The organism is Rugamonas fusca, assembly GCF_014042365.1.
Lineage (GTDB): Bacteria > Pseudomonadota > Gammaproteobacteria > Burkholderiales > Burkholderiaceae_D > Rugamonas > Rugamonas fusca.
In genome coordinates this window covers 1-55,675 of the sequence record NZ_JACEZS010000031.1, presented here as the reverse complement: position 1 = coordinate 55,675, position 55,675 = coordinate 1, and the positions used below count along the sequence as shown (strand labels likewise).

General features: G+C 66.7%; 51 protein-coding genes (1 of these 51 cut by a window edge). 21 read left to right on the top strand and 30 right to left on the bottom strand.

The window, feature by feature from the left end:
- Nucleotides 1–578 carry the 3' portion of a DUF3106 domain-containing protein gene (locus H3H36_RS24155; protein WP_182220608.1) on the top strand. The gene continues 268 nt to the left of window position 1, outside the view, so 578 of the gene's 846 nt are visible here — the last part of the coding sequence; the start codon falls outside the window, past its left edge; it ends in the stop codon at nucleotides 576–578.
- Complete coding sequence (locus H3H36_RS24150) at nucleotides 568–1,101, top strand: RDD family protein (protein ID WP_182220607.1); 534 nt, start codon at nucleotides 568–570, stop codon at nucleotides 1,099–1,101. Before H3H36_RS24155 ends, H3H36_RS24150 begins: the two co-directional genes overlap by 11 nt.
- A gap of 61 nt (nucleotides 1,102–1,162) precedes the next feature.
- On the opposite strand, the gene H3H36_RS24145 is transcribed toward H3H36_RS24150, so the two are convergent.
- The 11 genes from H3H36_RS24145 to H3H36_RS24095 all read right to left on the bottom strand — a co-directional run bounded on the left by H3H36_RS24145 (nucleotide 1,163) and on the right by H3H36_RS24095 (nucleotide 9,523).
- Nucleotides 1,163–1,906 (bottom strand): rRNA pseudouridine synthase, encoded by a 744-nt coding sequence (locus tag H3H36_RS24145; RefSeq protein WP_182220606.1) that lies wholly within the window; start codon nucleotides 1,904–1,906, stop codon nucleotides 1,163–1,165.
- 12 nt (nucleotides 1,907–1,918) lie between these two features.
- A complete protein-coding gene (locus H3H36_RS24140; RefSeq protein ID WP_182220605.1) occupies nucleotides 1,919–2,836 on the bottom strand; it encodes a class I SAM-dependent methyltransferase in 918 nt (305 codons plus the stop codon).
- Nucleotides 2,823–3,017, bottom strand: a complete 195-nt coding sequence (iscX, locus tag H3H36_RS24135; protein ID WP_182220604.1) for a Fe-S cluster assembly protein IscX — start codon at nucleotides 3,015–3,017, stop codon at nucleotides 2,823–2,825. Before iscX ends, H3H36_RS24140 begins: the two co-directional genes overlap by 14 nt.
- 14 nt (nucleotides 3,018–3,031) lie before the next feature.
- The gene (gene fdx / locus H3H36_RS24130; protein ID WP_182220603.1) at nucleotides 3,032–3,373 is read right to left on the bottom strand and encodes an ISC system 2Fe-2S type ferredoxin; all 342 of its coding nucleotides are present in this window, start codon (nucleotides 3,371–3,373) and stop codon (nucleotides 3,032–3,034) included.
- A 72-nt stretch (nucleotides 3,374–3,445) separates the two neighbouring features.
- Complete coding sequence (gene hscA, locus H3H36_RS24125; RefSeq protein WP_182220602.1) at nucleotides 3,446–5,326, bottom strand: Fe-S protein assembly chaperone HscA; 1,881 nt, start codon at nucleotides 5,324–5,326, stop codon at nucleotides 3,446–3,448.
- A 121-nt stretch (nucleotides 5,327–5,447) separates the two neighbouring features.
- The gene (gene hscB, locus H3H36_RS24120) at nucleotides 5,448–5,966 is read right to left on the bottom strand and encodes a Fe-S protein assembly co-chaperone HscB (RefSeq protein ID WP_182220601.1); all 519 of its coding nucleotides are present in this window, start codon (nucleotides 5,964–5,966) and stop codon (nucleotides 5,448–5,450) included.
- A 72-nt stretch (nucleotides 5,967–6,038) separates the two neighbouring features.
- Complete coding sequence (gene iscA, locus H3H36_RS24115) at nucleotides 6,039–6,362, bottom strand: iron-sulfur cluster assembly protein IscA (protein WP_182165966.1); 324 nt, start codon at nucleotides 6,360–6,362, stop codon at nucleotides 6,039–6,041.
- A gap of 51 nt (nucleotides 6,363–6,413) precedes the next feature.
- Complete coding sequence (gene iscU / locus H3H36_RS24110) at nucleotides 6,414–6,806, bottom strand: Fe-S cluster assembly scaffold IscU (RefSeq protein ID WP_182220600.1); 393 nt, start codon at nucleotides 6,804–6,806, stop codon at nucleotides 6,414–6,416.
- Nucleotides 6,807–6,846: 40 nt separating this feature from the next.
- On the bottom strand, nucleotides 6,847–8,103 hold the full coding sequence (locus H3H36_RS24105) for an IscS subfamily cysteine desulfurase (protein ID WP_182220599.1): 1,257 nt from the start codon (nucleotides 8,101–8,103) through the stop codon (nucleotides 6,847–6,849).
- Nucleotides 8,104–8,156: 53 nt separating this feature from the next.
- Nucleotides 8,157–8,633 carry a Fe-S cluster assembly transcriptional regulator IscR gene (gene iscR / locus H3H36_RS24100; protein ID WP_182220598.1) on the bottom strand — a complete coding sequence of 159 codons (477 nt, stop codon included), beginning with the start codon at nucleotides 8,631–8,633 and terminating at the stop codon, nucleotides 8,157–8,159.
- Between the two features lie 104 nt (nucleotides 8,634–8,737).
- Entirely contained in the window at nucleotides 8,738–9,523 is a 786-nt protein-coding gene (locus H3H36_RS24095) for a uracil-DNA glycosylase family protein (RefSeq protein WP_182220597.1), read from the bottom strand.
- A 164-nt stretch (nucleotides 9,524–9,687) separates the two neighbouring features.
- On the opposite strand from H3H36_RS24095, the gene H3H36_RS24090 reads away from it, so the two are divergent.
- The 8 genes from H3H36_RS24090 (at nucleotide 9,688) to H3H36_RS24055 (ending at nucleotide 21,038) form a co-directional block, all read left to right on the top strand.
- Complete coding sequence (locus H3H36_RS24090; RefSeq protein ID WP_182220596.1) at nucleotides 9,688–10,905, top strand: efflux RND transporter periplasmic adaptor subunit; 1,218 nt, start codon at nucleotides 9,688–9,690, stop codon at nucleotides 10,903–10,905.
- A gap of 3 nt (nucleotides 10,906–10,908) precedes the next feature.
- Complete coding sequence (locus H3H36_RS24085) at nucleotides 10,909–11,595, top strand: ABC transporter ATP-binding protein (RefSeq protein ID WP_182220595.1); 687 nt, start codon at nucleotides 10,909–10,911, stop codon at nucleotides 11,593–11,595.
- 3 nt (nucleotides 11,596–11,598) lie between these two features.
- On the top strand, nucleotides 11,599–12,768 hold the full coding sequence (locus H3H36_RS24080) for an ABC transporter permease (protein ID WP_182220594.1): 1,170 nt from the start codon (nucleotides 11,599–11,601) through the stop codon (nucleotides 12,766–12,768).
- Between the two features lie 4 nt (nucleotides 12,769–12,772).
- Complete coding sequence (locus H3H36_RS24075) at nucleotides 12,773–13,939, top strand: ABC transporter permease (protein ID WP_182220593.1); 1,167 nt, start codon at nucleotides 12,773–12,775, stop codon at nucleotides 13,937–13,939.
- Nucleotides 13,940–14,109: 170 nt separating this feature from the next.
- Nucleotides 14,110–15,885 (top strand): IucA/IucC family protein, encoded by a 1,776-nt coding sequence (locus H3H36_RS24070; RefSeq protein WP_182220592.1) that lies wholly within the window; start codon nucleotides 14,110–14,112, stop codon nucleotides 15,883–15,885.
- The gene (locus tag H3H36_RS24065) at nucleotides 15,882–17,093 is read left to right on the top strand and encodes an MFS transporter (protein ID WP_229220080.1); all 1,212 of its coding nucleotides are present in this window, start codon (nucleotides 15,882–15,884) and stop codon (nucleotides 17,091–17,093) included. Before H3H36_RS24070 ends, H3H36_RS24065 begins: the two co-directional genes overlap by 4 nt.
- Nucleotides 17,090–18,955 carry an IucA/IucC family protein gene (locus tag H3H36_RS24060; protein WP_182220591.1) on the top strand — a complete coding sequence of 622 codons (1,866 nt, stop codon included), beginning with the start codon at nucleotides 17,090–17,092 and terminating at the stop codon, nucleotides 18,953–18,955. The genes H3H36_RS24065 and H3H36_RS24060 overlap by 4 nt, the downstream gene beginning before the upstream one ends.
- 22 nt (nucleotides 18,956–18,977) lie before the next feature.
- On the top strand, nucleotides 18,978–21,038 hold the full coding sequence (locus H3H36_RS24055) for a TonB-dependent receptor (protein WP_182220590.1): 2,061 nt from the start codon (nucleotides 18,978–18,980) through the stop codon (nucleotides 21,036–21,038).
- Between the two features lie 31 nt (nucleotides 21,039–21,069).
- Here H3H36_RS24055 and maiA read toward each other — a convergent pair whose 3' ends face one another.
- From maiA to H3H36_RS24035, 4 genes are read right to left on the bottom strand one after another with little or no spacing between them, the layout of a single operon-like run.
- A complete protein-coding gene (gene maiA, locus H3H36_RS24050) occupies nucleotides 21,070–21,714 on the bottom strand; it encodes a maleylacetoacetate isomerase (protein WP_182220589.1) in 645 nt (214 codons plus the stop codon).
- A gap of 28 nt (nucleotides 21,715–21,742) precedes the next feature.
- Nucleotides 21,743–23,095 carry an MFS transporter gene (locus tag H3H36_RS24045; RefSeq protein ID WP_182220588.1) on the bottom strand — a complete coding sequence of 451 codons (1,353 nt, stop codon included), beginning with the start codon at nucleotides 23,093–23,095 and terminating at the stop codon, nucleotides 21,743–21,745.
- 57 nt (nucleotides 23,096–23,152) lie between these two features.
- Nucleotides 23,153–24,175, bottom strand: coding sequence for a fumarylacetoacetate hydrolase family protein (locus H3H36_RS24040; protein ID WP_182220587.1), 1,023 nt, complete (start codon nucleotides 24,173–24,175; stop codon nucleotides 23,153–23,155).
- Nucleotides 24,172–24,714, bottom strand: coding sequence for a VOC family protein (locus H3H36_RS24035; RefSeq protein WP_182220586.1), 543 nt, complete (start codon nucleotides 24,712–24,714; stop codon nucleotides 24,172–24,174). The genes H3H36_RS24040 and H3H36_RS24035 overlap by 4 nt, the downstream gene beginning before the upstream one ends.
- Nucleotides 24,715–24,808: 94 nt before the next feature.
- Between H3H36_RS24035 and H3H36_RS24030 the strand changes: the two genes are divergently transcribed.
- The 4 genes from H3H36_RS24030 to H3H36_RS27595 all read left to right on the top strand — a co-directional run bounded on the left by H3H36_RS24030 (nucleotide 24,809) and on the right by H3H36_RS27595 (nucleotide 29,092).
- Nucleotides 24,809–25,723, top strand: a complete 915-nt coding sequence (locus H3H36_RS24030; protein ID WP_182220585.1) for a LysR family transcriptional regulator — start codon at nucleotides 24,809–24,811, stop codon at nucleotides 25,721–25,723.
- 149 nt (nucleotides 25,724–25,872) lie between these two features.
- Nucleotides 25,873–26,469, top strand: a complete 597-nt coding sequence (locus H3H36_RS24025; protein WP_182220584.1) for an NAD(P)H-dependent oxidoreductase — start codon at nucleotides 25,873–25,875, stop codon at nucleotides 26,467–26,469.
- A gap of 115 nt (nucleotides 26,470–26,584) precedes the next feature.
- The gene (locus tag H3H36_RS24020; RefSeq protein WP_182220583.1) at nucleotides 26,585–27,160 is read left to right on the top strand and encodes a gamma-glutamylcyclotransferase; all 576 of its coding nucleotides are present in this window, start codon (nucleotides 26,585–26,587) and stop codon (nucleotides 27,158–27,160) included.
- 174 nt (nucleotides 27,161–27,334) lie between these two features.
- Nucleotides 27,335–29,092: a methyl-accepting chemotaxis protein gene (locus H3H36_RS27595; RefSeq protein ID WP_311196686.1), complete on the top strand. Its 1,758-nt coding sequence runs from the start codon at nucleotides 27,335–27,337 to the stop codon at nucleotides 29,090–29,092.
- Nucleotides 29,093–29,128: 36 nt separating this feature from the next.
- On the opposite strand, the gene H3H36_RS24010 is transcribed toward H3H36_RS27595, so the two are convergent.
- Nucleotides 29,129–30,286, bottom strand: a complete 1,158-nt coding sequence (locus H3H36_RS24010) for a PA0069 family radical SAM protein (protein WP_229220079.1) — start codon at nucleotides 30,284–30,286, stop codon at nucleotides 29,129–29,131.
- Between the two features lie 264 nt (nucleotides 30,287–30,550).
- On the opposite strand from H3H36_RS24010, the gene H3H36_RS24005 reads away from it, so the two are divergent.
- From H3H36_RS24005 to H3H36_RS23995, 3 genes are read left to right on the top strand one after another with little or no spacing between them, the layout of a single operon-like run.
- The gene (locus H3H36_RS24005) at nucleotides 30,551–31,117 is read left to right on the top strand and encodes a DUF2760 domain-containing protein (protein ID WP_182220581.1); all 567 of its coding nucleotides are present in this window, start codon (nucleotides 30,551–30,553) and stop codon (nucleotides 31,115–31,117) included.
- Entirely contained in the window at nucleotides 31,114–32,967 is a 1,854-nt protein-coding gene (locus tag H3H36_RS24000; RefSeq protein ID WP_182220580.1) for an Hsp70 family protein, read from the top strand. The genes H3H36_RS24005 and H3H36_RS24000 overlap by 4 nt, the downstream gene beginning before the upstream one ends.
- Nucleotides 32,968–32,969: 2 nt before the next feature.
- On the top strand, nucleotides 32,970–35,891 hold the full coding sequence (locus tag H3H36_RS23995) for an Hsp70 family protein (protein ID WP_182220579.1): 2,922 nt from the start codon (nucleotides 32,970–32,972) through the stop codon (nucleotides 35,889–35,891).
- A 38-nt stretch (nucleotides 35,892–35,929) separates the two neighbouring features.
- On the opposite strand, the gene H3H36_RS23990 is transcribed toward H3H36_RS23995, so the two are convergent.
- Nucleotides 35,930–36,583: a tRNA-uridine aminocarboxypropyltransferase gene (locus H3H36_RS23990; RefSeq protein WP_182220578.1), complete on the bottom strand. Its 654-nt coding sequence runs from the start codon at nucleotides 36,581–36,583 to the stop codon at nucleotides 35,930–35,932.
- Nucleotides 36,584–36,821: 238 nt separating this feature from the next.
- Here H3H36_RS23990 and H3H36_RS23985 point away from each other — a divergent pair, with 238 nt between their 5' ends.
- A complete protein-coding gene (locus tag H3H36_RS23985) occupies nucleotides 36,822–37,490 on the top strand; it encodes a PEP-CTERM sorting domain-containing protein (protein WP_229220078.1) in 669 nt (222 codons plus the stop codon).
- On the opposite strand, the gene tssA is transcribed toward H3H36_RS23985, so the two are convergent.
- From tssA to H3H36_RS23955, 6 genes are all read right to left on the bottom strand, one after another.
- Nucleotides 37,487–38,542 carry a type VI secretion system protein TssA gene (gene tssA, locus H3H36_RS23980; RefSeq protein WP_182220577.1) on the bottom strand — a complete coding sequence of 352 codons (1,056 nt, stop codon included), beginning with the start codon at nucleotides 38,540–38,542 and terminating at the stop codon, nucleotides 37,487–37,489. The genes H3H36_RS23985 and tssA overlap by 4 nt on opposite strands.
- Nucleotides 38,543–38,556: 14 nt before the next feature.
- Nucleotides 38,557–41,175 (bottom strand): type VI secretion system ATPase TssH, encoded by a 2,619-nt coding sequence (gene tssH / locus H3H36_RS23975; protein WP_182220576.1) that lies wholly within the window; start codon nucleotides 41,173–41,175, stop codon nucleotides 38,557–38,559.
- Nucleotides 41,176–41,284: 109 nt separating this feature from the next.
- Entirely contained in the window at nucleotides 41,285–41,776 is a 492-nt protein-coding gene (locus tag H3H36_RS23970; RefSeq protein ID WP_182220575.1) for an Hcp family type VI secretion system effector, read from the bottom strand.
- A gap of 32 nt (nucleotides 41,777–41,808) precedes the next feature.
- Nucleotides 41,809–43,314: a type VI secretion system contractile sheath large subunit gene (gene tssC / locus H3H36_RS23965; protein WP_182220574.1), complete on the bottom strand. Its 1,506-nt coding sequence runs from the start codon at nucleotides 43,312–43,314 to the stop codon at nucleotides 41,809–41,811.
- A 4-nt stretch (nucleotides 43,315–43,318) separates the two neighbouring features.
- Nucleotides 43,319–43,825 (bottom strand): type VI secretion system contractile sheath small subunit, encoded by a 507-nt coding sequence (tssB, locus tag H3H36_RS23960; RefSeq protein WP_182220573.1) that lies wholly within the window; start codon nucleotides 43,823–43,825, stop codon nucleotides 43,319–43,321.
- A 15-nt stretch (nucleotides 43,826–43,840) separates the two neighbouring features.
- Entirely contained in the window at nucleotides 43,841–44,440 is a 600-nt protein-coding gene (locus H3H36_RS23955) for a tetratricopeptide repeat protein (RefSeq protein ID WP_182220572.1), read from the bottom strand.
- A 270-nt stretch (nucleotides 44,441–44,710) separates the two neighbouring features.
- On the opposite strand from H3H36_RS23955, the gene tssJ reads away from it, so the two are divergent.
- Nucleotides 44,711–45,301, top strand: coding sequence for a type VI secretion system lipoprotein TssJ (gene tssJ, locus H3H36_RS23950; protein ID WP_182220571.1), 591 nt, complete (start codon nucleotides 44,711–44,713; stop codon nucleotides 45,299–45,301).
- An 87-nt stretch (nucleotides 45,302–45,388) separates the two neighbouring features.
- Complete coding sequence (locus H3H36_RS23945; RefSeq protein ID WP_182220570.1) at nucleotides 45,389–46,276, top strand: DotU family type IV/VI secretion system protein; 888 nt, start codon at nucleotides 45,389–45,391, stop codon at nucleotides 46,274–46,276.
- Nucleotides 46,277–46,293: 17 nt separating this feature from the next.
- Here the strand turns inward: H3H36_RS23945 and H3H36_RS23940 are convergent, their stop codons facing one another.
- From H3H36_RS23940 to H3H36_RS23925, 4 genes are all read right to left on the bottom strand, one after another.
- Nucleotides 46,294–47,067 carry an OmpA family protein gene (locus tag H3H36_RS23940; protein WP_182220569.1) on the bottom strand — a complete coding sequence of 258 codons (774 nt, stop codon included), beginning with the start codon at nucleotides 47,065–47,067 and terminating at the stop codon, nucleotides 46,294–46,296.
- A gap of 20 nt (nucleotides 47,068–47,087) precedes the next feature.
- Nucleotides 47,088–48,056 carry a type VI secretion system-associated protein TagF gene (gene tagF, locus H3H36_RS23935; RefSeq protein WP_182220568.1) on the bottom strand — a complete coding sequence of 323 codons (969 nt, stop codon included), beginning with the start codon at nucleotides 48,054–48,056 and terminating at the stop codon, nucleotides 47,088–47,090.
- Complete coding sequence (gene tssM / locus H3H36_RS23930) at nucleotides 48,053–51,868, bottom strand: type VI secretion system membrane subunit TssM (protein WP_182220614.1); 3,816 nt, start codon at nucleotides 51,866–51,868, stop codon at nucleotides 48,053–48,055. The genes tagF and tssM overlap by 4 nt, the downstream gene beginning before the upstream one ends.
- Before the next feature lie 111 nt (nucleotides 51,869–51,979).
- Nucleotides 51,980–52,819, bottom strand: a complete 840-nt coding sequence (locus H3H36_RS23925; RefSeq protein WP_182220567.1) for a M15 family metallopeptidase — start codon at nucleotides 52,817–52,819, stop codon at nucleotides 51,980–51,982.
- Nucleotides 52,820–52,950: 131 nt separating this feature from the next.
- Here H3H36_RS23925 and H3H36_RS23920 point away from each other — a divergent pair, with 131 nt between their 5' ends.
- Nucleotides 52,951–53,730 carry a hypothetical protein gene (locus H3H36_RS23920; protein ID WP_229220077.1) on the top strand — a complete coding sequence of 260 codons (780 nt, stop codon included), beginning with the start codon at nucleotides 52,951–52,953 and terminating at the stop codon, nucleotides 53,728–53,730.
- Nucleotides 53,731–53,805: 75 nt separating this feature from the next.
- On the opposite strand, the gene H3H36_RS23915 is transcribed toward H3H36_RS23920, so the two are convergent.
- The 3 genes from H3H36_RS23915 to H3H36_RS23905 form a co-directional block, all read right to left on the bottom strand.
- Entirely contained in the window at nucleotides 53,806–54,492 is a 687-nt protein-coding gene (locus H3H36_RS23915; protein WP_182220566.1) for a DUF3334 family protein, read from the bottom strand.
- A 31-nt stretch (nucleotides 54,493–54,523) separates the two neighbouring features.
- Complete coding sequence (locus H3H36_RS23910) at nucleotides 54,524–54,775, bottom strand: hypothetical protein (protein WP_220459847.1); 252 nt, start codon at nucleotides 54,773–54,775, stop codon at nucleotides 54,524–54,526.
- A 320-nt stretch (nucleotides 54,776–55,095) separates the two neighbouring features.
- The gene (locus H3H36_RS23905) at nucleotides 55,096–55,491 is read right to left on the bottom strand and encodes a tautomerase family protein (protein WP_182220565.1); all 396 of its coding nucleotides are present in this window, start codon (nucleotides 55,489–55,491) and stop codon (nucleotides 55,096–55,098) included.
- Nucleotides 55,492–55,675 lie beyond the last annotated feature (184 nt).

Sequence of the window (55,675 nt, the reverse complement as noted above, 5' to 3'; positions counted from 1 at the left end):
TGGAATGGGATCAGATGGAAGGCTTGCGCAAGCAGAAGTGGCTGAAGATCGCCAACCGCTATTCGTCGATGACACCCGACGAACAGGCGCGCGTGCGCGAGCGCATGAACGAATGGGTACGCATGACGCCGGAACAGCGGCGCCAGGTGCGCGAGAACTACGCCCGCACCCAGAAGATCGGCCCCGGCCACAAGTCAGCCCAGTGGGAGGAGTACCAGCAACTTCCTGAAGAGCAGAAGAAACAACTGGCAGCAGCGGCGGCCGTGAAAAAACAGGTGGCCAACCTGCCGACGCCGGAACAGAGCAAGATGAAGACGGTAGCGCCGATCAAGAAGAACGTAACGCCGCCACCATCGATCGCGCCGATCACCCCGGCCACCCCGGTGGCCCCGTCGGCACCGTCGGCACAGGCAGCGCCGGCAACACAGGCAGCCACGGCGCCCGCTGCCGGCACGGCTGCCGCGACGGCGCCAACGGCCGCCAGTACACCGGCGACCGGCACGCCCACCGCACCCGCCAGCACCACGACCCCGGCCGCCACCCCGGCCAGCGCACCCGCCCCCACGAATGTCAAATAGCCCCGCTCCGGCTCCCAGCAGCCCGGCCGTGCCCACCGTGGCGCGCCGCCTGATCTCGATGGTGTACGAAACCCTGCTCGGCCTGGCCGTGCTGTTCTTGCCCTTCCTCGTATTTGAGATCGCCACCCAGGCCAGCCATGCCAAGGTGGTCGAGCACATGCGCCAGGCGCTGGCCTTCCTCGTGCTGGGCGCCTACTTCATCCATCAATGGAGTCGCGAAGGCCAGACCTTGGCCATGCGCACCTGGCGTATCAAGCTGGTGATGCCAGGCCGCGAGCACGTACCGCTGCAAGCGGCCGTAGTGCGCTACCTGCTGGCCTGGCTGTGGATCGTGCCGGCCGCGCTGCTGGACTACGCATTGGGACTGGCGCACTGGCAGGCGCTGGGTGTGCTGGGCGCCGGCATCCTGGCCTGGTCGGCCACGGCCTGGTTCGACAAGGACGGCCAGTTCCTGCACGACCGCCTGACGGGCACCCGCCTGGTGCAACTGCCCAAGCCCGAGAAAAAGAAGAAAGCCGCCTGAAAAGAATGGGGGACGTAGCAAAATTCCGAATTATGCTACGTCCCCAATTGTATTTGGCCGCTTAGAAACGCTCGTACGGTTGTAAGTAGCGCCACTCGCCCACCGGCAAACCCGCCATGGCGATGCGGCCGATGCGGATGCGCTTGATCGCCACCACGCTCAATCCCACCTGCTTGCACATGTGCTCGATCTGGCCCGGCTGCACGCCCTTGAGCGCGAAGCGCAGGCGCTTTTCATTTTGCCAGCTGACCTTGATCGGCGGCAGCGGCTTGCCGTTGAATGTGAGGCCGTGATTCAGCTTTGCCAGGCCATTCTCCGCGATCTGGCCCGCCACTTCCACGATCAATTCCTGCTCCATGCGCGCCGCGTCGTCCACCAGCTTGCGCGCCACGCGGAAGTCCTGCGTGAACACGACCAGGCCGCTGGCCATCGTCTCCAGTGGATTGGTCAGGGTCAGGCCCGCCAGATGGCGCTTGAGGAAACGCTGGCCCCGCGCGTCGGCCGTCAGCGTGTCGGCGCGCAGGCAAGTGAGCGCGGGCACGCCCTGCTGGCCGACACCGGCGTTGACGCCGGCCGGTTTGTGCAGCAGCAGCGTGACGGGTACCACGTCCAGCAGCGTCGCATCGGGCGCGATGGTGACTGTCTGGTGTGGCGCCGCGCGGGCCCCCGGTTCCTCGACCACTACACCATCCACGCTGACCCAGCCGCCTTCGATGTACTGCTCGGCCTCGCGCCGCGAACAGGCACGCATTTCCGCCACGCGCTTGGCGAGACGGATGGTGTTGTCGGTACTGCTATCGCTCATTGCATCCATCGCTTATGCGCTCGCTTGCGCTACTTGCTCGGTGAAGAAGCGGTTGCCCATCTCCTCCAGCCCCAGCGTTTCCAGCACTTCGCGCAGGCGCTCGGTCGGGCGGTTGCGCGGCAGGTTCTTGTAGGTGGCGATGATCAGCTCATTCTTCATCGAATGCTCCCAGCCCACCAGCTCCGTCACGTTGACCTGGTAGCCGTGCGCTTCCAGTTGCAGGCAGCGCAGGACGTTGGTGATCTGGCTGCCGAATTCACGGGTGTGTATCGGATGGCGCCAGATTTCCGTCAGCGCGCTCTTGGCCAGCGCCTTGCCCTTGTTCTTCTTCAGCACGGACGCCACTTCGGCCTGGCAGCAAGGCACCAGCACCATGTACTTGGCCTTCTTCTTGAGCGCGAAGTGGATCGCGTCATCGGTCGCCGTGTTGCACGCGTGGAGCGCGGTGACGATGTCGATCTGTTCCGGCAGCAGCTTCGATTCGGTCGATTCAGCCACCGACAGCGGCAGGAAGGACATGCCGGGGAAGTTGAACTTCTTCGCCAGTTCCTGCGAACGGGCCACCAACTCCTCGCGCGTTTCGATGCCGTAGATGTGCGAGTCGTCCTGCAAGCCCTTGAAGAACAGGTCGTACAGAATGAAGCCCAGGTAGGACTTGCCCGCGCCGTGATCCACCAGCGAGATGCCGGGACCGCCCTCGCCCCGCTCTGCCTGCAGTTCCTTGAGCAGCGGCTCGATGAACTGGTACAGGTGATAGACCTGCTTGAGCTTGCGCCGGCTATCCTGGTTCAACTTGCCGTCGCGGGTGAGGATGTGCAGTTCCTGCAGCAGCGCCACCGACTGGCCGTCGCGGATCTCGGGCATGGTGGCGGTGCTGGTGGTGGTGGCCAGCGGTACGGCCTTGGCCGCCCGGTTCTCAGCGCGCTTCATCGATCCACGCCTGCTGTATCGCTTCCAGAATCTTCTCGCCGCCACGGGAGTGGTCGTCGTCGAAGCCTTCCAGGTCCACCACCTTGTTGTGCAGGTCGGTGAAGCGGAGGGTGGTCGGATCGGTGTCCGGGTATTTGTCGTACAGCGCTTCCGCGATGGCCGTGATGTCAGTCCATTTCATGTCGCTCTCCCGTCTCAATGTCCGCCTTCGCTGGCGTGGTTGATGGTGTATTTCGGGATTTCGATCACGAGGTCTTCCTCGTCCACGATGGCCTGGCACGACAGGCGCGACACGGCTTCCAGGCCCCAGGCCTTGTCCAGCATATCCTCCTCCGTCTCGGTCGCCTCGTTGAGCGAATCGAAGCCTTCGCGCACCAGCACGTGGCAGGTGGTGCAGGCGCACGACTTCTCGCAGGCGTGCTCGATGTGAATATCGTTTTCGAGCAGGATGTCGCACACGGACTTGCCGGCGGGCGCTTCGATCACGGCGCCTTCAGGGCACAGCTTGGCGTGTGGCAGGATGACGATTTGTGGCACTTGGTTACCTCTGTCTGTTCAATTCGGTTCGCCGCCCGGCCCGCAAGGCGGGCGGCGGCGGTGATGGGATGATTACACTACCTGGTCCAGCGACTTGCCGGCCAGGGCGCTGCGCACGCTGCGGTCCATGCGGCGCGAGGCGAATTCCTCGGTGCCGTTGGCCAGCGCCTCCACGGCCGCCTTCACGCCGCTGTGGTCCAGCGTACCGGCGTTGGACGCCGTGATGGCGTCGCGCACCTGCTGCATCAGCGCGTCCACGGCGGCCCGCTCGGCGCCGTCCAGCAGGTTGCCGTCTTCGTCCAGCGCGGACTGGGTGGCCAGCAGGATGCGCTCGGCCTCCACCTGTTCCTCGCGCAATGCGCGCGCCACCATGTCCACGTCGGCCGCCTTGTACGAATCCTGCAGCATGCGCGCCACGTCGTCGTCGCCCAGGCCATAGGCCGGCTTGACGCTGATCGACGCTTCCACGCCCGAGCGCAGCTCGCGCGCCGACACCGACAGCAAGCCGTCGGCATCGACCTGGTAGGTGATGCGGATGCGCGCCGCGCCGGCCACCATGGGCGGGATGCCGCGCAGTTCGAAGCGGGCCAGCGAGCGGCAGTCCGACACCAGTTCGCGTTCGCCTTGCAGCACGTGCACGGCCAGCGCCGTCTGGCCATCCTTGAAGGTGGTGAACTCCTGCGCGCGCGCGCACGGGATGGTGGAATTGCGGGGGATGATCTTCTCGACCAGGCCGCCCATCGTCTCGATGCCGAGCGAGAGCGGAATCACGTCCAGCAGCAACCAGTCGTCGCCGGGCGCGCGGTTGCCGGCCAGCAGATTGGCCTGGATGGCCGCGCCCAGCGCCACCACCTTGTCCGGGTCAATATTGGCGTGCGGCGTGGTGTGGAAGAACTCGCCCACGGCGCGCTGCACGTGCGGCATGCGCGTGGCGCCGCCCACCATGACCACGCCGTCCACGTCGTCCGCATCCACGCCCGCGTCGCGCAGGGCCTTGCGGATCGCGTTCATGGTCTTGCCGACCAGGTGCTTGGTGATCTCGTGGAAGGTGGCGGCCGTGATCTTCAGGTGCACCTCCTCGCCCGAACCGAGCACGGCGTCCACCATCACTTCATCCTTGGTCGACAGCAGTTCCTTGGCTTCGCGCGCCTTGACCATCAACACGGCCGTGTCCTCGTCGGACAGGGGCGCCAGCTTTTCCTGCTCGTGGATCCAGCAGAACAGGCGGTGGTCGAAGTCGTCGCCACCCAAGGCCGAATCGCCGCCGGTCGACAGCACTTCGAACACGCCCTTGGACAGCTTGAGGATGGAGATGTCGAAGGTGCCGCCGCCCAGGTCGTAGACGGCGAACAGGCCTTCGGAACCATTATCGAGGCCGTAGGCAATGGCGGCGGCCGTCGGCTCGCTCAGCAGGCGCAGCACGTTCAGGCCGGCCAGTTGTGCCGCGTCCTTGGTGGCCTGGCGCTGGGCGTCGTCGAAATAGGCCGGCACCGTGATCACGGCGCCCACCAGGTCATCGCCCAGCGAGTCTTCCGCGCGCTGGCGCAGCGTAGCCAGGATCTGGGCCGAGATCTCGACCGGGCTCTTGATGCCGGCGATGGTCTTGAGCTGCACCATGCCGGGCGTGTCCTGGAAATCGTAGGGCAGGTTTTCCGCGTAGGCGATGTCCTGCAGGCCGCGGCCCATGAAGCGCTTGACCGAGACGATGGTGTTCTTCGGATCGGTGGTCTGCGCGGCCTGCGCCTTGTAGCCGATGTTGGCGTGGCCATTGGGCAGGTAGCGCACCACGGATGGCAGCAGCGGGCGGCCGTCTTCATCGTTGAGCACTTCGGGGATGCTGTTGCGCACGGTGGCGACCAGCGAGTTGGTGGTGCCCAGGTCGATCCCCACCGCCAGCCGGTGCTGGTGCGGCGCGGTCGACATGCCAGGTTCGGAAATTTGCAGAAGTGCCATTTATGGTTTCATGCCTTGCGGCTCTGATTAAAAGTATGCGGTGGAACGGCCGCCGGCGCGTGGCCGCAGGCCGGAATACCGGCCATCGCCGCGCGGTGCGGCGCCCTGCTCCACCGTCCGCTCAAGCGTCCTCTAACTGATGGAACGCCAGGTCGATCTCATGCTTCATCTTGTCGATGAACATCAGCGCGCGGATATCCTGCGCGGCGGCGTGGTAATCGTTGCCATCGAGGTGCACGGCGATGTCGAGCAAGCGGCCCTTGCGGTCATTGCGCAGTTCGCGGTCCAGCGCCTCCAGCGCGCCCAGGTCCTTGGCGGCGCGGGCCTCGCCCAGCGCCTCGCGCCACTCCATCTGCTGCATCAGGAAGGTCATCGGCATGGCCGTGTTGGACTCCGTCTGCAGATCCACGCCATTGAGCTCGCACAGGTACTGGGCGCGCTTCTGGGGATTCTTCAGCGTCTGGTAGGCTTCGTTGGCGCGCGTGGCCCACTGCATGGCGACGCGCTTTTCCGCGTCCGTCGCATTGACGAAACGGTCGGGATGAACCTGGCCCTGGACATCGCGGTAGGCGGCGTCCAGCGCGCCCTGGTCGAGCGCGAATTGCTGCGGCAGGTGAAACAGTTCGAAATGATTTTGCATGGCTGGAGTCTATCCGGGTCTATTCGTCGTCTGCCGTCACAATCGCAAGACCGCGGCACATGGAACGCGGGCTCAGATGCGGAAGCTTTCGCCGCAGCCGCACGCGTCCTTCTGGTTCGGGTTGTTGAACTTGAAGCCTTCGTTCAAGCCTTCGCGCGCGAAGTCGAGCTCCGTGCCATCAATGTACGGCAGGCTTTTCGGATCGACGAACACCTTCACGCCGAACGATTCGAACACATGATCTTCCTGCGCCGCCTCGTCCACATATTCCAGCTTGTAGGCCAAACCCGAGCAGCCCGTGGTGCGCACGCCAAAGCGCAGGCCCACGCCCTTGCCACGCCGTTCGATGTAACGGTTGATGTGCTTCGCCGCTTTTTCGGTCAATGTGATTGCCATGCATTTCTCCTGCCGGTCCCCGCCTCATCGCGGGGTCCGGTGTCAAACAAATTAAGCCGCTGCGACCGGGTGCTTGTTCTGGTAATCGAGCACGGCGGCCTTGATCGCGTCTTCCGCCAGGATCGAGCAGTGAATCTTCACCGGCGGCAGCGCCAGTTCTTCCGCGATCTGGGTGTTCTTGATGGCCAGCGCCTGGTCCAGCGTCTTGCCCTTGACCCATTCGGTCACCAGCGAGCTCGATGCGATGGCCGAACCGCAGCCATAGGTCTTGAACTTGGCGTCTTCGATCAGGCCATCGGCGCCGACCTTGATCTGCAGCTTCATCACGTCGCCGCAGGCGGGCGCACCCACCATGCCGGTGCCGACGCTTTCATCGCCTTTTTCGAACGCGCCCACGTTGCGGGGATTTTCGTAGTGATCCAACACTTTTTCCGAGTAAGCCATTTTGATGCTCCTAAATTTGAGAGAATTCGTGCGTGCCTGATTAGTGGGCCGCCCACTGGATCGAATTGATGTCGATGCCTTCCTTGAACATGTCCCACAGCGGCGACAGTTCGCGCAGTTTGCCGACCTTGGACTTCATCAGGTCGACGGCGAAGTCGATGTCGGCCTCGGTGGTGAAGCGTCCGATGGTGAAGCGGATCGAGCTGTGCGCCAGTTCGTCGCTGCGGCCCAGCGCGCGCAGCACGTAGGACGGCTCCAGGCTGGCCGAGGTGCAGGCCGAACCGGACGACACGGCCAGGTCCTTGACGGCCATGATCAGCGATTCGCCTTCCACGTAGTTGAAGCTCACGTTCAGGTTGTGCGGCACGCGGTGCGCCATGTCGCCGTTGACGTAGGTTTCTTCGATTTCCTGCAGGCCGGCGGCCAGGCGGTCGCGCAGCGCCTTGATGCGCACGATCTCCTCGTCCATTTCCAGCTTGGCCAGGCGGAACGCTTCGCCCATGCCCACGATCTGGTGGGTCGGCAGCGTGCCCGAACGCAGGCCGCGCTCATGGCCGCCGCCGTGCATCTGCGCTTCCAGGCGCACGCGCGGCTTGCGGCACACGTACAGCGCGCCCACGCCTTTCGGGCCGTAGGTCTTGTGGGCCGTGAAGGTCATCAGGTCGACCTTGGATTTCTGCAGGTCGATGGCCACCTTGCCCGTCGCTTGGGCGGCGTCGCAGTGGAAGATGATGCCTTTCGAGCGGCACAGGGCGCCGATTTCGTCGATCGGCTGGATCACGCCGATCTCGTTATTGACCAGCATGACGGACACCAGGATGGTGTCGGGGCGGATGGCCGCCGTCAGCTGTTCGATGGAGATCAGGCCGTTGTCCTGCGGGTCCAGGTAGGTCGCCTCGAAGCCCTGGCGTTCCAGTTCGCGCACCGTGTCGAGCACCGATTTGTGCTCGGTCTTGACGGTGATGATGTGCTTGCCCTTGGTCTTGTAGAACTGCGCCGCGCCCTTCAGGGCCAGGTTGTTGCTTTCGGTAGCGCCCGAGGTCCAGATGATTTCGCGCGGATCGGCATTGACCAGCGCTGCCACGTGGCCGCGCGCCTCTTCCACCGCCTTTTCCGCCGTCCAGCCGTACATGTGGCTGCGCGAGGCGGGATTACCGAACTGCTCGCGCAGATACGGAATCATCTGGTCGGCGACGCGCGGATCAACCGGCGTGGTGGCCGAGTAGTCCATGTAGATCGGGAAGTGCGGGGCGGTATGGAACTGGACCTGCGCGACGTTTTTTTCAGGGGCATTCATCTAGTTACTCCAAAGCGTGACAACTTATTTTCAGGCTAACCGCGGCGCGGTCATCAGCCCATCGCGGCGTGGTTGCGGTGCAGCACGACCACGTTCTGTTCGGCGTTCTTCTGTTTCTGCTGGTCGACCAGGTCCTGCAGCGACACGGAATCGAGGTAATCGACCATCTTCTCGTTGAGCGTGGCCCACAGCTCGTGGGTCATGCAACGGGCGCCACTGGCCGCATCGGCGCCGTGGCAGTTTTCCTTGCCGCCGCACTGGGTGGCGTCCAGCGGCTCGTCGACGGCGATGATGATGTCGGCCACCGTCACCTTGTCGGCCCGGCGCGCCAGGCTGTAGCCGCCGCCGGGACCGCGGATAGACTCGACGATCTCATGCCGGCGCAGCTTGCCGAACAGCTGCTCCAGGTAGGACAGCGAGATGGCTTGCCGCTGGCTGATGCCCGACAACGTGACGGGGCCCTTGCCCTGGCGCATAGCCAAATCGATCATCGCAGTCACGGCAAAACGGCCTTTGGTGGTCAGACGCATCACTACCTCGGTTCAACTCGGTTAAAATATCGCTCCTCAACTCATCAAATAAGCCTGATTAGTTGATCGATTTAGTCAAGTATATCAAACTTTGCGTAAGTTTGTCAGGACCGGCTTTGGCCGGCCGCCAGCAGCCGCATCGGGCCGAACAGGCCATGCATGTCGGTGTTGACGATGAAACTCAGGTTGTAGGGATGCTCGCAGCATACTTGCGGGAAACTTTTCATCACCGGCAACTTATTCAGCTGTTCAGCGATCTTTCCCCACAGTATGACCACCGGCGCCGGCTGCACCAGTCGGGCCAGTTCCGCCATCACCGTCTCGAAGAACGGCAGCCATGCCTTGGCATCGCGGGCCGGGGCCACGTGGGATCGGAACACCAGGGCCGCGTTAAGCAGCAGAAATCCTTGAGTAGTCAACTTTTCCTGCATCTGGGCCAGGGTCTGGATATGGCCGCCCTGGCGGGCCCGCTCGGCCACGGCTGCCAGTGCCGGCCCGCCCGTGTTGTCGGGCGCCAGCTGGCCGTCGGCCACCAGCAGCATCTTCATGAAATTGCGCAGCGAGGTGGCCTTGTTGACGGGCTTGGACAAGCCGCCTCCCGCCTCGTCCGACCACAGGCTGCCGACGGCGCCGTCCATGAAGCACACCCCGGTCGCGCTCTCGGCGCGCGGATAGGGCCCCTCGCCCACCAGCACGTAGCGCACCCGATCCAGCGGCAGCGCGAACGCGGCGAACAGGCGCTGCTCCGTCGGCAGGTAATCGTCCAGGGCCAGCGCCGGCAGATAGGCCGGATCGGCCGCCAGCATCGCCTCCAGTCCCTTGCGCAAAACAGGGCGCCAGGAAGCATGGGCGCGCGTGAGCGCATCGGCGATGGGGGCGGGGATGGTCATGGCGCTGCGAGCTCAGAGGGGAAAGGCGAGATTGTAACGCGGGGCGCTTACGGCTGTCTTGCGCCCGCGTGGGCTGCCGCGCTTGCGCGGGCGGCGACAATATAGCAAGATTGTTATGTTGTTTTGCGCCAGTCTCACCATCCCTTCCACCGCTGAGGTAAACCGTGGCAAACCCAGACATCTCCAAGCTCAAGATCGAACGCGGCCCGCAGGCGCAGATAGCGGGCGCGCACCCGCGGCGGCGCTGGCTGCACTGGGTGGTCGTTGGCGTGGTGGCGCTGGGTGCCGTTGCCGTCGTGTCGCGCCAGCTGGGCGGCGCGGCCAGCGTGGAGACGGTCACCGTGGCACTGGCCTACCCGTCCCAGAACTACACGCTGCTCAACGCCACCGGCTACGTAGTGGCGCAGCGCAAGGCGGCCCTGTCGTCCAAGGCCACGGGACGGCTGGAATGGCTGGGCGTACTCGAAGGCAGCCATGTGAAAAAGGATGAAGTGGTGGCGCGCCTGGAGAACCGCGACGTGAGCGCCGCGCTGGGCCAGGCCAGGGCCAACGTGCAACTGGCCCAGGCCAACCTGGCGCAGGGCCAGGCCGAGCTGCAGGACGCGCAGGCCGCCTTCAGGCGCAGCGCCGAGCTGCTGCAACAGAAATTCATCGCGGCCGCTACCTACGACGCGGCCCAGGCCCGGCTGAACAAGGCGCGCGCCAACATCGCCGGCTACCAGGCCGCCATCGCCGCCGCAAAAGCCGGTGCGCAGTCGGCCCAGGTGGCGCTGGACCAGACCCTGATCCGCGCCCCGTTCGATGGCGTGATCCTGACCAAGAGCGCCAACGTGGGCGACAACATCACCCCGTTCTCGTCGGCCGCCGACAGCAAGGGCGCCGTGGTCACCATCGCCGACATGGATACGCTGGAGGTGGAGGCCGACGTGTCCGAATCGAACATCAGCAAGATCCGCGTCGACCAGCCGGCCGAGATCCAGCTCGACGCCTTCCCCGAGCTACGGCTGGAAGGCACCGTGTCGCGCATGGTGCCCACGCTGGACCGCAGCAAGGCCACGCTGCTGGTCAAGGTGCGCTTCGCCGCGCCCGACAGCCGGGTGCTGCCCGACATGAGCGCCAAGGTGGCCTTCCTGTCCAAGCCCGTGCCGGCGGCCGAGCGCGCGCCCGTGGTGGCCGTGCAGCCGGGCGCCATCACTACCCGCGACGGCAAATCCGTGGCCTTCGTGGCCGACGCCGGCAAGGTGCACCAGGTGCCCGTGACGGCCGGCGCCAAGGTGGGCGAACTGGTGGCCGTGCAGGGCGTCAAGCCGGGCAACAAGCTGGTGCTCAACCCGGCCGCCGGCCTGCGCGACGGCCAGGCCATCGCCCTGGCGAAGAAGTAAGCCATGCAGCCCATCGTCCAGATCGAACACCTGGTCAAGTCCTACCGGCGCGGCGGCCAGGTGGTGCCGGTGCTGACCGACATCAGCCTGACCATCCAGGCCGGCGACTTCACGGCCCTGATGGGGCCATCGGGCTCCGGCAAGAGCACCCTCCTCAACCTGATCGCCGGCATCGATAAGCCGGACAGCGGCCTGCTGCGCGTGGACGGCCTCGATATCGCCCGCATGGGCGAAAGCGCGCTGGCGCAATGGCGCGCCACCCACGTCGGCTTCATCTTCCAGTTCTACAACCTGATGCCGGTGCTCACCGCGTTCGAAAACGTGGAACTGCCGCTGCTGCTCACGCCCCTGTCGCGGCGCGAACGGCGCGAGCGGGTGGAACTGACGCTGGCCATGGTCAACCTGGCCGACCGCATGGACCACACGCCCAACGAACTGTCGGGCGGCCAGCAGCAGCGGGTGGCCATCGCGCGCGCCATCGTCACCGACCCGGCCCTGATCGTGGCCGACGAACCGACCGGGGACCTGGACCGCAACTCGGCCGCCGAAGTGCTGGCCCTGCTGCAACGGCTGAACCGGGAGCTGGGCAAGACCATCATCATGGTCACGCACGACGCCAACGCGGCGGCGGCCGCGCGCAGCCTGGTGCACCTGGAAAAAGGCGAACTGCTGGCCCAGGGAGCGGCCTGACGCATGGTCGCGCCGCTCTACACGCTGCGCCTGATCGCCAAGAACGCCTTGCGCCACAAGCTGCGCACGACGCTCACGGTGCTCGGCCTGGTGGTGGCCACGTTGTCATTCGGCCTGCTGCAAACGGTGATCGACGCCTGGTACGCGGGCGCGGAAGGCGCCGCCAACACCACCCTCGTCACCCGCAACAAGACTTCGCTCGTGTTCCCGCTGCCGCTGTCGTACCAGGCCCGCATCCGCGGCGTGGAAGGCGTGAAGGCCGTCGGCTACGCCAACTGGTTTGGCGGCATTTATCAGGACCCCAAGAACTTCTTCGCCCAGTTCGCCGTCTCCGGCCAGAGTTACCTCGACATCTATCCCGACTACCTGCTGCCCGCGGACCAGCGCGCCGCCTTCCTGCGCGACCGCAAGGGCGCCATCGTGGGCCGCAAGCTGGCCGACCAGTATGGCTTCAAGGTGGGCGACATCATCCCCATCAAGGGCACCATCTATCCGGGCCAGTGGGAGTTCGTGGTGCGCGGCATCTACGACGGCCGCCAGAGCAACACCAACACCTCCACCATGTTCTTCCACTGGGATTACGTCAACGAGACGATGAAGAAGATCACGCCGCGCCGCGCCAACCAGATCGGCGTGTACGTGGTGCAGATCGGCCAGCCGGAAAACGCGGCCGCCATCTCGGCCGCCATTGACAGCCAGTTCCGCAACTCGCTGGCCGAGACGCTGACGGAAACAGAAAAGGCGTTTCAGCTCGGCTTCGTGTCGATGTCGGAGGCCATCGTGGTGGGGATCCGCGTGGTGTCGTACGTGGTGATCCTGATCATCATGGCCGTGATGGCCAACACCATGGCCATGAGCGCGCGCGAACGGCTCGGTGAATATGCCACGCTCAAGGCGCTCGGCTTCGGCCCCGGCTTCCTGGCGCTGATGATCTTTGGCGAATCGCTGCTGCTGGCCCTGTGCGGCGCGGGACTGGGCATCGTGCTGCTGTTCCCGGTGGCGGCCGGCTTTGCGGCCAAGATGGGCACCATGTTCCCCGTGTTCGACGTGTCGGCGCAAACCGTGCTGCAGCAGGTGCTGGCCGCGCTGGCCATCGGCGTGGTGGCCGGCATCGCGCCCACGCTGCGGGCCAGCCGCGTCAACATCGTCGAAGGTTTGCGCAGCATAGGATAGGCCCATGAAGATCCCGCTCTCCTACATCGCCCGCAACCTGTGGATGCGCCGCCTGACCACCGGCCTGACGGCGGCCGGCCTGGCGCTGGTGGTGTTCGTGTTCGCCACCGTGCTGATGCTCGACGAAGGCTTGCGCAGCACGCTCGTGACCACCGGCGAATACGACAACGTGGTGGTGATCCGGCGCGCCGCCGACACGGAAATCCAGAGCGGCATCGAGCGCGCCCAGGCCAACATCGTCGCCACCCACCCCGCCATCGCGCGCGGACCGGACGGCCAGGCCATGCTGTCGAAGGAAACCGTGGTGCTCATCTCGCTCAACAAGCGCGACACGGACAAGCCGTCCAACGTCATCATCCGTGGCGTGGACTTGCGCGGCTTGCAGTTGCGGCCCCAGGTACGGCTGACGAGCGGGCGCATGTTCCGCCCCGGCGCCTCCGAGATCATCGCCGGCGCCAGCATCGCGCGCCGGTTCGCTGGCGCCGGCATCGGCGAGAAGCTGCGCTTTGGCCAGCGCGAATGGACCGTGGTGGGCCTGTTCGACGCCGGCAACAGTGGCTTCGATTCCGAGGTATGGGGCGACGCCGACCAGTTGCTGCAAGCGTTCCGCCGCAACGCCTGGTCGGCCATGGTGCTGCGCCTGGCCAGCACGGACAGCTTCGAGCGATTCAAGAAGGACATCGAGAGCGACCCGCGCCTGACGCTGGAGGCCAAGCGCGAACAGGTGTTCTATGCCGACCAGTCGAAGGCACTGTCGACCTTCATCAACATCCTGGGCATGACGCTGTCGGTGATCTTCTCGATCGGCGCCATGATAGGCGCCACCATCACCATGTATGCCTCGGTGGCCAACCGGGTGGGCGAGATCGGCACCTTGCGCGCGCTGGGCTTCCGGCGCCGCAGCATCCTGGCCGCCTTCCTGACGGAGGCCATGCTGCTGTCGCTGGTGGGCGGCGTGGCCGGGCTGGCGCTGGCCTCGTTGATGCAGTTCATGTCCTTCTCCACCGCTAATTTCCAGACCTTCTCGGAGCTGGCGTTCGGCTTCAAGCTGAGCGCGGCCATCGTGCTCAAGACGCTGGTATTCGCCCTCATCATGGGCTTCATCGGCGGCTTCCTGCCGGCCGTGCGGGCAGCCCGCCTGCGCATCGTGGAAGCGTTGCGCGCCGCCTAAGCGGGGGCGTGGCGCCCGCCTCCCCACCCTATTTTTGGTCGCGTCGCCGGATTTGCTGGTTTAAACTTAAATGCGAATCATTCTCATTTGTATTGACATTCGCATTGGCGTGCATTAAGGTGGTGACATATCAATCAAATAATCTTTCTTCTTAGGAAAGAGTCGCCCCCATGCCCCATCCACTTACCTTCCTGCCGTACTACCCATCGGCGCGCCAACGCACACTGCGCCAGTTCATCGAAGCATTCTGGAACGAAGGCTGCCTGACAGGCGCCATCACACAGCGGCGCGGCCAGCCCGCCCTGCTGCGGCTGGAGGGACTAAGCGAGGATGGCCAACCGCGCGGCTACACCATCGCCATCGCCGGCCATAGCGGCTTTGAGCGCCTGCGCCTGTGCGGTCCCGTGCACGCTGAGGACCAGCCTTCCGTGGAGCCGGACATCGCTACCGTCGCCAGCGACCTGCTGCGCCACCTCGGTCCGCCGACAGCGGCCACGCACCAGTTCGTGGCCGAACTGCGCCACACAGCGCTCAACCATGCGTGGTCAATGACGGCCCCGCCCCAAGCCACACTGGAGGCGCCCTATCCGTGGCAGGAAGCGCAACTGGGCGACGGCCACCTGTACCATCCCTGCTTCCGCTCGCGCATGGGCTTCTCGCTGGACGATCACCTGCGCTACGGCCCGGAGTTCGCGCGGCCGTTCACGCTGGTGTGGCTGGCCATCGCGCGCCACGCCAGCGAAACCCACACCCTGCCCGGCATCGACTACGAACAGTTCCTGGCCAGCCAGCTGGGCGAGGCCGAATACCACTGGCTACAGGAGCGCGTGGCGCAGCAAGGGCATGCGCCGGACAACTATCGGCTGCTGCCCGTCCACCCGTGGCAGTGGGAACACCGCGTGCGCCAGCACTATGCGGACTGGCTGGCCGACGGCACGCTGCTGTACCTGGGCCAGGGACAAGGCCAATGGCTGGCGCAGCAATCGATACGCTCGCTCAGCAGCCTCGATGGCGGGCAGCGCTGCGACATCAAGCTGCCGCTGGCCATCGCCAACAGCTCGGCCGACCGCATCCTGTCCGACCACCACGTGCACAACGCGCCCCGCATCTCGCGCTGGCTGGCGGGCATCTGCCGCGACGATCCCTATTTGGCCGATGGCCCCCGGCTTGCGCTGCTGACCGAACCGGCCGGCATCACGGTCGCACATGGGCGCCAGCTGCCCGGCGCCTACGGCATGCTGGGCGCCATCTGGCGCACGGCGCCGGGGTCGCTGCTGGCGCCGGGCGAACAACTGTTCCCCATGACAGCCCTGACCACGCGCGCGCCCGAAGGCGGCCTGACCATCGCCCCCTGGCTCGCGCAGCATGGCACCGAACGCTGGGTTCACGCCCTGCTGGCCGCCATGGTCCCGCCCCTGCTGCACCTGATGATGGCGCACGGCGTGCTGCTCGAATGCCATGCGCAGAACACGCTGCTGATCCTGCGCGACGGCCTGCCCTGCCGGATCGCCGTGCGCGACCTGCCGGGCGGCCTGCACTACCTGCCCGCCGCCGGCGCGGCCGCGCAACAGGCCGGGTTGCGCGCGGCCCCCGCGTATCGCGACGCGCTTAACGCCAGCGCCGGATTCGTATTCAACGCGGAGACGGAAGCGCGCGGCTATCTGCTGGAGGTCATGTTCTTCATCAACCTGGGCGAGTTGGCGTGGCGGCTGGAGCGCCAGCACGGATATGCCGAAGTGCGCTTCTGGCACGCGGCCGCCTGCGCCGTGCTCGACTACCAGGAGCAATTCCCGGCCATGGCGGAACGCCAGCGCCAGTTCGACCTGCTCGGCCCCACGCTGCGCATCGAATGCCTGGCCACGCGCCGCCTGCTGGGCGGCAGCACGCAGCGCCTGCGCACCGTGCGCAATCCCCTGTTCGACGCACTGGCCGGAGCGGCGCCATGACCACGATGACCATGCGGCCAGCCCCCATGTTCACCCGGCCCGTGCTGGCCACCGTGGGCGGCCACTTCAGCGCCGCCTTCGCCGCCCTGTGCATGCCGCCGTTCTATGCCCACATCCTGCAGGCCAGCTTCGCGCGGCAGGCGCCGTCGCTGGTGCTGGCCGGCTGGTACTTCACGCTGCCCACGCTGGCCGCGGCCATCGCCAGCCCGGTGTGGGGCTGGCTGGCCGACCGCATCGGCCGGCGCGCCCTGCTCATGCGTGCCCACGCGGGCCTGTGCCTGGGCTTCATCGTCACCGGCCTGGCCCGCACGCCGCTGGAATTCGCGCTCGGCCTGACGGTGCAGGGGCTGTTGGGCGGCACCTTTTCCGCCTCCAACGCCTACCTGGCCGACCTGCTGCCGGCCTCGCGCCTGGCCGCCGTGCTGGGAGTGATGCAGGCATCGGCGCGGACCGCCTTGTTCGCCGGGCCGGCGCTGGTCGGCCTGCTCGAAGGCCATGTCGACCTGCTGCACCTGTTCCTCTATTTGGCGCTGCTGCCCGGCGCCGCATGTGCCGTACTGTGGCTGCTGCCCGAGCAGGCAGCTCGCGCGAGCGCCGCGCAGGCGCACAGCAACGCGCTTGCCGCCGATGGCGCCCGAACAGGTGCTGTGGCGCCACACAGCGCGGCCGGCATCAGCGCCACCACGCTGTACTGGCTGCAGGCGCTGTTCACGATCGGCACCGCGCTGAGCTATCCCTACTTCGTCACCGACCTGGCAGAGCGCCTGCACCTGGGCGCCGCCACGGCCGGCATGCTATTCGGCCTGCCGCACGCCGTGTTCCTGCTGCTGGCCTGGCCGCTGGGGCGCCGCCTGCACTTCGCCAACGCGGCCGCCAGCCTGGCCGGCTACACCGCCCTCACCTGCGCCGGCCTGCTGCTGCAACTGCTGGCCGATGGCCTGGCGTGGCTGGTGACGGGACGCCTGTTGATGGGCGCCGGCATGACCGGCGCCTGCCTGGCCATCAATGCCCTGGCCGCCGCCACGGTCCGCAACGACCGGGCCGGACGCCATTTCGGCCAGCTCGAAGCGGCCAACAAATGGGGCGGTGTGGCCGCCGGCCTGTTGGCCAGCCTGCTGGTCGCCGAACTGGGCTACGCAGCCCCCATGTGGCTGGGCTGCGCCCTGCTTGCCTCGCTGTTCATCTCACTGAAATGGAAACGGTCATGAACTCTCCCTTGTCGCACACGCATTTGCAACCGCCCATGCCATCAGCATCGGCCAGCCGAGCGCCGCGCTTCGCGGAACTGCAGCACTGCCGCCTGCTGATCAACTGCTACGCCCGCGAAGTGGCGATGCAGGAACACACGCTGGCCGTGCTGCCCGTCTATCAATTGGCCGGCGCCGTGCCGCAACTGGCCGGCCACCACGGGCAGGTGCTCGACATCACCCTGCCGCGCGTGGACAGCCGCTTGCGCGTGGGCGTACTGCACGTTTCGGCCACCGCCAATTTCGACTACACCACGCCGGTCTACCTGCGTTCGGGCCGCGATGGATGGCGCGAAGCGGACTGGCGCGACCTGTCACGCCTGTTGATCGAGGACCTGTCGCGCCGCGCCGGCACGCCGTTCAACGATGAACTGCTGCAGCAGATCGGCGACAGCATCGCCACCATGCAGGATGTGCTGGACCAGCAGCCGGCAACCACCGCGCCGCGCCAGCCGGGCAACCGCAACGCGCTGCACGCCTACATCGACAGCGAACAAAGCCTGCTGACGGGCCACCCGTTCCACCCCGCCCCCAAGAGCCGGGCCGACTGGTCGCCGGCCGAGCAGCGCCATTACTCGCCCGAGCACAAGGCCAGCATGGCGCTGCATTACTTCCAGATTCCGCGTTCCTGGCTGGTCTGCGACAACGTGGACGGCGAAGCGGCGACGGCCTTGCTGGCCCGGTTGACGGGCCACGCGCTGACAGCGGAACCGGGCGGCGTCATCGTGCCGCTGCATCCCTGGCAAGCGGGCTGGATGCGGCGCCAGCCGCGCATCGCCAGCGCCATGCGCCATGGCGAAGTGCGCGACCTGGGCCCACGCGGCCTGCCGTTCCATCCCACAGCCTCGATCCGCACCCTGCTGGCCGAGGATGCGCGCCACTTCCTCAAGCTGTCGCTCAATATGCGCATCACCAACTGCATCCGCAACAACGCGCGCCATGAACTGCGCAGCGCGCTGACAGGCACCCGCCTGTACCGTGGCCTGCGCGACGGCATGCGCCAGCGCTTCCCCGGCTTCCACGTGCTGGAGGAACGTGCCTTCGTCACGGTCGCCTTTCCCGGCGAGGACGGCGCCGACAAGGAGCTGGCCGACGGCTTTGGCGTGCTGGCGCGCGAAGGCATGGCGGACTTGCTGGCGCAAGGTGTGCGCCCCGTCGTCTGTGCCGCCCTGTTCGGCAACGGCACGTACGGGCGCGCGCGCGTGGCCGCCGTGATCGAGCGCTATGCCCAATATCACGGCTACACGCGCGAGCGGGCAGCGCGGCTATGGTTCGCCCGTTACGCCGAGACGGCCGTCCATCCCATCCTGTACCTGCTGTTCGAGCACGGCATCGCGTTCGAACCGCACATGCAAAACACGCTGGTGGGCCTGGACGCCGATGGCGCGCCGACCCACGTCATCCTGCGCGACCTGGAACTGACCCGGCTGGCCCCGCAGGCGCAACCGCTGGCCCGCGCGCTGGCGCTGGACGCGGCCACGCTGTCCGAACTGTGCTGCGGCGACGAGCGGGCCTGGACCCGCATCGGCTACTGCCTGTTCGTCAACAACCTGTGCGAAGTGATCGCCACCATCGCCAACGGCGACGCACAACTCGGCCTGGGCTTGTGGAGCGTGCTGCGCCACACGCTGCAGGACTACCTGGCGCGCTATCCGCATCCCAGCGCCAGCCGCCGCATCCACGGCCTGCTGGCCGGCGAACCGCTGCCGGCCAAGGGCAACCTGCTGACCCGTTTCCTGCGCCAGGCCGACCGCCAGGCCAGCTACCTGCCGCTGTACCACCCGCTGGCCGTCGTCAACGGCGCGCCGGCCGCATCGATTTGATCCACCCTGACTTCACGACCTTATGCACCCAACCTCTCCCCAGCCCAAGACCCTGCCGCTGCTGCTGGCCGGCCTGTTCCTCCTGTCCGGCGCCACGCGCGCCGACGACCTGCCCGACATGGCGCAAGTGACCATCAGTGGCAGCGGCGGCGCCGCCTCCAGCGGCGGCGCTACCAAGACCTACAGCAGCATGCTCGACACGCCGCAGGCGGTCACCGTCGTCAGCCGCGACAGCCTGCGCAACCGCGCCGCCCTCACCAGCAAGGACGCGCTCGAGTACGTGAGCAGCGTGGTGGCCGGCCAGGGAGAAGGCCGGCGCGACGAGTTTTACATCCGTGGCTTCTACGCGCTGCGCGACACCCTGCTCGACGGCCTGCGCGACGATAACCTGTACTTCCGCGACCTAGCCACGGTGGACCAGATCGAAGTGATCAAGGGCGCGGCCGCCGCCCTGTACGGACGCGGTTCGGCGGGCGGCGTGATCAACCGGGTAAGCAAGAAGCCGCGCGCCAGCCAGGACACGGAGCTGACGGCCACCCTCGGCGCCGACCGCGAACGGCGCGTGAGCGTGGATGCCGGCGGCGCGCTCGGCGCCGGCGCCAACGGCCGCGTGATCGCCGTCATCGACAACGGTGACAGCTACCGCGACGTGGTGCATCACACCCGCAAGCTGCTGGCGCCGTCCATCCAGTTCGCGCTGGCGCCGGAAACATCACTGCTGTTGCAGGCGGAAGTGCAGCGCGAGGACCACACGCCAGACCGTGGCGTGCCGTCGCTGCAAGGCCGGCCACTGGCCGTGGCGCCTTCCACCTACTACGGTGAGGCTTACGACTACACCCGCACCGACAGCGACCTGGCCAGAGCCAAGCTGGAACACCGCGTCAACGACCAGCTCACGCTGGACAACACGCTGCAATACAGCCGCACCGGCCTGGAAGGCGTCAACACCCGCAACCGCCGCGTCAACGCCAACGGCACCCTGTCGCGCCAGATCACGTACTTCCCGCAATGGCAGCGCAACCTGGTCAACCAGACGGAATTGATGTACACAGGCGATGGCCAGACCGTGCTGGCCGGGCTGGAATTGTCCGAACAGCGGCGCGACATACGCACGGCACAAACGGGTATCGCCTATCCCATCGACCTGTACGCGCCGCAGCCAAGGCTGCCGATGCCGCAGTTATCCAGTTTTCCCGTGTCGCTGGACAGCGCTTTCGTCGCGCGCACCCAGGCCCTGTACTTGCAGGACCAGATCGACTTGGGCACGCAATGGAAGGCGCTGGTGGGCACGCGCTTCGACCGCTTCCAGCAACAGCAGACCAACCGGCTGAAGAACAACGAACGCAGCGAGCGCACCGACAACGTGGCCTCGCCACGGGTGGGATTGGTGTTCCAGCCCGATGACAACCAGTCGTGGTACATGAACGTGAGCCGGTCGCTCCAACCCGGCGGCGGCGACCTTCTCTACACGGGCAACACGCCGCTGGCCCAGGTCCGCCCATTGCAGACGGACTTGCAGGAGGTTGGCTACAAGCGTGACTGGCTGGCGCGCCGGCTGTACGCCACCGTGGCGTTATTCCGCATCGAACAGCGCAACCAGCTCACCATGGACCCGAACGATCCGGCCGGCCTGCGCCAGCTCCAGGTGGGCAAGCAGCGCAATCGAGGTGTGGAACTGGAACTGCAAGGGGCGCTGTGGCAAGGCGCGCGCGTGAACGCGGCCTATACCTACAACGACGCGCGCATCGTGGCGTCGAACGACGTCCCAGCCGGCAACCGGGCCGAGATGACGCCACGCCACCGCGCCAGCCTGTGGCTGGATCAGGCCATCGACGCCACGTGGAGCGCGGGCCTGGGCGTGCTGGCGAGCAGCAGCCAGTTCGCGCTGTCGGACAACACGGTGCGCCTGCCCGGCTACGCGCGCGTGGATGCCATGCTGGCCTGGCACCAGCCCCGCTACGACGTGCGCGTGAAGCTCAACAACGTGGGCAAGGCGCGCTACTACGAGTCGGCCATCAACAACGTGCAGATCCAGCCGGGCGCGCCGCGCAATGCCAGCGTCACCCTCAGCACCCGGTTCTGACACCGCCCGCTGCGACAGCCGGCGCCGGGCATCACTCGGCGTCGGGCTGTTGCGACGGATGGGCGGCCGCGAACGCGGGCAGTTCCATGCAGTTGGCGTGGATACGCATGATGGTCGGGTATGGCGCCAGGTCCAGCTCGAAGCGCTGGGCGTTGAACACTTGCGGCGCCAGGCAGCAGTCGGCCATCGTGGGCGTATCGCCATGGCAGAAGCGCCCCGTCTGCGGCTCGTTCGCCAGGTGCGCTTCCAGCATGGCCATGCCCTCGCCCAGCCAGTGCTTGTACCACTGGGTCTTCACTTCCTCCGACAAGCCCAGCGGCCCTTTCAGGTACTTGAGCACGCGCAGGTTGGTGAGCGGGTGGGTGTCGCAGGCCACCGTCAGCGCCAGCGCGCGCACGCGGGCGCGGCCCAGCGCGCCCACGGGCAGCAGCGGCACGGCCGGATGCAGCTCGTCCAGGTATTCCATGATGGCCAGCGACTGGTGCACGATGGCGCCGTCGTCCTCCAGCGCCGGGATCAGGGCGCTGGGGTTGATGTCGCGGTATGCCGGCGCCAGCTGCTCGCCGCCATGCCGCAGTAAATGAACGGGAATGGCCTCGTAAGCCAGTCCTTTCAAGTTCAACGCAATCCGCACGCGGTAAGCGGCGGAACTGCGGAAGTAGGTGTACAGCTTCATTGCTCGTCTCTTTCAAAAAAACTGGCGTTTAGTGACCAGCGGCCGCCATGCCCTCGGTCGCAGCCCCCTGCACGGCGAGCGGGCGCTCCATCAGCCACAACATGATGGCCGACAGCAGGGCCGGCACGGCCGCGATAGCAAAGATGGTGCTGTTGGGCCAGTTCATGCGGATCAGCTCACCGCCCAGCACCGGCCCGACGATGGAGCCGATGCGGCCCACGCCCAGGCTCCAGCCTATGCCGGTGGCGCGCAAGGTGGTCGGGTAGTAGCTGCCGGCCAGCGCGTTGACGGCTGGCTGGCCGCCGACGATGCAAAAACCGGCCACCAGGATGCTGGCGAACAGGAACAGCAGCGACGCTTCCGGCCGGCCGATCAGCACGATGGCCACGGCCGCCACCAGGAAGCTGGGAATGAGCACGCGGCGGAAGCCGGAACGGTCGATCATCTGGCCCATGACCAGCGTGCCGATGGTGCCGCCGATGGGCAGCACGGTCCCGGCCAGCACGGCCATGCTGGTTGACAGCCCGGCATCCTTGATGATGGTGGGCAGCCAGTTGGACAGGAAGTACAGGTTCAGCAGATTGAGGAAGTTGACCAGCCAAAGCAGCGTCGTGGTCCAGGCCCGGCCCGCTCGGAACAGCGCCAGCACGGAGCCGCCCTTCTGCGGCGCTTCCTGCACCAGGTAACGGCTGCCGGCGCCGGCCACCACGGTGGGATCGATGGCGCGCAGCCATTGCGCCACCTGTTCCGTGCGCCCGCCGCGCAGCACCAGGAACTGCATGGATTCGGGCAGCAGCGGCAGCATCAGCAGGCCGATGACCAGCGGCGCCAGACCGCCGACGTAGAACACGGCGCGCCAGCCATACGCCGGGATCAGCGCAGCCGACACCAGCCCGCCGACCACGGCGCCCACGGTGAAGCCGCACGACACCAGCATCATCAGCGTTACGCGCCGGCGTGCCGGGCTGTATTCGCCAGCCAGCGCCATCACGTTGGGCATGATGGCGCCCAGGCCCAGTCCCGTGATGAAGCGCAGCACCTGCAACTGCTCCAGTGAGGAAGCCCACGGCGTGGCCAGCATGCATACGGAGAAGAACAGCGTGGCGCCGATCAGCACGGGACGGCGGCCAATCTTATCGGCCAGCACGCTGAACGCCAGCGAGCCGACCAGCATGCCCAGCAAACCGGCGCCGAACACCGGCCCCAGGCTGGCCTTGGTCACATGCCATTCCTGGATGATGGCCGGGGCCACGTAGCCCATGGCCTGCACGTCGAAGCCATCCATCAGGATGCACAAGCCGCACAAGAGCAATACGCGAAGCTGGAACCCGCCGACCTTGTTGCGGTCGATGAGGGCCGGAATATCGATCGGATTTTCCATGCTGTCTCCTTGATGTTTTATGCGTTCATGCGCCGGGTTGGGCACCCGGCGCCGCCATCAACCGCGTTCGCGGTAGTGGGTGACGGTCTGCTCGATGGCGCCGAAGATGCTGGCGCCGTGCGCGTCGCGCATCTCAATGCGCACGCTGTCGCCAAACTTCAGGAAGCCCGTCTGCGGCTTGCCGCTCTCGATGGTTTCGTACATGCGCACTTCGGCCAGGCAGCAGTAACCCACGCCGCCGTTTGCTATGCTCGAACCGTGCAGGCTGCCCTGCTTGTTGGACACCGTGCCCGAGCCGATGATGGTGCCGGCCGCCAGTTCGCGCGTGGCGGCGGCGTGCGCCACCAGTTGGGCGAAGTTGAAGGTCATGTCCTCGCCCGCATTGGGACGACCGAACGGACGGTGGTTCAGTTCCACCAGCAGCGGCAGGTGCAGCTTGGTGTCGGCCCAGTGCGCGCCCAGTTCGTCGGGCGTGACGGCCACCGGCGAGAACGCGCTGGCGGCCTTGGACTGGAAGAAGCCGAAGCCCTTGGCCAGCTCGTTCGGAATCAGGTTGCGCAGCGAGACGTCGTTGACCAGCATGACAAGGCGGATCGCCCTGGCCGCATCCTCCGCGCTGGCGCCCATGCGCACGTCACCCGTGATGACGGCCACTTCCGCTTCCAGGTCGATGCCCCAGTCTTCGGTCAGCGCGTAGATCGGATCGTGCGGGCCGATGAAGCTGTCCGAACCGCCCTGGTACATCAGCGGATCGGTATAGAACGAGGCCGGCACTTCCGCGTTGCGGGCCTTGCGCACCAGTTCCACGTGGTTGATGTAGGCCGAGCCGTCGGCCCACTGGTAGGCGCGCGGCAGCGGCGAATGGCATTGCAGCTGGTCGAACGGCTGGGCGTCGGCGACGGCGCCGGTGTTGAGCGCGGCGTAGGTCTGCTCCAGGCGCGGTGCGATGGCGTCCCAGTTGTCGAGCGCATATTGCAAGGTGGCGGCGATCTGCGGCACGGTCACGCAACGCGACAGGTCACGGCTGACGATAACCAGGGCGCCATCACGGCTGCCGTTCTTCAGGGTGGCGAGCTTCATTGCTGGCCCTCCGCTGGCGTTTCGTGCATCCAGGCGGCGTGGCGCGGGGCCTTGCGGGTTTTCGACCACTCCTCCAGCATTTCCCATTTGACGTCATCAAGCTTCTTGTACATCTCCGGCGTGCCCGTGTTGGCCGCCAGTTCCAGCCGGTGGCCGTTGGGGTCGAAGAAGTAGATCGACTTGAAGATGGTGTGGTTGACGGGGCCCAGCACGTCGATGCCGGCGGCCACCAGGCGCTCCTTGGCGGCCAGCAGTTCGTCCATGCTCTCCACTTCCAGCGCCAGGTGCTGCACCCAGGCCGGGGTGTTGCGGTCGCGGTCCATCGGCGCCTGGGTCGGCAGTTCGAAGAAGGCCAGCACGTTGCCGTGACCGGCGTCCAGGAACACGTGCATGTACGGGTCCGGCGCCTTGGTCGATGGCACTTCGTTCTCGGCGATGGCCAGCACGAAGTCCATGTTGAGATGTTTGACATACCATTCGACGGTCTGCTTGGCGTCGATGCAGCGGTAGGCCACGTGGTGGATTTGCTTGATCTTCATCTGTGTCTCCGGTTGATTCCTCATGGAGAGCATTAGAATCCAGATTCAGATATCATACAAACGGTATTTTCTTCATTATTTATCAGAATTTCTTATGAATCCCAGCCTGCGACAGATGCGCGCCCTGGTGGCCGTGGCCAAGACCGGCAGCTTCACGCTGGCCGCCGAATACCTGCACGTGACCCAGTCTGCCCTGAGCGGCCAGATCAAGGAGCTGGAGCAGGTGCTCGGTGTAACGGTGGTCGAGCGCACCACGCGCCGGGCCCAGTTGTCGGAGCTGGGCCGCGAGCTGTATCCGCTGTTCGACAAGATGTTGCAGGATCTCGATGGCGCCATGGCCGACATCGCCAACCGCAAGGCGCTCAAGAAGGGCATGGTGCGCGTGGCGGCGCCGCAGATGATGTCGTGCACGCTGCTGCCGGAAGTGATCGCCGCCTACCAGGCCACCCAGCCGGCGATCCAGGTGCGGCTGGTGGACTGCCCGCTGGAGCAGGTGACGGCCCGCGTGTTCAGCGGCGAAGTCGATTTCGGCATCGGCCCCGAGCGCGATCCCACCGCCGAGATCGACGCGGTGCAGTTGCTGGAAATGCCGTTCGTGCTGGTCTACCCGCCCGGCCACCCGCTCGAACAGCGCGCGCGCGTCACGTGGGCCGACGTGGCCGACTATCCGTTCATCTCGCTGCAGGGCCAGTTCACGGAACGGCTGTTGCGCGACATGCATGCCTCGTTCCGCGACATTTCGCTCAGCCCCTACAACGAAGTCACGTTCATGACGACGGCGCTGGCCATGGTGGCGGCACGCCTCGGCATCACGGTCTGCCTGCCCTACGCGGCCCAGATGGTCAAACTGTACGGCCTGCAGATGCGCCAGCTGTACGAGCCGGAGCTGACGCGGCGCTTTTTTGTCTACACCAAGAGCGCGCGCGCCCTGTCGCCGGCGGCCGACAGCTTCGCCACTTTCCTGCACCAGTTCGTGGCCGGCCACGAGTGGAACGTCACGCTGGACTGACGGGCGCCGGCCGTCCCGGCCAGCCGGGCAGCGCCAGCCGGCGCAAGCCGACATTGCAACAAAGTATATGCTTTTTACCTATTGGCAACATAATTGCCGCAAGGATATACTGCCCGACGCTCTTTAAGCCTGATGAACAAAACAAACAAATGAACATCCTCCATATCGATACCTGCGCCCTGGGCGACATCACCGGCTCGCGCCAGTCCACGGCCGCGGTCGTCGCCGCGCAGTGTCCGGACGGCACGGCGCGGGTCGTGTATCGCGACCTGGCCGCCGCGCCCCTGTCGCACATCAGCGGCCCCCTGCTGCAAGTGCTGCGCCAGCACTGGGACGACGCGATCCCGTGCAATGCCGAAGTGCGCGCCGAAGCTACCCTCAGCCAATCGCTGCTGCGCGAATTCCTCGACGCCGACCTGGTCGTGCTGGCCGCGCCGCTGTATAACTTTTCCATCCCGTCCGTCCTCAAGGCCTGGCTGGACCGTGTCCTGCACCTGGCGCAGGCGCTGGACACCGCCGAGCTCAAAACAGCCCTGCACGGCAAACGGCTCTTGGTGATCACCTCCTGCTGCAGCCCGGCCGAACAAGCGGAACAACAACGGATGATGGACGAGCACGAACAACACCTGGCCCGCGTGTTCCGCCACATCGGCATCGCCCAGCCCGAGTTCCTGCGCAGCGCGACGGACGATAACGGCAATCTGCTCATGCCCGACACCTTGCCCATGCCCACGCTGGCGCCGTGACGCTGGCAACGTGAGCCGCATCGCGCGCGTTGCCTGACACAAACGCAGCGTCCGCCTATAATGCGCAGGTGCCGGCCCGGCGCGGCCGGCTTGTCACCTGAACCACTTTCGCACCATGACTGCCAATACCATCGCCGTGAACGAAAAGATGGACAAGTTCAACGGCTGCCACAGCGTCTGGCTGTTCGGCTACGGCTCGCTGATCTACAAGGCCGACTTCCCCTACCTGGAGCGCCGTCCGGCCAGCATCACGGACTGGACGCGCCGCTTCTGGCAAGGCTCGCACGACCATCGCGGCACGCCGGAAGCGCCGGGCCGCGTGGTGACCCTGATCCGCGAAGCGGGCGCCATCTGCCACGGCATGGCTTACCTGATCACGCCCGACGTGTTCGGCCACCTCGACCACCGCGAGAAGAACGGCTACCTGCGCCTGGCCATCCCCATCCTCTTCGACGACGGCCGCAGCGAGGACGGCTTGGTCTACATTGCCACGGAAGACAACACGGCCTTTCTCGGCGCGGCCTCCGAGCAGGAAATCGCGCGCCACATCGCCCGCTCGTCCGGCCCCAGCGGCCCCAACAGCGACTACCTGAACCACCTGGCCGCCGCCTTGCGCGAACTGGGCCAGCACGACCAGCATGTGTTCGCCATCGAACGCCACCTGGCCGAACTGAACGCCAAGCCCTTCTGAGCGGGCGGCCAGTCGCGGCCGCCCAACAGCCAGCGCTACCAGACCCTGCGTCGACACTGCGCCATATCAATTCGGTTCCACAGCCTCCCTTCAGTTGTCAAAAAATGTACATATCATGTTCCCTGACGGCATGTTGCCGAACGGATAGACCACATTACGGCAAGGGGAATGAGCATGGATTTTCGCAACGGAAGCGTGGCCACGCGGCTGGCGGCGGGCTTTGGCCTGATCATCATGGTGGGTATGGCGGTGGCCGGCTACGGCCACGCGCAGCTGGGCAATGTCGGCACCGAAATGCACCTGCTGGTCAATGACCGCATGGTCAAGTACGACCAGCTCAATGAAGTGCAGGACAACGTCAACCTGGTGGCGCGCGCCGTGCGCAATGTCGTGCTGCTGTCGGACCGCAACGCCATGCAGGAGGAAGTAAGCAGGATCAATGGCGCCCGTGACGCCATCGGCGCCACCTTGCACAAGCTTGGCGGTGACAGTGCGCCCGACCAGGGCAAGCTGCTGTTGCAGCGCGTGGTCGATGCGCGCGTGCCGTACCTGAAAACACTCGACAAGGCCATTGCGCTGGGCCTGGACAACCGTAACGACGAAGCCAGGGACACGCTGCTCAACGAGGTCCGGCCCTTGCAGAGCACCTTCTTCAAGGCGCTGGACGAGATGATGAACTACCAGCGCGAGAGCATGCGACTCAGCGCGGCAGACACCCAGTCCACGGTCAGCCGCGCCGGCACGGCCATGTTGCTGGCCACCGTGCTGGGCGCCATACTGGGCGCACTGGCCGCCTATCGCATCACGCGCGCGCTGACGCGCGAACTGGGTGGCGAACCGGCCTACGCGGCCAATGTGGCCCGTGAAATCGCGGCCGGCAACCTGGCCGTCGAGGTACACCGGCGCCCCGGCGACCAGCACAGCCTGCTGGCGGCCATGGCCGCCATGCGCGACAGCCTCGCCAAGCTGGTCAGCAGTGTACGCCACAGTTCCGACAGCGTGGCCACGGCCAGCGCGGAGATCGCGCAGGGCAATATGGACTTGTCGGGCCGCACCGAGGCCCAGGCCAGCGCGCTGGAAGAAACGGCGGCGTCGATGGAGCAACTGTCCTCCACCGTGGCGCAAAACGCCGACAGCGCCCGCCAGGCCAGCGAGCTGGCCGTCAACGCCAGCACGGTCGCGCGCGAGGGCGGCGAAGTAGTCGGCCAGGTGATCCAGACCATGAAGGACATCGACGACGCCAGCCACAAGATCAGCGACATCATCGCCGTGATTGACGGCATCGCGTTCCAGACCAACATCCTGGCCTTGAACGCTGCCGTGGAGGCGGCCCGCGCCGGCGAACAGGGCCGGGGCTTCGCCGTGGTGGCGACGGAAGTGCGGGCGCTGGCCGGCCGCAGCGCGGAAGCGGCGCGGGAAATCAAGGCCCTCATCGGCGACAGCGTGGCGCGGGTCGAACATGGCGCGGTGCTGGTGGATAAGGCGGGCCGGACGATGGACGCGGTGGTCGAGGCCATCGCCCACGTGACCGGGATCGTCGCCGAGATCAGCGCGGCCAGCCGCGAGCAGGCCACCGGCGTATCCCAGGTGACGGAAGCGGTCACGCAGATGGACGAGGCGACCCAGCAGAACGCGGCCCTGGTGGAACAGATGGCGGCCGCCGCCGCCAGCATGCGCAGCGAGGCCCAGGAACTGGTGCAGGCCGTGGCCACCTTCCAGCTCGAACATGGCCTGGCTGGCGACGCACGCGCAAACGCCACCACGCACGCCCCGGCCGGCCCGATCGGGCGCGACGCCAGGGCCACACGGCATGACGTCATCCCTTTGTCGTCGGCCAAACCCCGCGCGCAACAACAAGCAGCGGCCGGCAGCGACAGCGCCACGCCAGCATCGCGCGCCAAATCCGGCACGGACGAATGGGAGCCGTTCTAGCGTGATGCTCATGGCGTGTCCCTGCTCCGTGGACCGTCAGCCGAACAGATCCAGTTGCCCTGCGCCGTCCCCCCTGGCCCGCGCACCCAGCGGGGGAATCACGAGCGGGCGACGGAACTGACTCGCGTCGAGTTGCTGGAAACGGCCGCTGTGGCCGGACAAGCCCAAGCGTGCGGCGGCGATCTGGAAACGCTGCCGTATCAGTTCCGCCCACACGCCCTCGCCTTTCATGCGCGTGGAGAAATCGCCGTCATAATCTTTGCCGCCGCGCATTTCCCGCACCCGGTTCATCACGCGCTGGGCCCGCTCAGGAAAGTGCGCCTGCAGCCATTGCTGGAACAGGGGATTGACTTCCCACGGCAGGCGCAGCACGACGTAATGGGCGGACGAGGCGCCCGCCTCGCGCACGGCTTCCAGCAAGCGCTCGATCTCCGGTTCCGTGATGAACGGGATGATGGGCGAAATGCTCACCCCCACCGGGATGCCGGCCTCGGCCAGCGTGCGGATGGTGCGCAGCCGGCGCGCGGGCGCGGCCGCGCGCGGCTCCAGCGAGCGCGCGATGGCCGGGTCCAGCGTGGTGATGGTGACGGCCACGGCCGCCTGCTGCCGGGCCGCCATCGGGGCCAGGATGTCGATATCGCGTTCGATCAGGGCCGACTTGGTGATCAGGCCGACCGGATGTTCGCACTCTTGCAGCACTTCCAGCACGCGGCGCGTGATGCGCAGCTCGCGCTCGCAAGGCTGGTAGGCATCCGTGTTGACGCCCAGCGCGATCGACTCGGGTACGTAGGAAGCCTTGGCCAGTTCGCGCCGCAACAACTCGGGCGCGTTGACCTTGGCGAATAGCTTGCTCTCGAAATCCAGCCCCGGCGACAGGCCCTGGTAGCTGTGCGTGGGCCGCGCATAGCAATAGATACAGCCATGTTCGCAGCCCCGATACGGATTGAGCGACACGTTGAACGGAATATCGGGAGAGGCGTTGCGGCTCAGGATGCTGCGGGCCTGCTCATGCGTCACCTGCGTCTTCCAGCCACGGGTCTGCTCTTCCTCATGCTCCCAGCCATCGTCGAACGCCTCGCGCGCATCGCGCTCGAAACGTCCCTGTAGATTGCTGATGGCGCCGCGCCCCTTGGTGGCCTGCAACGGCCGGGGCGGCAGCATGGTTTGCTCGAACTGTTCTTCCCCGTCAGACATGGCGCACCTGGCTAATACTGTATATTTAAACAGTATTCTAGGCACATGCGACGGCAATGGCAAGCCGGATTTGATCGCCGCCCCTGCAGTTCGGGCGCGCAAGCTGGTATCATGCGAACAAAATTGGGGAGATGTCATCCCCGCGCCGCGCGCGCTGATTGCCGCGCCGGCGGGCCTGTCGCGCCCCTGCCCCACCCAACAACGTATCAGGACGCCGCCCCGTGCAGGGTGGCGCCCCCGATGATTACCTTACGCGAGTTCCCCATGACCCAACCTACACCTGCCAAAGCATTGTCGTTCTGGAACCGGTTGCCGCTGGCTTTCAGCGCCTTCATCAACACGCTGTCGGACCCCGATTACGCCAGCCGCCTGCAACGCATGAACGACGCCGCCAGCTATCCGCCGGCCCCCGTGGCGGCCCCCGCGCCCGCGCCGGCGCCACTGCGCGTGGCCACGCCCAACGCCGCCCTGCAGTTGCTGAGCCTGCTGCAACGGGAAGCGCGCCTGATCGACTTCACCCAGGAAAACCTGAGCGCCTATTCCGACGCCGACATCGGCGCCGCCGCGCGCGTGGTGCATGAAGGCTGCGGCAAGGTGCTGCGCGAGCACTTCCACATTGAACCCGTGCGCGACGAAGCCGAAGGCAGCCGCGTGGTGCTGGAAGAAGGCTTCGACGCGGGCGCTGTGCGCCTGACAGGCAACGTGGTCGGCAAGGCGCCGTTCCGCGGCACGCTGAGCCATCGCGGCTGGCGCGCCACCAACGTGCTGCTGCCGAAACTGGCCGAAGCCCACGACGCCAGCGTACTGGCCCCGGCGGAGGTGGAATTATGAGCGAACCACGCTACGCCATCGGCATCGACCTGGGCACCACCCATAGCGCCCTGTCCTACGTGGACCTGGCCGCCAGCGACGGCGAACAAACCAGCCACGGCGTGCTGGCCATCCCCCAGTTGACGGCGCCCGGCACGGTGGAAGAACTGCCGCTGCTGCCTTCGTTCCTGTACCTGCCGCACGCGGACGAACTGGCGCCCGGCGAGCTGAGCCTGCCATGGGCCCAGAGCGGCGCCGAACAGAGCGCCGTGGTGGGCGAGCTGGCCCGCAGCCGTGGCGCCACCACGCCGATCCGCCTCGTCTCGAGCGCCAAGAGCTGGCTGTGCCACCCCGGCGTGGACCGCCGTGGCCCAATCCTGCCCAACGACGCGCCCGAGGAAGTGGCGCGCGTGTCGCCGCTGGACGCCTCCACCCGCTACCTGTCGCACCTGCGCGCGGCCTGGGACGCGGCCCATCCGGACGCGCCGTTCACGCAGCAGGCCGTCACCGTCACCATTCCGGCCTCGTTCGATCCGGGCGCGCGCGAACTGACGGCCGATGCGGCCCGCGCGGCCGGCTACGACGCGCTCACGCTGCTGGAAGAACCGCAGGCCGCCCTGTACAGCTGGATCCAGGGCAGCGCCGGCCACTGGCGCAAGGAAGTCAAGCCGGGCGACGTGATCCTGGTGGTGGACGTGGGCGGCGGCACCAGCGACTTTTCGCTGATCGCCGTGCTGGAACGCGATGGCGTGCTGGAACCGCACCGCGTGGCCGTGGGCGACCATATTCTGCTGGGTGGCGACAATATGGACCTGGCGCTGGCGCATCTGGTGGCGCGCAAGCTGGCCGCCAACGGCACCACACTGGACGCCTGGCAGATGCGCGCGCTCACCTATGGCTGCCGCGCCGCCAAGGAAGCACTGCTGGCCGACGCCGAGGCGGCCACCTGGCCCATCGTCGTCCCCAGCCGCGGCTCCAAGCTGATCGGCGGCTCGATCCGCACCGAACTGACGCGCGAGGAAGTGAGCACCTTCATCCTGGACGGCTTCTTCCCGTCCGTGGAAGCGTCGGCCCGCCCGGCCGTGCGCACCCGTGCCGGCCTGACCCAGCTTGGCCTGCCGTACGCGCAGGATGCCGGCATCACGCGCCACCTGGCCGCCTTCCTGGCGCGCCAGGTGGGCGCCACGGCGGAGCTGGAGGGCTATACCGGTCGCCAGAACGCGGACGCCACCTTCCTGCATCCGACAGCCGTGCTGTTCAACGGCGGCGTGTTCAAGTCCGAGCTGCTGGCCCAGCGCGTGATGGCCACCATCAACGACTGGCTGTACCTGGAAGGCGCGGAGCCGGCCCGCATGCTGGGCGGCGCCGATCTCGACCTGGCCGTGGCCCGTGGCGCGGCCTACTACAGCTACGTGCGGCGCGGCAGCGGCGTGCGCATTCGCGGCGGCACGGCCCGTTCCTACTACGTGGCCATCGAATCGGCCATGCCGGCCATCCCCGGCATGGAACCGCCGATCCAGGCCCTGTGCGTGGCGCCGTTCGGCATGGAGGAAGGCGCGGAAATGGAGTTGCCGGCGCAGGAATTCGGCCTGGTGGTGGGCGAGCCGGTGCAGTTCCGCTTCTTCGGCTCGTCCGTGCGGCGCCAGGACCAGATCGGCGACCTGCTCGACAGCTGGCTGCCGGACGAACTGCAGGAACTGAACGAGATCGCCGCCACGCTGTCGCCGGAAGGCCGCCAGGCCGGTGACGTGGTGCAGGTCAAGCTGCACGCGCTGGCCACGGAATCGGGCACGCTGGAACTGCTGGCCGTGGCCAACGACGGCCAGCGCTGGAAGGTGGAGTTCGACGTGCGCGCGGGAGCCGCTGTCTGACAATGGCCCACTACCTCGTCAGCATCGACCTGGGCACCACCAACACGGTGCTGGCTTATTCCGAGCTTGGCGCGGCGCCCGACAAGGCGCAGATCCGGCTGTTCGACATCGAGCAACTGGTGGCGCCGGGCGAGGTGGCGCCAGCCGCGTTGCTGCCATCGCTGCGCTACCACCCGGCCGACGGCGAACTGGCTGACGGCGAGCTGCAACTGCCGTGGCGGCAGGACGACGTGGCCGGATTGGCGCAGGTGGTCACGGGCCGGCTGGCCCGCGTGCTGGGCGCGCAAGTGCCGGGGAGGCTGGTAGCCAGTGCCAAGAGCTGGCTGTCCCATCCCAGCGTGGACCGCATGGCGCCCATCCTGCCATGGGGGGCGGAAGAAGGCGTGCCGCGCGTGTCGCCGGTGGCGGCCAGCGCCAGCTACCTGGCCCACTTGCGCGCCGCGTGGAATACGCGCTTCCCGCAACAGCCGCTGGAACAGCAGCAGCTGGTGCTGACCATCCCCGCCTCGTTCGACGAAGGCGCGCGCGCGCTGACGCTGGCAGCGGCGCGCATGGCCGGCCTGCCCGGCCTGCGCCTGCTGGAGGAACCGCAGGCGGCCTTCTACGACTGGCTGTTCCGGCATCGCGCCACGCTGGGCGAGGAACTGGCCGATACCCGGCTGGTACTGGTGTGCGACGTGGGCGGCGGCACCACGGACTTCAGCCTGATCAAGGTGGAACTGACGGACGGCGTGCCGCAACTGAGCCGCATTGGCGTGGGCAACCACCTGATCCTCGGTGGCGACAACATGGACCTGGCGCTGGCCCACCTGGCCGAAAGCCGCATGGCGGGCGGCGATGCTGGCGCCGCGCGCCTGTCCGCCGGCCGCCTGGCCCAACTGACGGAACGCTGCCGCGCCGCCAAGGAACAACTGCTGGCGGCCGACGCGCCCGAACGCGTCACCGTCACCCTGCTGGGCGCCGGCTCGCGCCTGATTGGCGGCACCCGCTCCGTGGAATTGACGCGCGAGGAAGTGGAGCGGCTGGTGGTCGATGGCTTCTTCCCCATGGGCGCGGTGGACGACGGCGCGCGGCGCGGCCGGGCGGCCATCGTCGAATTCGGCCTGCCCTACGCCAGCGACCCGGCCATCACGCGCCACCTGGCCAGCTTCCTGCAACAGCACGCGGGCGCCGCCAGCGCCGCATTGGGGCTGGCCGCAGACGCGCCCCTCCCCATTCCGGACACGCTGCTGCTCAACGGCGGCGTGTTCCGCGCCGACGCGCTCGCACGGCGCCTGCAAGCGACGCTGGCGCAATGGCGCGGCCAGCCGCTGCGCGTGCTCCACAACGACAATCCCGACGTGGCCGTGGCCCGTGGCGGGGTGGCCTACGCGCTGGCCCGGCGTGGCGCGGCACCCGCCATCACGGGCGGTTCACCGCGCAGCTACTTCCTGGTGCTGGACGAAGAACAGCGCGCCGACAAGCCATGCCGCGCCATCTGCATCCTGCCGCGCGGGACGGCCGAAGGAACTGAAGTGCTGCTGTCCGAGCGCACGTTCGCATTGCGACTGGGGCGCCCGGTGCGCTTCCACCTGGCCTCGTCCACGGCGCAATCGGGCAATGCGCCGCTGGCCGGCGAGATGGTGGACCTGAACCAGGGTGACTACGTACGCCTGCCGGCCATGGCCACCGTGCTGCGCGACAGCGACAGCGCGGCACGCAAGGAAATCCCCGTGCAACTGGCCACGGCGCTGAGCGAAGTGGGCACGCTGGAAGTACATTGCGTGGCCGCCGACACGGACAACGCTCAACCGCCACAACGCTGGCTGCTGGAATTCCAGCTGCGCGAAGCGAGCGCGCCGAACGCGGACGCCAGCGCGGCGCCGGAGGCGCAGCCGGCCGCCACGCACCCGGGCGTGGGCGCGGCCATCGAAAAGATAGACCGCATCTTCGGCGCCCGCGCGCAGCAGGTCGAATTGAAGGAAGTGCGCCAGTTGCGCACCCAGCTCGAAAACGCGCTGGGCAGCCGTGAGAAGTGGGCCACGCCGCTGCTGCGCCAGTTGTTCGACGCGCTGCTGGCCCGCGCCAAGGGCCGGCGCCGTTCGGCCGACCATGAGCGCGTGTGGTTCAACCTGTGCGGCTACTGCCTGCGCCCCGGTTTCGGCTACGCGCTCGATGAATGGCGCATCGAGCAGTTATGGGCCCTGTTCGAGACCGGCGCCCAGCATCACAAGGACAGCCAGGTGTGCGCGGAATGGTGGACCATGTGGCGGCGCGTGTCCGGTGGCCTCGATGCCACGGCCCAGTTGCGCATCCTCGACGATTTCGCCTTCAACGTACAGGCCGACGCACAGGAACGGGGCCGCCGCCCGCACACGCTGGTCGATGGCAGCGATGACGACATGCTGCGCCTGGGCGCCTCGCTGGAACGTATCCCCGGCAACTACAAGGCTGAAATCGGTGCCTGGATGCTGATGCAACTCGAGCAGGCCACAACGGCGCTACAGCGCACAGCTGCTGGCAAAGGCGGCGCGGCCGCGCGCTCGAGCAGCGCCAGGGCCGACGCGACGGCCAAGGCGGAAGCGGCGCAGGCGCGCTACCTGTGGGGCCTGAGCCGCGTGGGCGCGCGCCAGCCCTTCCACGGCAGCGCGCACGACGTGGTGGCCACGGCCACGGTGGAACAATGGCTGGCCGTGATCCTGGCGCTGGACTGGAAGAAGGTGGAGCCGGCCGGCTACGCGGCCGCCCACCTGGCGCGCATGACGGGCGACCGTTCGCGCGACGTGGACGAAACCTTGCGGGCCGAGATCCTGCGCCGCCTGTTGGCCGTGGGCGCGCCCGCCAACTGGAGCGCCATGGTGCGCGAGGTGGTGCAACTGGACCAGGCGGATGAGAAACGCCTGCTCGGCGACGCCCTGCCACCGGGATTGAAGCTGATCGCGTGATCCCGCCGCGTGCTGTGTTGGCGCCTGCTACCGGCGCCTCACAGCGGTCCGCGCACTCCAGGCACGTAGCCTTGCTGCTGGCCGACGAAGCCATCGAAGGCGCCAATCAACGGTTCGAACGCGGCGGGCCGGCCTTCCAGCTGCTGCAGCGCGTAGCAGCTCGCCTCCAGCGTCGACAGTTGATCGGGCAAATGGGCCTTGCGGATCAGGTAGTGGGAGGGCGGCGTGTCGCGCAGCGGCAGGCGGGGCAAGGCTTGCAAGGCCGGGTTCAGGTACAGCATCTTGCGGCTCTTGCGCCAGGTGCCGTCCAGCACCACGAGCCGCAAGCGATCCGGCTGCGCGCGCCACGCTGGATCGAACGGCGCGGCCGGCACCATCGCCGGCCCGCCCGCGTCCACGGTTTCCGGATACAGCAGCACAGGCCGGCGTTGATCGGCCGTCAACCACTGCGCCAACCTCTCCGGTGCGAACGTCTCCCCCACTTCCAGCCGGCTGCGCGCCAGGCTCAGATGCAGCAGCCGCGCGCTGCCCTTGGCATTCGCCACTTCCATCGGGTGCTGCAGGATCAGGACATCGACAGCGTTATCGACCGGAGCCACCCAGCGGCAAATGCAGGCCGATTGCGCGCGCAAGCAGGTGGCGCATATGGCGCGGCGGTGGCCGCTGGCGGCGGGAGGCGGAGGGGAAGTCATAGGCCGCCATTGTACCGAAGCGTGATGGGCTGGCGAACAATGCGCAATAACGCTGGGCGTGATCCAACACGTGTTAATCAAACGGAATTGCGAAGACACAATGATGCAAAAAATAGTTCCAAAAATGTAAAACATGCAATAGCAATCACAAAATCCTCTGCTTATACTGGGTGAGCCGCAAAGGCACAGTCTTCGTTTTCACCGCTCGTACCATCAACAATAAACCGGAGGTGATCCAATGAAATCCCTACCCCGCCTGCTTGCGGCGGCGGCCGTGCTGGCCGCCGCGCAATCCGCAGTGGCCGTTACGCTGCCGGTCAATACCTTTACTACCCTGCCCGGTACCACGGTGGCGGCCGAACCGCAACTGGCCGGTGTGGTGCTGGAAGACCAGGTGCAAGCCTTCTCGTTTAACAACGGCAGTGGCATGGTGTCGGGCACGGTGCAATCGCGCGTGGTGCGCTCCAGCGTCGATGGCACCCTGGACTTTTACTGGCGCGTGATCAGCGACCGCAGCTCGGCCGGCAACATCGATTCATTCAGGCTGGGGCGTTTCGTCGCGCCGGAATACAACGGCAACTGGCGCAGCGATGGCCTGGGGTCGGTCGCACCGGATGCGGCCTACCACTTCGGCGTGCCATCCACCGCCTATGTCAACTTCCTGTTTGGCCATACGCAAGGCGATCCGACGCTGGCGCCGGGGTCGGAGTCCTACTTCATGCTTCTCGACACGACAGCCACCAGCTACGCCAAAACCGCGCTGTACGATATGACCGTCGCGGGATCGGGCTATATCTCCGACAGCTATGCCACCTTCGCCCCGGCCGTGCCGGAGCCATCCGGCTACGCCATGCTGCTGCTCGGCCTGGCCGGGGTGGGGATGGCGGCCGCGCGGCGGCGCGGCTAGGCGCCGGGAGCGGACGGCACGGCGCCCAGCAAGTCTTCGAGGCTGGCCAGCGTCGCCGGGTCCTTGACCACGGCACGCAGCCACAGGTGCAGCGGCTGCTCGCCCCAGCTGGCCGCCTTCTCGGCCAGATAGGCCACGGGACTGTGCGGTTCCGTGCGGCGGAAGAAATCGGCCACCAGCCGCAGCTGGGCCAGCGCCTGCGCGCGGCTGCGCAGCGCTTCTCCCGGCTGCACGACGCCATAGGCTGCCGGCTGGCTCATGCCGTCGCAACGGGCGCCGTCCGCCTCGACGGCCGCTATCACGCCTGCGCCACCGGCCAGCGGCGCGACGAAATGGATCAGGCCTTGCAGCGCCTCGCGGGCGGCCGTGAAGGCCGGGCCGTCCACGCCCAGGCGCGCATCCACGGCCCGTTCCAGGTCGGCCAGCATGGCCAGGCAGTATTGCGCGTCGGCCAGCAAGGCTTCGTTGTAGTCGGCGCTGTTGCGGCGCCGCTGCGCGTCCAGGTCGGCCAGCGCGAGGCCGGCGTCCGATGCGCCACCCCAGCCCTGACTATCGGCACCGCCGCTGCCGGCGGCGCGCTGGCGCGCCGCGTCGAAGTCGGCCCAGGTGTAGCCCATTTCCTCCGTCACCGCCATTTCGCGCACCAGTTGCGGCGTGCGGCCCAGCAGCCAGCCCAGGTTGCCCACCCGCTGCTCGAACTGGCCGTCGTCGGCCAGCGGGAACAGGCCGTCCCAGTAATGCTCGCACAGGCCAGCCAGCACGGCGAAGCCGTCGCCCAGGCCGCGCAGGCCGCGGGTCTTGGCGTGGGCTTCGGCCAGCCACACGGCCAGCCGCAGATCCTTGCTCTTCGACTCGATCAGCCGCGCGCAGCGGCTACCCACGAAGCCCCAGTCGGCCTCCTTCAACGCCACCACCCACTCGCCCTGGTCCAGCGTGGGGTCGTCGTAAGTGCGGGCTTTGGCGATGTCATCGAGTTCGCTGCTGAATGACAGGTCTTCACCGCAGGTTTGGGCGGGGCTGATGGGAAGTAGCAGTTGCGCGATGCTGAACATGGCGAACCTCCGGCTTATTTGATGGTGTATTTGAACTGGCCGTTGCGGCCCGCCCCAACCTTGATGCGGGCGAAGGCGGCGCCGTCGGCCATGCGGGCCAGCACGGCTTCCGCGATCTCGGGCAGCAATGTGCCGTTCAGGATGTGGTCCACGTTGCGCGCGCCCGAATCGACTTCGGTGCAGCGCGCCAGCACCGCTTCCACCAGCGACGGCTCGTAACTGAATTCAGCCTGGTGGTTGGCGTACACGCGCTGGCCGATGCGCGCCAGCTTGAGGCCGATGATGCTGGCCAGCGCCTCGTCGCCCAGCGGATAGAACGGCACGATCTTCATGCGGCCCAGAAAGGCCGGCTTGAAGTGGCGCATCAACTGGGGCCGCAGCAGTTCTTCCAGGTCCGCCGGCGCGGGCCGCTGGTCCGCTGGCTTGTTCAGGCAGGCTTGCATCATGGCGGCCGAACCGACATTGGAGGTGGCGATGATGATGGTGTTGCGGAAGTCGATCTCGCGCCCTTCCGCGTCGTCCATCACCCCCTTGTCGAACACCTGGAAGAACAGCTCCGTCACGTCCGGATGGGCCTTCTCGATTTCGTCGAGCAGCACCACGCTGTAGGGGTTGCGGCGCACCGCCTCGGTCAGCACGCCGCCCTCGCCGTAGCCCACGTAACCGGGTGGCGAGCCTTTCAGGCCGGAGACGCTGTGCGCCTCCTGGTATTCGCTCATGTTGATGGTAACCAGCTTGCGTTCGCCGCCGTACAGCAGGTCGGCCAGCGCCAGCGCCGTTTCCGTCTTGCCGATGCCGGACGGGCCGACGAACAGGAATACGCCCTTGGGTTTGTTCGGGTCGTCCAGGTTGGCGCGCGCCGTGCGCACGCGCTGGGCCACGGCGGCCAGCGCATGGTCCTGGCCGATGATGCGTTCGCACAGCGCTTCGCGCAAGCGCAGCACGGTGCGGATTTCATCCTTGACCATTTTGCCGAGCGGGATGCCGGTCCAGCCGGCGACCACGCCGGCCACTACGCTGCCATCCACTTCGAGCGGCGCCATGGCCGCGCCGTCCGGCTGCGATGCCAGCTGCGCCCTGGCCGCGCGCGCTTCCGCCGCATTGCCCTCGCCTTCCAGCCGCACGATCTCGGCGCGCAGCGCCTGCTCGCGCTCCCAGCGCGCGCGCTGGCGTGCGTGCTCGTCGCGCTGGGCCGCATGGGCCGCGCGCAGTTGCTGCAGGCGCGCAGCAGCGCCGCCCGCGCCGTTCCCGCCGTCCTCGCCATCGCGCTCGAGCGCCGCGATCTCGGCGGCGCTGCGCTCCTGCGCGCGGGCCGCATTCTCCACGGCCACCGGCACCGCATGCTGGCCCAGCGCCACGCGGGCGCAGGCTGTATCGAGCACGCCCACCGCCTTGTCGGGCAACTGCCGGCCACTGATGTAACGGTGCGACAGCCGCACGGCTTCCGTCACCGCTTCGTCGCGGATGCGGATACCGAAGTGGCCTTCCATCAGCGGCACCATGGCGCGCAGCATGGCGCAGGCGATGTCCTCGGACGGCTCCTCGACCTTGACCACCTGGAAGCGCCGCGCCAGCGCCGCATCCTTCTCGAAATACTTCTTGTACTCGCCCCAGGTGGTGGCGGCGATGGTGCGCAGCTCGCCCCGCGCCAGGGCAGGCTTGAGCAGGTTGGCCGCGTCGTTCTGGCCGGCCTGGCCGCCCGCGCCTATCATGGTGTGGGCCTCGTCGATGAACAGGATGATGGCATGCGGGCTTTTCTTGACTTCGTCGATCACGTTCTTCAGGCGGTTCTCGAATTCGCCCTTGACGCTGGCGCCGGCCTGCAGCAGGCCCATGTCCAGCGTGTGGATGGCCACGCCCTGCAAGGTGTGGGGCACGTCGTTTGCCGCGATGCGCAGCGCCAGTCCTTCCACCACGGCCGTCTTGCCCACGCCCGCTTCGCCTGTGAGGATGGGATTGTTCTGGCGGCGCCGCATCAGGATGTCGATCAGCTGGCGGATTTCCAGGTCGCGCCCGATGACGGGATCGACCTTGCCGTCGCGGGCCAGCTGCGTCAGGTTGCTGGTGTACAGGTCCAGCGCCGGCGTGCGTGTGGCCACCTGGACCACGGGGTCGGCGCCGGCTTGCTCGGTCGGCGCGGATGGCGCGGGCGCCGCTTCCTGCGAGCCGTCCGTATATTTGTCCAGCTGGTGCTTCATGCCGTCGAGCGGGAAGCGGGCGAACTGGCGCGAGGCGCGCGCCGCCAGTTGGGCCAGCTCCGGCTCCGTCAACAAGGCCAGCAGCAGGTGGCCACTGCGGATCGTATGCGGCTGCTCCGCCGCCAGCGAGGCGATCAGCCAGGCATGCTCGAACAAGGTCGACAAATGGGGCGAGAACACGGGCGTGCGGCTGCTGCCGTTGCGGAAGCCCGCCACTTCGCGCCGCAGGTCGGCGTCCAGCCCCGTGAGGCTGATGTCGCAACGGCGCGCGATCACGGCGACATCGCTGCGCTCTTGCTCCAGCAGGGCGAGGAACAGGTGTTCCACGTCCACTTCATACTGCCCCAGCCCGACGCAGATGGCGGCAGCGCGGGTGGCGGCCTGGCGGCTGGTGTCGTTCAGTTTTCCGATCAGCGTTTTCAGGTTGATGCCCATGCTGTGGCTCCGCGCACGTGAGAATTGAAGGGAAACCAGGAACAGCAAGGGTCAGACTCCTCGCCTTGGCGCGAGGGCCTGACCCCGCTGTGGTGGCCAACGCGATGGTTCACACCACGCGGTTAGTGGACAGGTCCCAGCCGCCGGAGGTATTGCCGCCGGCGCCGCCGCTGATGCGTTGCTGGGTGTATTTCCAGCGTACCTTGGAGAACTTGAAGCCCACCTGCTCGGCCAGGATGTCGCCCTCCTCGACGGACGGCGTGACCTGGCCGATCAGCACGTTGTCGATTTCGATTTCAAAGTACTTGACCCGCTCGCCCTGGGCGTCGGCCCGCATGAATTCGAACTTGGCCTTGGGGATGGTCTTGCCGGCCGCGCAGGTCTGCAGCAGGATGGGCGAGGACAGGTCGGCCAGCTTGCTGATGACGATGTCGCGGTGTTCGCAGCGCTCGGCCGTGTGGCCGCCGCCGGTGGACGCCGTGGCCGATTTGGGTTGTTCCACGCCCCAGTTGACCGATTTGCATTCGATCCAGTCCTTGTGGCGGTCGTCGGCCGACTCGCCCTTGATGCCTTCAATGTACAGGTAGACGTCGATTGCCATTGCGCGCTCCTCTTTCGTTGGTTGGGAAAGCTTCAGATGTTGGTCGACTGCGGCAGCTCCGCGACCAGTCGGAGGGAAACGGACAGCTCATCGAGCTGGAAATGCGGCCGCAGGAACGACACGGCGCGGTACACGCCGGGCCGCCCGGCCACCTCGTGCACCTGCACGGAGGCCTCGCGCAGCGGGAACTGGGCCTTCTGTTCCTGGCTGGCGTTATCGTCCAGCAGCACGTACTTCATCAGCCAGCGGTTGAGGAAGTCCTCCACGTTGGAGGCCGCGTTGAAGCTGCCGATCTTGTCGCGCATCATGGCCTTCATGTAGTGGGCGATGCGCGAGACGGCGAAGATGTACTGCAGCTGCGACGACAGCACGGCGTTGGCGTTGGCCGCCTCCGAGTTGTACTTGCGCGCCTTCTGGGTGGACTGGGCGCCGAAGAAGGCCGCGTAGGCCGTGTTCTTGCAGTGCACGAGGGAGATGAAACCGAGGTCGCTCAACTCCTTCTCGCGCCGGTCCGTGATGGCCACCTCGGTCGGGCACTTGAGCGCAACCTCGCCCTCGTCGGTCTTGAAGGTGTGGGTGGGCAGGTCGTCCACCAGGCCACCGCCTTCCACGCCGCGGATGGCGGCGCACCAGCCGTAGTCGTCGAAGGCCTTGGTCAGCTTGGCGCCGAAAGCGTAGGCCGCGTTACACCACAGGTATTTGTGGTGGTCGGTGCCATCCACTTCCTCGACGAAGTTGAAGCCTTCCACGGTGGTGCCGTCCACCGGATTGAATGGCAGGCGGCCCAGGAAGCGCGGCAGCGTCAAGCCCACGTAGCGCGCGTCCTCCGATTCGCGGAACGCCTTCCACTTGGCGTATTCCACCGTATCGAACACCTTGGCCAGGTCGCGCGGCTTGCCCAGGTCGGCGTAGCCTTCCAGGCCAAACAGCTCGGGCGCGGCGGAGGCGATGAAGGGCGCATGGGCGGCCGCCGCCACGTGCGACATCTGCTCGATGAAATACATGTCCTCGGGCTGGCGCGAGATCTCGAAGTCGCCCAGCAGGGCCGCGTACGGTGCGCCGCCGAAGGTGCCGAATTCCTCCTCGTAGACCTTCTTGAACATGGTGCTCTGGTCAAATTCCAGCGCCGTCTGGAAGTCCTTCACCAGCTCGCGCTTGGTGGCGTTGAGCATGCGGATCTTCAGGCCCTGGCCGGTGGCCGAATTTTTCACCAGGTAGTGCAAGCCGGTCCAGCTTTGCTCGAGCTTCTGGAATTCGGGCGCGTGCATAATGGCGCTCAGCTGGCTGGAGATCAGCCGGTCCAGCTCCGCCACGCGCGCGTCGAGCGTGGCCGACAGATTGTTCGACACCACCACCGTCCCTTGCAGCACCTGGCTGACCAGTTCCGAGATGATGTCCTTGGCGCGCGCGTGTTCGATGCTGGACTTGGCGACCTTGCTGCGTTCGACGATCTGGTCCAGCAGCTTATCGGCATCGGATGCGGCATCGGATGCGGCATCGGGGGCGGCCGCTTGCGCCGCTTGCAGTTGGGCGGACATGGCGTCACTCCTTGCTGGACGGGGCGGATTGGAGGGCGGACAGCTGGTCGGTGTTGTTGAGCACCTCGGTCAGGATGTCCTCCAGCTTGTCGTTACCGGCCAGCTTGTTGCGCAGGTCGGCCAGCTTGCCACGCGCCTCCAGCAGTTCACGCAGCGGCGCCACCTGCTGCACCACGGACTCGGGCCGGAAATCGGCCATGGCGCGAAAGCGCAGTTCGACGGCGAACGAGCTGTCGTCGCCACTGAGCTGGTTGGGCACCAGGAACTTGGCCACCGGCGCCACCCCGCCCAGCACCTCGTCGAAGTTGCCGCTGTCGATGTTGACGAACTTGCGCTCCTTGAGACGCTTTTGCTCCACCTCCGGATTGCCGCCAAAGTCGCCCACCACGCCGACCACGAACGGCAGTTCCTTGTTTTCCATCGCGTCGCCGATTTCCACGTCGTAGGTCATCTGCACCCGTGGCGCGCGCACCTTGGTCAGGCGCTTCTGTACGCTGTCTCCATTAGCCATGATCGCTCCCTAGGTTTATTTGAGACCACCGAACGGATCGGTGCTGGCCGACGCGTTGTCCGGCTTTTCCGTCGCGTGATGCGCGGTGGTCGCGGCTGGATGGTGCGCGCGTGGCGGCGGGCGATGCGCGGGCGGCGAGGACGGCACCAGCACATCCTCGCCCAGGCTGGTGCGCAGCAGGCGGGCCAGGTCCTGCGCTTCCGAACGCAGCGAGCCGTTCAGGTTGTTTTGCTGGCTCAAGTCCGTCAGCGCCTTGGTCGACAGGCGCAAACCGCTGACAGCCACGATGCTGTTGCCCAGCTTGTCGTTCGGGTCGCGCTGCAAGGCTTCCAGCGCGTTGGTGATGGCCTCGCCGTAGCTGGCACGGTCGAACTTCATCTGCGCCAGGTGCAGCCACGGCTGCTTGTCAGCCGGATAGGTGCTGGCCGCGCCCTTGAGAATCACTTGCGCCTTGTCGGCCTGGCCGGCGGCGACGGCCGTATCGGCCTCGGCCAGCGCGCGGTCCAGCGTAGCCGGTTGGACGCGCTCGGCGCGCACTTGCTCGCCATCGGTGGCGCACGCGGACAGCAGCATCGCGCAAGCGAGAATAGGTAACGATGTTCGGATCGGATTCATGGTGTGCTCCCTGATGAACGGCGGTGGAGAGGCGGTTGGGGTGGAGGCCATTATTCATCAATGGTTGAGGCCGCAATTGCGCCCGCTCAAGGCATGTTGGATTGCGCGCAAGGAGGCCGGAAATCACGCCATGGACTGATCTGGCGCAGCACTGCGCATACCGGCTAGCGCGGCGCGTGCGGCCAGTTCAGCAAGCCACGCGGCCCTTGCGCCGCCGCAAATCCCCGCCTGGCCACTTTGGTTCTAATGGCAAGGTCGCCTGGAGGATCCATGAACCGCTCGCGCAAAGCCCTGCTGTGCCTGACTGCCCTGCTGACCTTGAGCGGCTGCGCGGCCGGCTCGATCGCCGGCACGGCACTGGAGATGATCGGCATCCGCCAGCCGCCCGAACTACCCGACGCGCAAAAGCCGCCGCGCCAGGTGGCGATCCGCCTGCACGCCAGCCCCAACCTCAACACGGACGCCAACGGCCATCCGCTGGCACTGGTGGCCCGCATCTACAAGCTGCGCCAGGACGCCGCGTTCCGGCACCTTGGCTACGACAGCTTCCTGAACGCCCACACGGAACACGACTTGTTGGGCAACGACCTGCTGGAGGTGAAGGAAGTGCTGCTGGTGCCAGGCCAACGCTACGAGGTAGTGGAAAAGGTGACGCGCGAAGCGGCCTTCATCGGCGTGGTGGCGCTGTTCCGGGCGCCGGCCGAACAGCGCTGGCGCATGTCGTTCGCCGCCGGCGACGCGGAAAAAGATGGCATCACGATCGGGGCCCACGCCTGCGCGCTCAGCGTGGGGAGCGGGGCCACGCTGCTCGACGCGGATCGCAGCACCAGCAAGCCGCTGGCGGCACTGCGTTGCCCGTAATGCGGCAATCAGCTGACAGGAGGATGAGATGAAAGACACCAGCTTCGCCAGCAACCAGGCATGGCCAGGGGCGCCGGGAGCGGCCCCATGAACGCGATGGTCGAGCGACGCAGCACGCCCTCGTTGTTGGGCAACCAGCGGCGTGACGATGCCGCGCGCAGCGGCAACCTGCCCACCCTGGTGGACCTGCTGCACGAAGGCTTTTACGCACTGTTCATGCTGCAACAAGGCGCCCATCCGCTCGCCGCGCTGGGCGAGCCCGGCCGGCTGGCGCCACCACCGGCCGCACCGCCCCCCCTGCCGGCGCCAGTCGATGGCGAGGCGCCGCCGACGCCGGGGGGACTGGCGGATGAGGCCACGTTCAAGGAAAAAGTGCATGGTTTCCTGGCCGAGTTCGACCGCGAAGCACGCAAGCTGCGCGCCAGCGGCGACGATATCGACGCGGCCAAGTACGCGTTTTGCGCCGCGATGGATGAAGTGATCCACAATTCCAGGCTGGCCATGCGGGCGCCGTGGCGCCACCGGCCATTGCAGCTGATTCTGTTTGGCGACCACCTGGCCGGTGAACACTTCTTCGACCGGCTGGAAGCCTTGCGCAGCAAAGGCGGGGGACGGCTGCAATCGCTGCAGGTATTCCACCTGTGCCTGCTGCTGGGATTTAAGGGTAAGTACGCGAATGAGCCGAGCGACAAGCTCAGCTACCTGACGGCCCGCCTGGGCGAGGAGATCGCCCACATCAAGGGCAAGAGCCGCGGCTTTGCGCCGCAAGCCGAACGGCCCGACGAGATCATCAACAAGCTGCGTGGCGAAGTGCCGCTGTGGGCGCTGTCCATGGTGTTCGCCGTGGCCGCGCTCAGCATCTACCTGGGCCTGAAGACGTCGCTGACACGGGCCACCCAGACCAGCATGGCGCCCTACAACGACCTGGTCAAGCTGGCGCCCAAGCCGGCCAACCTGACCATCACCCTGCCCTGAGACGCGCCCGGCGCGCCCTACTGCGCCACCCGGAACTCGATGCGCCGGTTGCGGGCGCGGCCGTCGGGGCTGGCGTTGTCGGCCACGGGCCGGTCCGGCCCCTGCCCGGACACGGTGACCATGTCGGGGCTGATCCCGCGCCCGGCCAGGTAAGTGCGCACAGCTTCGGCCCGCGCCAGGCTCAGCGCCACGTTGCTCTCGCGCAGGCCGACGTTGTCCGTATGGCCGATCACTTCCACCTTCCTGTCCTTCACCTTGTGCAAGGCGCCCGCCATCTCGTCGAGGATGGCCTGGCCCGACGGCGTCAGCGTGGCCTTGCCGCTGTCAAATTCGATGATGCGGTGTGCCAGCGTGGCGTCCAGCAGGTTCTGCTCGGCGGCGCTCACGCGCAAGCCGTTGTTGACCGTGTAGGTCGGGTTCAGGCTGGTGGCGAAGTCGCTGGCGATCTGCTGGCGCTGCGCTTCGTTGGCCACCTCGCCGTGCACGCTCACGTTGTTGCCGTCGATCTTGAGCTGGCCCTTGCTGATCAGCTTGAGGTTGGCGCCGATCAGCTTTTGCACATACCCCACCCAGTTCGGTGGCAGCACCACGCGGCCAATGGCGATCTGGTCGACCACCTGCTCGGCGCCATACAGTTCGCGCAGCCGGGCCAGCATGGCGGCCTTGCTGGCCTCGTCGGGCACGGTGCCGCTCACCAGCACCTGGCCCGGCTTGGGCGTGGCCGGCGCCGGCACCTGCGCGGCGGCAGGAAAGGAAACCGCCAATAACAAGGGCAACACAATCGCGCGCATGGACTACCTCCGTGACCGGGTCAGGCAAACGTTTCGTGAAACAGCGCGTGGGCCGAGCGCAGCGACAGCTGGCCCTGCTCCAGATAGGCGGCCAGCTTGTGGACGCGCTGGTCGGCATCCACGTACTGCTCCACCCAATCGGCCTCGTACAGGGTGATCTGCTGCTCGTCCACACATTGCGGATCGATCACGGCTTGCAGCGTCTCGGGCGCTGCGCCATTGAAGCCGACCACCAGCACGTATTGCTCGCCCAGGTCGGCAAAGAACAGGCACAGCTCGAATTCGCCCGGGCGCAGGAACGGCCTCATCAGGTCCAGCCAGAATGCGGCCACCAGGTAGCGGTGGCGCCGCTCGTTGGGCAGCGGCAACGCCAGGCTGCGGTCCAGGCTGGCCTGGCCGTCCGCCTTGACCGGTTGCAGCAGCAAACCCAGCGCCAGCAGGATCTGCCGTACCGGCGCGTTCGCCAGCATGGCCTGCAAGCTGGCCAGGTCGTGGCCATCGAGAAAGCGCGTGAAGGCGGTCTCGTGGTCCGGGTCGTGCGGATCGAGCTCCACCACCGTGGCGGCCAACGCGTGCAGCGCCGCGGCCGGATCGTCGGCCACCGGGACCTCGGCCGCCAGCGGCGCCAGCGCCTCCCACAGCGGCGCCAGCACCAGCGGGCTGCGCGCCAGGAACATGGCCGGTTCATGCACTTCCAGCGCGCTCATGACGAGAAAAGGATAGCGCCGTTGCGACTGGTCGCCGCTCGACAGGATGTGGCCGGCGATGGCGCGCCGGCTGCGGTTGCCGACGAAGGCGAACGGCAGCGGGCGCAGTGCATCGTAGTGCTGCTTCCAGCGCGGGTTGAGCGTCAGCAGGTTCATCACCTCGGCCAGCCACTGGTCCAGCAGCGCGGCCAGCGCGGGGTTGTCGACCGCCTTGATGAAATCGCTGCGGGTGGGGATCTTGCCGAAGTAACCCACCCGCGTCGCTTGCGGCGCGCGCTTCATGGCGCCGCTCCGACGATGGTTTCCGGCAGGCTCATGCCACGGAAACCCTGTTCCTCCGGCGCGCCACCGTCGCGGCCGTTGCTCTCGGGACTGCTGGTGATCTTCAGGTCCAGCGCCACCGTGATGGCGCCGCTGGTCCAGCGCAATTCATACACGCCGCCATCCTTGCGCTGCTTGCTGGCCGCGTCGATCATGCGCTTCAAGCCGAACTGGCCCGGCTCGTTGAAGATGTCCACGCTGCGCCCGTCGAACGCCACGGCCGTGATGCGGGCGCCGGGCGCGCCCTGCGGGCTGGGATGGACCATGTTGCTCCACTGGGCGGGCGTGTTGCGGTAGCGCAGCTGCTGGCCATCGATTTCGACCGTGTATTCCAGCGTGCCGGGCGCGGGCATGGGCTGGATCTGAAACACGGTCTGGGCCGCCGCGGACGAGGTAGCCACGCCGCCGGCGCCGATCGGTGCGATCCAGCCGGGAAAACGCGCCACCACTTGCGGCGCCAGGCTGATGCCCATGTCGGCCCAGGTGCGCGGCGCCAGCACGTCGCCGCGCCGTACCACCAGCGGCCCCATGGCGCCGGTGACGAACTTGGCGATCACGCCATCGGGCCCGAAGAACTGGGCGATCTCGGCATTGCTGGCCTCGATGCGCGAGGTAGTCGAGAACGGGTATTTGTTGGCCAGCGATTTCTGGAACGGCTCGTACACCTGGGCCAGCCAGGTCTTGTTGATTTCCGTCTGGCTGGGACCGATGATGACGGCGAAGGTCTGCATCAGGGGCCGCACGAGGATGGGGCGGATGGCTTGCCTCTGGCTGTCGCTCATGCCGGTCAGCATCTGCTCGTCCACGAGGCGCAAGGCGTCGGACAGTTCCGAGCCGCTGCCTTCAAGCGTCTGTTGCATCAGCTGGCGCGCGCCGGGGCCGGGGTCGCCCTGGTTCTTCAACTGGTTGAGCCGGGTGCGCACGCGCGACAGCGCATCCAGATACGACCCCATCAGCGATGCATCTTTTTCCTTGGGGGCGACCAGCTTGGCCACACCGGCGAACTCGCGCCCAACTGGCCCCATCGGCCGATCGAAGCGGGCCGGGTCGATGGCGAGGTTGACGCCGGACACGGGCACCGGCGCGTTGCGCGAGAACGCATTGGTGATCCATTCGATGACGCCATGCCGCGCCTGTTGCATGCCGGGCTGGGACATGGCCGGATTATCCCACGTGGTCTGCTGGTAGATCGTGGTAAGCAGCTTGGCCAGCGGCGACGATTGCGGATCGCCCAGCCGGTTCATGGCGGCCACGGCCCCATCGAAACCGCGCAGGTCGGCGATGGTCACGCCCTGCACGAATTTCTTCCACTCGCGCGCGTAGTCGGCCTTGTACAAGTCCACCAGGCCTTTCTGGATTTGCTCGGGGCTGCCTTCGAGGGTCAGGTCATCCTTGGCCGCCGTCTGCAACACCCAGTCGGCGCTTTGCAGTTCGTGCGTGGCCGCGTCCTTGAAGGCGCCTTCAACATATTTTTCCCACGCCGCGCGGGTGAAGGCGCCGGACACGGCATGGCTGCCCGCCACCAGCGCCTGGTCCTGCTCGCCGACAATGCCGGCCACCGTCATGGCAGGAAAGCGGGTGGCCGCGCGCGCGCGGATGTCTGCGTATACGCGCTCGCGCGCGGGCATGCCATGCACCACGTGGCGCAGGTTCTCGCGCGCCTGGTCCACCAGCGCCAGCTTTTCCTCCACGCGCGGCCAGGAGGGATCGGCGACCTGGGCCAGATAGAACGTCATCAGGCGTTCGGCGCTGCGTATCATCTGCTCGCGTGGCATAGCGCCCCGGTTGCTTTCCAGCCAGCCGCGCCAGTAGCGCGTGAGCTGGTCGTTCAGGTGGCTGGGCTCGGCATGAGATTTGTCGACCAACATCAGGTAAGTCTTCAAGGCGTTGTAGGCATCTTCGACGTTGGTGGGCGAAGCATCGACATACGGTTGCGCGGCCATCGCACGCGGTGCCGGGCTGATCGGTGGCGCGGCGACCGTGGCGGCCGTGGCGGACGCGGCTGGCGTGGCAGGCATGGTCGCTCCCCCATCATGGTCCTCCGGCGCCACGCGGGCCACGGGTTGCAGTTGGTCGGCGTGCGCGTTCATTTCCGCCAGAAGCGCCTCCAGGTTGGCGGCCACGGGCTTGAGCATCACTTCCTTCACGCCGGAAAAATACTCCTCGCGCAGCTTACGCTCCAGCAGCTCGCCCTGGTACAGGCCCATGCGCAAGGACCACGGCCGGCGCCGCCGATAGCTGTCCAGCTGTTCGATACGGTCCTGCAGGATATCGAGCGCTTCCAGCCGCGATTGCAGGTCCAGCCGCTGGTCCTGCAACTTGACCACCTTGTCCAGGTCGGCCTGCACGTTGCTGACCAGCTGCCGGTTGCCCAGGTAGGACCAGCTCCACCCGCCCAGCGACGCGCCCAGCAAGAGCACGGATGCGAAGAACACACCATACTTGAGCTGTACCTTGGTCTTGCTGGCGTACTGCGCCACCAGGTCCTTGTCGGCGAAGATGACCTTGCGAAACAGGTTGAGCAGGAAGTAGCCGGTCTGGCCGCTGTAGTTGGACGGCGGCACCTCGGGCAATTGCAGGGCGAAGCGTTCGGCCGTGCGCCGCCACTGCGCGCTGACCGGCCGCCCCTCCTGCAAGGCGCTGGTGAAATAGAAGCCCCGGAACACCGGCTTGAACTGGAACGGGTTTTCCTCGAACAGCGTAGCCAAAAAGGCCCGCAGCGACGCACGGATGGTGGCGAACTCCAGCGGAAACGTGAACACGCCGGACGGCATGCGTTCGCGCCGCTGCATGGCCATGTTGGCCAGGCTCATCTCCTTGATGCCATCGCACAGCTCGCTGAAGCCCTGGTCGAAGAAGGCCAGCAACTGCTGGCTGGTGGTCTTGCGCTTGTAAGGCATGGTCGCGCCCCACACGCGCTCGCGCTCGCTGCGCTCGGCCTGCGCGAAGAACTCGCCAAAGCCGGCGATCAGGTCGGCCTTGGTGAACACCACATACACGGGCGCGAACACTTCCAGCCGTTCGATCAGATCCTGCACCCGCTTGCGCAGGCTGCGGGCCAGTTTGATGCCGGCCTCGGGATCGTCGCCGCGCAATTCGGCGATGCTGACGGCGATGATGATGCCATTGATGGGCGCGCGCTTGCGGTACTTCTTCAGCAGGTCGAGAAAGCCGAACCATTCGTCCCGGTGATGATCCTCGACGGCGTAGCGTCCGGCCGTGTCGAGCAGGATGCCGTCGGTGGTGAAGAACCAGTCGCAATTGCGGGTGCCGGCCACGCCTTGCACGATCTGGCCGTCCGCGAACGGGAACTGCAAGCCGGAATGGATGATGGCGCTGCTCTTGCCGGCCGCCGGATTGCCGATGATCATATACCACGGCAATTCATACAGTGCCCGCGCGCCCGACACCCTGCCCATCTTGGAGCCCCTGATGGTGGCGATGGCCTTCAGCATGCTGTCGCGGATGGCGTTGACTTCGGCGCGGGTCGTCGCCGCGTCGGCGCCATCCGTGGTGGCCGGTCCGGCCGCCCTGTTGGCCTCGGCCTCGCCACTGATCGCGTTGCCCATCGCTTGCGATGCGCGCCGGGCACGGTACCAGCGCAGGCCGTACCATATGGCGGCCACGAGCAGCGCCGTGGCCAGCGCCGCCAGCGTCCAGACCAAGGTCAGTTCCAGCGCCGCCGCGCCCAGGTAGAGAAAGATGAGGAGGCCGACAAAGCCGATCAAGGCAACCTTGCGGCTATCGAGCAGGAAGTACCAGATTTTTCGCATCATGAGCGGGCCGCCAGGTTAAGGTGGGGGAAGATGCAGGCAGACCGAGCCATGGTGCCACCGCCGCTGCGGCCATTGTTTGAGCGGGCACAACGTTACCGCCGCGCCCGCCTATTTGTGCACCGTGCCCGGCACCCGCAATTCCGTATGCCCCAGGTCCATCATGGCCCACCGTCCACCCCAGTGCAGGCCGACCGATTCGGCCACTTCGCCATACAGCCGGTAGCCGCGCATGGCCCACGGGTCTTGCTCGGAGATGCGCAGCTTGCCGTCGCGCAGGAAAGCGCAGTCGGCCGCCAGGCCGAACTGGTGATAGCTCTGGAACGCCTTGGCGTTGGTGACGGCGGGACCGGCGGCGGCCAGCTGGTTCTGGCGCTCCGGACTGCGGTAGCCTTCGAGGATGGCCATGTCGTAGCCGTAGCGCTCGTGCATGATCTTGAACACCATCAGCAAGCGCTGGGCGAACTCGGCGTCGAGCAAGCGCCAGTTGCGGTTGGCGCTGTCGAGCATCGGGCGTACCTGCGTTACCTCGGCCGTAGTAAAGGTGACGGGCGGCAGCGACGCGGGCGGCGCCAGCTGCTCCCCTTGCAATAGCGCCGCCACTTGCGCGTTGACCTCGGTCCCGCCGCCATCGAAGCCGCCCAGCATGCCCCTTCCACTGACCAGCCAGGCCAGCAATGGGGGCACCGTCAGCAGCACGGACGCGGCCAGCGCCGTCAAATAGTGGCGGCGCAGCAGCCGGCCGCCCGCACGCAGCGCCGCGCCGGCGCCATCCGCCATCGTGCCGGCGCCTTGCGCGCCGCGCTTGCCCACATGACGGACGCGGCGGCCCGTCCACCGTCCCATGTGGGCCAGCGACTGCCGCACCAGGTCGCGGCCGGACGGGAACAGCGACAGCCAGGCCCCGCCACAGACCAGCAGGAAAAAGATCAGCATGGAAAGAAGTAACATCGTGCGCTCCATCAATACTGCCGGCTGGCGCAGATCGGACACTAGCTTGCGGCCATGCCTGCCGGGATCGCCCCATCGTAGGCCGCCCAGAAAACTTCATCGAACGCTAGATCAAATTCGGGGGTGGTATTTTGGAGAGACAGAACAAACCGACGCTGTTGTCGGCCAAGCGCCCGGCGCGCGAAGGTGCGCGGCGCATCCTGGCCAGCCTGGAACACGGAGCCCTCACGCTGGAAACGGAACGTGTGCCACGCTGGAAACTCAACGGCTGGACCACGGGCCTATGCCTGCTGTTGCTGACGATGACGGTGCTGGCGTGGAGCATCCACCAGTCCGCGCTCACCACGCCGCCGGACATGCCCCCGCGCCCGACTGCGCCTGCCGCGGCCGGAGCGCTGCTGGCCCATGCCGTGCCGGCGCCCGTCGCGGGCGCGGCGCCCGATCAGGCGGCGGCCATCATCAACGACACGCCCGCGCCGGTCCAGGTGGAAATCGTACGGCGGGCCGATCTGCAGCATGCGGCCATTGCACAGCGTCCGGTCAAGGGGGAAGCCGCCGTCACTCCAGGCGTGGCCGCCCACAAGGCCGCGCCCAGGATGACGCGCGAAGTTGTCGCGGGCGCCCACGCATCCGGGCCACGTGGCGCGAGAACGAACGCGGTCGCCGCCACTCCGCCGCTGGCGGACACGGACGTGACCTTGCTGACGGCGCTGGTGGCCCATGCCAGCCAGCCGGCTACCGTCCTCTCCCAGTCCAACCGCGACGTGGTCGAGCGCGGCGACAGCGACAGCACGGCCGAACTGCTGCACCGCTGCAAGCAACTGGGACTGATCGAAGGCATGCTGTGCCGTTCGCGCATCTGCTCGGGCCGCTGGGAAAACGAAGCGGTGTGCCGCACGCCGAGCCGCTGAGTCGAAGTTGCACGCTCAAAATGAACGAGGCCCGCGATCGCTCGCGGGCCTCGGGGTGCCTATCCGTGCGCCGGCTTACATGCCCAGCGATTTCAGCAGCTCATCATTGTCCTCGGCTTCAGCCACGGCGGGAGCGGCCTCGGCGGCCGCCTGGTTCTCTTGTTCAAAGGCCAGCAGCGCATCGGGATCGGGCGTTTCGTTGGCGTCGAACTCGTACAGGCGCACGAACTCGGTACGGTCGATGGCCAGTTCCAGGTAGAACACGTTGCTCTTTTCCGTGTAGAAGGAGACACGGCGCATTTCGGGCCGGTCCAGCGGCGTATCGACGCTCAGCATGACCTGCTTGTTGAGCACCAGCATCTTGGGCTGGTTCTGGGTGATATTGGTCTGCAATTCACGTCGCACCTTGCCCGTGAAATCGCCCACGATCTGGTTCATCAGTTCGCCCAGGATGTTCGCCACTTCGTCAGACGTGTGCGAGCTGGCCAGTTCCGACTTGGGCATGCCCATGTGCAGCATGTAGCGCGAATAGATCTCCATCGCCGTCTCGGCCGCGAAGTTCAGCACCACCAGGCCCGTGAAGCCGCCATCGAACAGCACGAAGCAACCGATGTCCGGCTTCAGGCCGACCTTGGTGATCCGTTGTACCATGGCTGAATAGTGCACCTTGGTTTGCGTGGCGATGCCCAGCACGCGCGTGACCGAGTTGCACAGGCTGGTCAGCAAATCTTCCGTACCGTAAACGATTTTTGTTTCTTCCATGGCCTAGGCCCCTTCCTTTGTTATGTGAGCATTATGCTCTATCCGCCAGCGCCAGGCGAAACAACGTCACTTCACTCAGCAGGCGCGCGATCTGGGCGCGCCGTTCCCTCTCATCCATGGCAGCGCCAGGCGCGCCTTCCAAGCTGGCGCGCAAGTCGCTGACCGCCTGTTCCAGCGCGCATACGCGGCGCACGGCCAGCACGGCCGCGGCGGAGATTTCCGGTCTGGTGGACGCCGCTTCCGGGCGCTGCGCCGCGTCGGGTGCCACATCGGTGATCTGCATTGCGCCTCCGTCAGGTGTCGAAATCCGGCCACCACGCTGTCCCGGCAGGCGCCCTCGCCCGCCCGGATACCAAGAGAATACTGAAGTGCAACTTTTTAGTCCACCGGATTTGACGCTTTAGTAGGAATTGTCGGCGAATGCGGGCGCAGGGCGCATCAAATGAAGGGATTTAACAACTTGACGCCGGTAGCGGCATCGTCCTGCGTGGTGCGGGTGGCGCCTTCAAGCCCATGGATCAAGGCGATCGCGGCGATCCGTTTATCGATCGGGTGTCGGGCGCCGGGCGCCATCAAGCGCCCCCATGGTTGCCATGCTGTCGATCAAACATTGACCTTAAAACCAAGTTCAACATCGCAGCCAGCTTGCCCACCCCGGATTCCCCAATTTTCGCGAGGAATATCGCGCAGCAGAATCTTGGTATGGTCCTTGGGGATACCCAAGGTCTCAAGATTGCGCACGATGGCGCTGTACAGATCGCGCTTCGCGTCGACAGAGCGTCCGGCAAACGCGTCTATGCTGATGTGGGTGTACAGTTCCGGCTTTTGTTTGTCAGGTGGACAGGCAAAGCGATGTGGTTCATGTGCGATCAAGCGGACGTTCTTGTCGCCAGGAAGGATCTTGAAGGCGTCGCGCAACGCCATATGCACAGCCTCGATAATCGCCAGCTCCTGTTCGCGCGTGTATGACGTTCTGACTTCGATCAGTACGGAAGGCATGACACTCACTCCATATTTTCAAAACACTAACATGCCAGACAATGATGAAATGTGCAACAAATCGGCATAGGGGCGGCCAGCATAGCTGACCGGTCCCCTGCCACACCACCCGGCATGCGGGTCCGCACCGGGCGGTTCGAGTAGTTGAGGTTAAGACAGGCGTGGTACGCCCAACCGGTCGAAG

What these genes read in the sequence shown, in the direction of transcription:
- H3H36_RS24150 (WP_182220607.1), top strand. Translation starts at nt 568, where the DNA reads ATGTCAAATAGCCCCGCTCCGGCTCCCAGCAGCCCGGCCGTGCCCACC.
- H3H36_RS24145 (WP_182220606.1), bottom strand. Translation starts at nt 1,906, where the DNA reads ATGAGCGATAGCAGTACCGACAACACCATCCGTCTCGCCAAGCGCGTG.
- H3H36_RS24140 (WP_182220605.1), bottom strand. Translation starts at nt 2,836, where the DNA reads ATGAAGCGCGCTGAGAACCGGGCGGCCAAGGCCGTACCGCTGGCCACC.
- iscX (WP_182220604.1), bottom strand. Translation starts at nt 3,017, where the DNA reads ATGAAATGGACTGACATCACGGCCATCGCGGAAGCGCTGTACGACAAA.
- hscA (WP_182220602.1), bottom strand. Translation starts at nt 5,326, where the DNA reads ATGGCACTTCTGCAAATTTCCGAACCTGGCATGTCGACCGCGCCGCAC.
- hscB (WP_182220601.1), bottom strand. Translation starts at nt 5,966, where the DNA reads ATGCAAAATCATTTCGAACTGTTTCACCTGCCGCAGCAATTCGCGCTC.
- iscA (WP_182165966.1), bottom strand. Translation starts at nt 6,362, where the DNA reads ATGGCAATCACATTGACCGAAAAAGCGGCGAAGCACATCAACCGTTAC.
- iscU (WP_182220600.1), bottom strand. Translation starts at nt 6,806, where the DNA reads ATGGCTTACTCGGAAAAAGTGTTGGATCACTACGAAAATCCCCGCAAC.
- H3H36_RS24105 (WP_182220599.1), bottom strand. Translation starts at nt 8,103, where the DNA reads ATGAATGCCCCTGAAAAAAACGTCGCGCAGGTCCAGTTCCATACCGCC.
- iscR (WP_182220598.1), bottom strand. Translation starts at nt 8,633, where the DNA reads ATGCGTCTGACCACCAAAGGCCGTTTTGCCGTGACTGCGATGATCGAT.
- H3H36_RS24095 (WP_182220597.1), bottom strand. Translation starts at nt 9,523, where the DNA reads ATGACCATCCCCGCCCCCATCGCCGATGCGCTCACGCGCGCCCATGCT.
- H3H36_RS24085 (WP_182220595.1), top strand. Translation starts at nt 10,909, where the DNA reads ATGCAGCCCATCGTCCAGATCGAACACCTGGTCAAGTCCTACCGGCGC.
- H3H36_RS24080 (WP_182220594.1), top strand. Translation starts at nt 11,599, where the DNA reads ATGGTCGCGCCGCTCTACACGCTGCGCCTGATCGCCAAGAACGCCTTG.
- H3H36_RS24075 (WP_182220593.1), top strand. Translation starts at nt 12,773, where the DNA reads ATGAAGATCCCGCTCTCCTACATCGCCCGCAACCTGTGGATGCGCCGC.
- H3H36_RS24070 (WP_182220592.1), top strand. Translation starts at nt 14,110, where the DNA reads ATGCCCCATCCACTTACCTTCCTGCCGTACTACCCATCGGCGCGCCAA.
- H3H36_RS24065 (WP_229220080.1), top strand. Translation starts at nt 15,882, where the DNA reads ATGACCACGATGACCATGCGGCCAGCCCCCATGTTCACCCGGCCCGTG.
- H3H36_RS24060 (WP_182220591.1), top strand. Translation starts at nt 17,090, where the DNA reads ATGAACTCTCCCTTGTCGCACACGCATTTGCAACCGCCCATGCCATCA.
- H3H36_RS24055 (WP_182220590.1), top strand. Translation starts at nt 18,978, where the DNA reads ATGCACCCAACCTCTCCCCAGCCCAAGACCCTGCCGCTGCTGCTGGCC.
- maiA (WP_182220589.1), bottom strand. Translation starts at nt 21,714, where the DNA reads ATGAAGCTGTACACCTACTTCCGCAGTTCCGCCGCTTACCGCGTGCGG.
- H3H36_RS24045 (WP_182220588.1), bottom strand. Translation starts at nt 23,095, where the DNA reads ATGGAAAATCCGATCGATATTCCGGCCCTCATCGACCGCAACAAGGTC.
- H3H36_RS24040 (WP_182220587.1), bottom strand. Translation starts at nt 24,175, where the DNA reads ATGAAGCTCGCCACCCTGAAGAACGGCAGCCGTGATGGCGCCCTGGTT.
- H3H36_RS24035 (WP_182220586.1), bottom strand. Translation starts at nt 24,714, where the DNA reads ATGAAGATCAAGCAAATCCACCACGTGGCCTACCGCTGCATCGACGCC.
- H3H36_RS24030 (WP_182220585.1), top strand. Translation starts at nt 24,809, where the DNA reads ATGAATCCCAGCCTGCGACAGATGCGCGCCCTGGTGGCCGTGGCCAAG.
- H3H36_RS24025 (WP_182220584.1), top strand. Translation starts at nt 25,873, where the DNA reads ATGAACATCCTCCATATCGATACCTGCGCCCTGGGCGACATCACCGGC.
- H3H36_RS24020 (WP_182220583.1), top strand. Translation starts at nt 26,585, where the DNA reads ATGACTGCCAATACCATCGCCGTGAACGAAAAGATGGACAAGTTCAAC.
- H3H36_RS27595 (WP_311196686.1), top strand. Translation starts at nt 27,335, where the DNA reads ATGGATTTTCGCAACGGAAGCGTGGCCACGCGGCTGGCGGCGGGCTTT.
- H3H36_RS24010 (WP_229220079.1), bottom strand. Translation starts at nt 30,286, where the DNA reads ATGTCTGACGGGGAAGAACAGTTCGAGCAAACCATGCTGCCGCCCCGG.
- H3H36_RS24005 (WP_182220581.1), top strand. Translation starts at nt 30,551, where the DNA reads ATGACCCAACCTACACCTGCCAAAGCATTGTCGTTCTGGAACCGGTTG.
- H3H36_RS24000 (WP_182220580.1), top strand. Translation starts at nt 31,114, where the DNA reads ATGAGCGAACCACGCTACGCCATCGGCATCGACCTGGGCACCACCCAT.
- H3H36_RS23995 (WP_182220579.1), top strand. Translation starts at nt 32,970, where the DNA reads ATGGCCCACTACCTCGTCAGCATCGACCTGGGCACCACCAACACGGTG.
- H3H36_RS23990 (WP_182220578.1), bottom strand. Translation starts at nt 36,583, where the DNA reads ATGACTTCCCCTCCGCCTCCCGCCGCCAGCGGCCACCGCCGCGCCATA.
- H3H36_RS23985 (WP_229220078.1), top strand. Translation starts at nt 36,822, where the DNA reads ATGAAATCCCTACCCCGCCTGCTTGCGGCGGCGGCCGTGCTGGCCGCC.
- tssA (WP_182220577.1), bottom strand. Translation starts at nt 38,542, where the DNA reads ATGTTCAGCATCGCGCAACTGCTACTTCCCATCAGCCCCGCCCAAACC.
- tssH (WP_182220576.1), bottom strand. Translation starts at nt 41,175, where the DNA reads ATGGGCATCAACCTGAAAACGCTGATCGGAAAACTGAACGACACCAGC.
- H3H36_RS23970 (WP_182220575.1), bottom strand. Translation starts at nt 41,776, where the DNA reads ATGGCAATCGACGTCTACCTGTACATTGAAGGCATCAAGGGCGAGTCG.
- tssC (WP_182220574.1), bottom strand. Translation starts at nt 43,314, where the DNA reads ATGTCCGCCCAACTGCAAGCGGCGCAAGCGGCCGCCCCCGATGCCGCA.
- tssB (WP_182220573.1), bottom strand. Translation starts at nt 43,825, where the DNA reads ATGGCTAATGGAGACAGCGTACAGAAGCGCCTGACCAAGGTGCGCGCG.
- H3H36_RS23955 (WP_182220572.1), bottom strand. Translation starts at nt 44,440, where the DNA reads ATGAATCCGATCCGAACATCGTTACCTATTCTCGCTTGCGCGATGCTG.
- tssJ (WP_182220571.1), top strand. Translation starts at nt 44,711, where the DNA reads ATGAACCGCTCGCGCAAAGCCCTGCTGTGCCTGACTGCCCTGCTGACC.
- H3H36_RS23945 (WP_182220570.1), top strand. Translation starts at nt 45,389, where the DNA reads ATGAACGCGATGGTCGAGCGACGCAGCACGCCCTCGTTGTTGGGCAAC.
- H3H36_RS23940 (WP_182220569.1), bottom strand. Translation starts at nt 47,067, where the DNA reads ATGCGCGCGATTGTGTTGCCCTTGTTATTGGCGGTTTCCTTTCCTGCC.
- tagF (WP_182220568.1), bottom strand. Translation starts at nt 48,056, where the DNA reads ATGAAGCGCGCGCCGCAAGCGACGCGGGTGGGTTACTTCGGCAAGATC.
- tssM (WP_182220614.1), bottom strand. Translation starts at nt 51,868, where the DNA reads ATGCGAAAAATCTGGTACTTCCTGCTCGATAGCCGCAAGGTTGCCTTG.
- H3H36_RS23925 (WP_182220567.1), bottom strand. Translation starts at nt 52,819, where the DNA reads ATGTTACTTCTTTCCATGCTGATCTTTTTCCTGCTGGTCTGTGGCGGG.
- H3H36_RS23915 (WP_182220566.1), bottom strand. Translation starts at nt 54,492, where the DNA reads ATGGAAGAAACAAAAATCGTTTACGGTACGGAAGATTTGCTGACCAGC.
- H3H36_RS23910 (WP_220459847.1), bottom strand. Translation starts at nt 54,775, where the DNA reads ATGCAGATCACCGATGTGGCACCCGACGCGGCGCAGCGCCCGGAAGCG.
- H3H36_RS23905 (WP_182220565.1), bottom strand. Translation starts at nt 55,491, where the DNA reads ATGCCTTCCGTACTGATCGAAGTCAGAACGTCATACACGCGCGAACAG.